The sequence below is a fragment of the Parashewanella hymeniacidonis genome (genome assembly GCF_016900895.1).
Lineage (GTDB): Bacteria > Pseudomonadota > Gammaproteobacteria > Enterobacterales > Shewanellaceae > Parashewanella > Parashewanella hymeniacidonis.
Map to the genome: position 1 here is coordinate 1 of NZ_JAFEUN010000027.1, position 42,557 is coordinate 42,557.

Below are 42,557 nucleotides of genomic sequence, written 5' to 3' on the forward strand. Positions count from 1 at the left end.
ACTTAAAGAAGGATGGATAGCTGTACATTACCCTTTAAAGAGGAGCTAAATGAACCGCCCTGTGCGGAGCCGCATGCAGGGTGGTGTGGGGGCTGAGGGTTAGAGACCCTCGGCTACCCGATTAGGTTTATGTGTAAGTTGCACTTACTACCTTATTATTTTTATCTAGCTCAATAGTACACTGATAAATATGAAAATTAAGCTTACTACTAAAAGTGATTTTTGAACCAGACTCTGTAACGCTCTGGCTATACTCAGATAAGTTTGCAGTATTTAGCTGCCGAATAACACCAGATTTTTTTTCACCAGACGAAAAATTACCACATAGGTAGTAAACCTCTTGTCTAGCGAACTCCCAAAATACGGCACTTGTTACAGCTACGATAATTACAAGCGAAGTGAAAAAGATAAGATATTTATTTTTGGTAGTCATCCTGACAAAACCTCGGTTATTGATTGCAAACCTAACGCCCGCTTAACAGGCAAATGCTGGTTGGCTAAAATCCGAAGCGCAGCGTAGGAGCCAAACAGTATTTGTCCTTGTTTAAGCGCTTGTTAGGTGTACTTTTCAACTATTTATGTATTCTGTGTTTTTTATACAAAAAATATGGAATGCTTCCCTTGGCTAGAGTTTTGCGTGCAGAGCTATACTCGCTAAATACTTCCAATCCATTTATGATGCCACGTTCTTGCCAGTAAACCTCGTATTTACCGTTAACATCTATAAAATAAAATCCATCAAATGTCTCTTTTTTCCTTCTAACACTGGGGTTGATCGGTTGTTTAACTTCCCAGTTAATATACTCTTCAGGGCTTATGCTGAAAACGTCATAAAGCTCTTCCCAACCAAATTTTTGCTGAAGTTCATAAACATTGAATTTTTCAAGTAAATCGAATTGTTCTTGTTTACTTAATTCCATCTAGTACACCTAACAGCTTATTAGAAGGAAAAAATCCTGCTTTTACACATCAGACCATTTCCTTTTCTATTTTTTAATGTAACCAAATTAACATGAATAACCTCATTATTTCAATCACTAACAGAATACCAATAAAAATACTTCGTGAGTGAAAGCGGGAATTAATCCTTTTTTCCGGTGGAAAGGAGGCATTTTTCAATTGCTGTATAAATAACCATGAGATTTTTTAGATTTTCAGTTAATTATGAAGTTCAAACTAATGATTTAAGCTGAGTGTTCTTTTCACCTAAAAAACTCAGTTGAACGCTAAATCATTTTTTAAACTTATGAAAGAAAATAAGGCTCTTCGTCGTTTAGTGTGGATTTAATGTTATTACCTCTTGGGTGAATTGCTCTACGCTCACAAGCTGGCCCAAATTGCCGTTATCTGCGTTAGAACATTTGCAAGTAGAATAACTACTTGCTGCACGCTCTCTGCCTTGCTAACGATAATTTTTTCTGCGCTTAAGAACGTACCCAACTGAGTTTTCTTGGTTAAAAGAACTATTTTGGTCGATAGGCAAACTCAATGCGATTGTCACTTGGCTCTCGAATCATCATATGAATTGTCGGGCCACCATTGTTCGGCTCAGGCGCAAATTCAATCACAACGTCTTTAGTTCGTAAAAACATTTCATGCAGTTGATGTAAATCTTCTAAAGAAGCCACCGTGAGCGCCAAATGATGTAAGCCGACATTGTGCTTGCGATCAAAGTTAACCGTTGGTTTATCAGCTTTGGTTTGCCATAAGGTTAAAAACAACTTGCCGTCAATAACGAAAGCCGATGGATAGTCAGGGTAACCACCGACGTTGTTCCAACCTAACGTATTCACAAAAAAATCTGTACTGGCATCAAGGTTCTTTACGGTTAACCCTAAGTGGTTAAGACCTTGTGTCATCACTTTAGTGGCTTTTGGTGGAAAAGCTGGGGTCATAGCATTGATGGTGTTCGAGAAAAATAAGGCTGATGTAGCCATCAAAATAGATGATGTGAGTAAGCGCATAGATTGATTTATGTGGGTGATTTTTAAAGATGACCCTACTTTTTTGAGTAATCATTCAAGCTGGTTGAGGTTTTTAAGAATAAATTAGTTTTTTTCGTACTTTGAAGCTACTTTTTGAATTGAGAGTATCAAATATTAATTGTTCAGGAGGTAACAAACATGACTTCAATGTCCCGTTTTTTATTAGCTAATTTTGTATTGCTTTTCTCATCGATAACATTGGCTGGAGAATGTCCAGAAGGTGCAGTTGGGAAACTCACCTCTCCTACGCCACCGACCAAAGGGCATTTAATTTCTACTGAAGAACTCGCAAGTTATAGTTTGAAAAATGAAGCGCCACATTTGGATGGTCGCCGTTTAAGGCTACGTAATATCATTTTCCAGCCGGGTGGCTATGTACCTTTACACGATCATAATCAACGTCCGGCAATAGCAAGAGTCACCAAAGGCCAGCTTGTTGAATATCAACTGAATTGCACCAAGCATATTGTTCATAAAACGGATGACATTCTTTTAGAAAAGAAGGGGGTCACTCATTGGGTTGTGAATCGAAGCGATAAGCCTGCGGTCTTAACGGTGTCAGATATTGTTGATGACAGGAACACGCAGGCTCGGTTTAAATAATTGGTATTGTTATCGGGTGGCGTCATCAAAAAGCTGTTGCGCCAATTCTGATAACACATCAGCTGATGACTCCATTTGTGAATAAGTTTTTAAACCATAAATACCCAGCACGATACAGCGAGCACGCTGCTCAGGTGTGCGTTCAGCGCTGATTTCACCATTTTTCAATGCTTGTTCAAATAAGTCGACAAACCCTTGTTGCCAATGTTTCATATTATTGAGCAAGGTTTCTTCAATCAAAGGGTCTTGCTCTGCAAGCCCAAGTTACTTTATCTTGAACAAACATTCAAAAAAGAGATAGCCCTATGACCACGAATTTGTTTCAACCGTTTCGTCTCAATGACAGTCTTGAATTACAAAACCGTATTTTGATGGCTCCGCTTACACGCTGCATGGCTGACGATGACTTAGTGCCGACGCAACAAATGGTTGATTACTATGCTAAGCGAGCGGAGACGGGGTTAATTATCTCGGAAGCGACGATAATTCGCCCTGATGCTCAGGGCTATCCGAATACGCCGGGTATTTTCACTCAAGCACAAATTCAAGGTTGGCGTAATGTGACGGATGCTGTGCATCAAGCAGGTGGCAAAATCTTCCTACAACTGTGGCACACAGGTCGTGTAGCACATACGTATTTTTTTGGTGGTGAGCATGTGCTCGCTCCTTCAGCGAGACAGTTAGAAGGCAATCTATCAAGAACGCGAGAGCTGACCTATCAAATGCCAAAGCCTGTCTCGAAAGATGAAATAGCACAGCTGGTGCTTGATTACACTAAAGCTGCTGAAAATGCCATTGAAGCTGGTTTTGACGGGGTAGAGCTCCACGGTGCAAATGGTTATCTCATTGATCAATTCTTACATCATGATTCAAATGTGCGTGATGACGAGTACGGTGGTAGCCCAGAAAATATGGCTCGATTCCCACTACAAGTGGTTGATGCAGTGATTGCGGCCATTGGGCAAGATAGAACTGCCCTACGTGTATCACCTGCGGCGTATTTTAATATCGCGTCAGATCCACGAGATAAAGCCGTTTTCGAATATTTATTGCCAGAATTAAACAAACGGAACTTAGCTTATCTTCATTTAGGGTTGTTCGACGATAGCATGAGTTTTGATGATTTAGGTGGCAATGCAACCGACTTTGTTCGCAAACACTACACAAAAACCTTGGTCGGTGTCGGCGGTTACAGCGCTGAAACAGGCAGTGACGCTATCACGAAAGATCGCTTTGATTTACTGGCGATAGGGCGTCCATTTATTGCTAATCCTGATTACATCTCAAAAGTTAAGCAAGGTATTGAGGTTACGCCATATTCTGAAGAAATGTTGGCAACGCTTAACTAAATTACCTTTCATCACTATTTCCCCCCCCTCTTTCGGCCATCATTTTGATGGCTTTTTTTGTTTGGATATTCAGTTTGAGTTGGGTATTGAAGTAAGGTTTCCTTGAAACTCAATTTATGGATATTCAAAACAATAAATTGTGATCTTTACTCAATGTTTAACACATTTCTTAACGCATAATTAACGGCTGCTTTTATATCCTACGGCAAAATCGCTGACATTCTCATAAGAGGAGGTGATATGTCGATAAGGGATTCAAAGCCGCAGAGCAACAGCAACGCATCGAAGCGTGGAAACAAACACAAGTGCAAGCGCAACATGTCAGCTTGTTGACCGATATTATTTCAGCACCTGAGCTTACACGCTTGATTCAAACGGGTCTTGAACACTACCCTGATGTGAAACAGGCAAAACTTGCGATGCAGATTGCACAAAAAGCGCAAACTTCAGTTAATTCCGTATCCTGGCCGCAAGCCAATGTCTCACTGCAAGGCAATAAAGCGGAGTCCAGTGACGAAAGCTATAACGCAAATCTCACCGTCAGTTGGGAAGCTGATATTTGAGGTAAACATTGGGATAGTGCTACAAAAGCGCAGCTTAATACTCAAAATCAAGTCTTTGCTGAGCAATATTCAAAAGACTTACTTGCCGCTTCAATCATGCGGAGCTGGTTACAACTGATCCAACAAAACCAGCTGATTGAAATTGAAGCGAATAACGTGAGCATACTTCAGCAAAACGAAGCGACCATTCTTGAACGCTATCGAAAAGGGTTGGGCTCATTAGAAGACTTAGACACGGCACGCAGTTCGACACAAAGTGCCCACGCAACATTGGCGCAATATAAAGAAAGTTATCAACAAGTATTACGCAGTCTGAATAGCACGTTAGGTGGAAAAACAGTAACCGCAACGCCAATGACGACTTTCCCTGAAGTGTTAACTCCTCTGGCGGCATTACCGCAACAAGATCTTGCTCGTCGCCCTGATTTGCGTTAGGCCTTCATTAATGCGCAAACGGTTGAGCTGGATGTAGACATTGCTACAAAACCTGATCCGAAATGCTTACCAACATTGTAACGAAGGGGTGATTGAAATCAGCCAATCGCAATCAAACATAACCATTCGAAATACGCTTTGTGATGATGGAGAGTCCAATGATGTGAGCTTCGGTTTAGGGCTAAAGCTGTAAAAACAAATTGTGGAGCGATTTAATTGGCGATTAAACTCTTGTCACGTCGATGGTGTGCACGAGGTCTATCTAACGCTTAATTCAAAAAATGATCTCACAAACTAGGTAACTCGTATGCATGAGTGTTGACCACTAGAGGAGTTCGCCATGTTAAAAGGAATTACTGAGCAAAGTTTGCAAGCGAGAAGGTTAGTTCCAGCGATAATCTGTACCGCCGATTGCTTTCACTACTTAGTTGGAGCGAAAGATGAATCAGGTATGTTTTACAATGTGTTTTCTGAGGATGCAAAGAGGCCATTGTTCCGCACCTCACTGGATCAAGCTAAAAAAGCACTCAGGGAGCAAGGCATGAAAAAAGTATTAGTTGAAATGCAAACACCATACGATGAAATGGTAGGGCTGCAAGAATCAAATACTGTTGTGACACTAGAGACATTGTAATTTGATTTGGATTAAGAGTATGTTTCTATACCCATGATACCTGAAGATGCTCGATTTCAGCGAGAATGCACAGCTTGTTAATCAAGGCGATAGTGTGCGGCAATAGTGAGCTATTGTTAGCACTGGCAACACAGAGTAACACGCTGTGCAACTCGCACTTCGTGGGCTTCTCAGCGCCAATTCTTCTTTGTTACATTAGCTCGAAAGAATCCCGATATTCCTTCGCTAATGCGCCTCAAAGAATTGGCGCTGAGAAAGTCCTGAAACATGCATCTTCAGGTATCATGGGTATACATACCCATACAATCTTTTAGGTGGACATCGTGGAAAATCAAATTGATGTGAAACACTGTCTCAACGTATTCAATCTAGTCCGTACTCACGGAGAAAAACACCAAAGCGTATATTCTTTTAAAGGGTTCAAAGCCTGGACAGATTTTGATGGTTATACGTGTTATCTGCAGTATGGCAATGCCACATTAACATTGCTTTTTCATGGAAAATATCACTTCGACTACTCCTCACATCATGATTTTGATTTGTTTATGAAAAAAATCAGTCAGCTTGTTAGTAACTAGTTATTAGTACAAAAGTTATTGGTATATCGGATACTCAATTTAGCAGTATGTGTTGAATGTTAATGATTTGTTGCTTAAAATGGTGTGCTGAAAATAAAACACTTGGATGTTACTGTCACTATTAAGGAAGTTATTGATGTCCTTTCTTTTTATCTTAGGAAAATACTCCTAGTTCATCCTGCCCGAATTTTAAAATAATAAAAGGGATTTTACGGAATGAATCGCTTCTTATCTTTCAAAGCTATTCTTATACTGTTGTCTTTCTTCATGTTAACGGCCTGTGGTGGTGGCGGTGGAGATAGTAAGCCTAAACCAGATCCAGCACCTATCGTTGAAACGGATACCGATGGTGATGGTATACCTGATTCCTCTGATACTGATGATGATAACGATGGTGTTGCTGACAATGATGATGCCTTTCCACTTGATGCATCAGAATCGATTGATACCGATGGTGATGGCATCGGAAACAATGCCGATGAAGATGATGACGGAGACGGCGTAGCCGATAGTGATGATGCCTTTCCACTCGACGCTGCCGAATCGGTTGATACTGACGGTGACGGTATCGGAAATAATGCCGACGACGATGACGATAATGACGGTGTCACAGACAGTGATGATGCGTTTCCACTCGATGATTCTGAATCAGTTGATACTGATGGTGATGGAATTGGTAACAATGCCGATGAGGATGACGATGGAGATGGAGTTAATGATGACGAAGATCTATTCCCGTTAGATCCGACTGAAACGGCTGATAATGATAACGATGGTGTAGGTAATAATGCAGACTTTTATCCTGAAAATGCGATTTGTTATGCGGAAACAGATGGTAATGGTCAAGATTGTTATTTTACCGTATTTAAGCAAGATGCAGCAGAGTCTCAGCTGATTCGAACGGATCAGAATGCGTTGTTAATTTTCTCTCCGTTGCAGAGAAAGCTATTGTCTTATGATGCTTCAACGGCACATTTTTCTGAAATTGTATCGACTGAAGGCGAAAACGAAATCGTTGATGCTGTTTACTCTGAATCGCAACAACGTACTTATTATGCATATAAAGATTTTAATGAAGTTCGATATGTTGATGCCCAAGGGGAAGATCATTTATTTAAAACGTTAGACTCGAATATTACACGCTTAATGATTCAGAAGAATAACCTACTGGTGCATGACAATTATCGTTTATATCGATACTCAGCATCTGGTGACGATTTAGGAATATTCTATTTTTCTGGAAGTATAGATTACTATGCTTGGGATTCTAGTGAAGATATTTTGTACATATCTTCTGAATCTTATGATCAAAGTCGCGTTTATAAGTTGAACTTTGATTTTGAGAATAATGACTTGTATGTTGATTATGGTGAGAATTCAGAAACGAGATCTTCGCCAGTCATTTTATTAGAAAATGATTTAATGTTGGCAAACGAGAGATTGAGAACTCAAGAAAGTTTAAAGCTTGTCTCAAATGGTGAAGTTGTTATTTCTAATTATATTAACTCTGAAAATAGTGAGTTAATCACCTTAAAGTATGATGCTGGAAATACTGAGTTGTCTCGTTGGAGCTCAAAGCATCAAATTATTGAAAGAAAAATGGTAGACGGTGCACCGATTGCTCTACTTAAAGCAGAAAGCCATTACATAGTAATCACCAATGCAATTAATTCATTCCAATTGACTCAATATGAACTTTTAGATGATGTTGATGGTGACGGAATAGAAAATAATACTGATAATTTCCCGAATGATGTTTCAGCATCCGTTGATTCAGATAATGATGGTTATCCAGATGCGTGGAATGACGGATATACAGAAACAGATTCAACTTCACAGTTAACACTGGATGCTTTCCCTCAAGATTACGTATGTTGGAGTGCTGAGCATGCAGCAACAGACAGCTCCTGTGATTTCACCGCTACTATGACGGATTACCTTCCAGAAATTACTTTTGCTGATAGTAATGGGGTTGTTTATTTATATTCGAACTCAAATAAAGTGGTTCACCGATGGTCTTCTGAATCTGAACAATATGTCGCTCCTGCTAAAGTCGGAATGGACTATTTCGATGCTGATATAAATCCATTTACTATAGAAGCTTCTTCAAATCATGGGCGCTTATATTTAGGTTATAGCACCGGTGAAATTAACTTCCTGCCAATTAACACCCTTTCTGGAGCCGAGCAACCTTTTATTAAGCTTTCACAGTCTATTGAAAAAATGGTCAATGCTGGAAACTTTATAGTTGTAAAAGAAGGTGAAAATTACAGCCAAAATAGGCAGATTATTGATAGAAATGGTGCAATTACATCGACAGAAACCAACTCTGATCGCTTTGAATATAGTGTCTGGGATCAATCGAGCAATCATTTGTATTACAGAGGCGGCTCAGAAAGCCCAAGGTATATTCAAATCGATCAAACTAGTGGCACTATTAGTGATCGTGGAAGCTTGGATTACGACTACAGACACGTATACAGAGGTGCTCTTCGTTTATCTGTAAATGCTCAAAAATTGCTTGTCGGAAGTGGTACGGTATATGAGCTAGATGATTACAGCGTTACTCAAGAATATGCCGATATTATTGACGGTTTCTGGCTCAGTGAGGGAGAGGTAAATTTACTTTCTCAGCAGCAAGATGCAGTAACTTTGAGACGTTTAGATGCTCTGAATAGACCCCTAGAACAAACAAGCTTTTCAGGTAGTTATATTAATTTTGTCAAAGCAGGAGAGCAGCCTGTAATTATTAGCCAAATTGATGATCAAATTGTTTTCAATAAATATGTTGTCAATAACGACAGTGATGGAGATGGTGTTGCAAATATTGAAGATGCTTTCCCAAGTGATCCAGCAGCCTCAATAGATAGTGATAACGATGGCTACCCTGATGAATGGAATGTTGGTTATACCGCAGAAAACTCGACAACCGGTTTGACGCTTGATGTATTTGTTAATGATTCTGCTTGTTGGTTGGCAAGCCACGATGACGGTAATGGCCAGTGTGACTTTGCCGCTTCGGTTCCTGAGTTTACACCGGATTTAAGTTTTGGTGATAACGCCGGTGTTGTCTATTTGCTGAGTCGAGAACATGATCGACTTTATCGATGGTCAACAGTGACTCAAAACTATATTAACCCTATCGTTTTAGGCAGAGTCTATGGCTCAGAAGATAGATCACCTGTAACGGCTTATTTTTCGAATGCACATCAGCGAGTCTATATATCTTACGAATCAGGCATACTCACCCATGTACCGTTAGGGGAGACCACGGAACACTTTTTTGCTTTGAGAAGTCAAGCAGCATCACATTTACTCGATGCTGGAGAGCTTATCGTTGTCGTTGAAGACCAAGCGTTTAAGTTGCTTAACCAACAAGGTGAGCAGCTCAGTGTTTGGAACGGTTACAATCCAAGAGAAGTTGTTTGGAATGCCGTCAATAATCGATTGTTCTATCTCCAAGATTATGATTATTCTAGATATGTTCAATACTTGGACATTGATCTTGATACTTCAACATTTACTAATTCAGGAAGCTCAAATTATATCGATGGTGATGGTGGCATCACAGGACCAATTAAAGTTGTCAATGATGGTCAAGAAGTTGTGCTTGGAACGGGTACAGTACTGGACGTTAATCGATTGCAACCATCAGGTCAGATCGAGGCGCTTACAGAAATAGCTTGGTTAGAAAACAATGAGTTGGTCCAATTTAATACGTCTGTTTCAGAAGACAGCTTTTCACTAGAGCGTCGTCGTGATGACCGTAAATTGATTGAGCAACGTCAATTCACAGGCACATTGCTTGATTTAGTTTCTACTAATGAACATCAAGTTTTGATCAGCCAAAATGATGGTCAATTATCGCTAGAAATACTGAATTTTAGTGACGACTCTGATGGAGATACGGTAAATAATGCATTAGATGCATTTCCGTTAGATAGCTCTGCTTCGATAGACACAGACAGTGACGGTTACCCTGATGCGTGGAATGTGGGTGCAGGCGAAGAAGATTCTACATCTGAGTTAGTGCTTGATGCATTTATCAATGACTCAGCCTGTTGGTTATCTGAGCACGATAATGGAAGTGGTGAATGTGATTATGCTGCAACTATGCCGGTTTTCACGCCGAGTGCTGTTGCTATTAATACCGATGACCAAGTTTACTTGTTCGATCAAGACGCTGGCAAAATATACCGTTGGTCTTCAGCGCTAGAAGCCTACTTGTCGCCTTTGAATGTCAACTTAACTAAGTGGTATGGTGATTTTCTACCTGAACATTTTACTTATTCTAAACAACAGCAACGTGTGTATCTTGGCTATGAGTCAGGAGAAATCACCTATCTTGAACAAGATACATTTGATCAAAACCATACATTCGTTGAGTTCGACTATGAAATTAGAGGGCTAGGGCAAGCAGGAAACTATTTATTTGCTTTAACAAATACTAATTACAGTAGTGAAGCAAAAGTTCTTGATAGCGAAGGGCAAGTAGTGAGTTCTGCTTACCATGGCAGTTCTTCAGATTTCTATGCGTGGGATGAGATTAATCATCGTTTGTATAACTATGATTATGATGATCGAGGTAACGTCAACTATCGTGAAATATCGCAAGATAATGGTGAAATGAGCTCCAGCTTCAACTCACCATATCAATTATCATTTGCTTTAAGCGGGGCGATTCGTATTTCAAACGATGGAAATTCAATACTGTTTGCAAGTGGCGCTATTTTAGATAAAGAAGGTTTGAACTGGCAGTCAGCAGTCGATGAGTTTAATGCAGGTGATTTCTTATCGTCAGGGGATGTTGTTGGTCTAACGGCGAATACAGGAGATTTCACTCTTCATCGATATGCAAGTCACACTGGACAAATTGTTGAGTCTGTCAATTATGCTGGAGAGCCATTAGCTTTCTTACGAGGTGAAAGTGTTAATGTCGTTGTAAATCAACAAGAGAGTGGGTTTGGTTTTGAGTTCTATGAACCAAACGATGATTTAGATAATGATGGCGTTTCAAATCTTGAAGATGCTTTCCCGACAGATCCCGCTGCCTCTGTCGATAGTGATCGTGACGGCTATCCTGATGCTTGGAATGAAGGCTATAGCGCAGATGATTCAACAACAGGGCTTGCTCTAGATGCATTTGATCAAGACGTTGGCTGTTGGTTAGCGACTCATTCAACCGAAGGTGGTTTGTGTAATTACAGTGTGACAATTCCTGCTTATATTCCAGATGCTTTTGATATTTCGGAATTCGGGATGGTTTATGCCTTGAGCTCAGATAACAACCGAATTTATCGATGGAATACTCGAGGGACATTAGGCCATTGGGACCCTATTGTTGCTCAACTAGCGACATATAATGGATTGGAATCACCCATTACGCTTTCCGTTTCAAACGAACACCGAAGACTATATCTTGGTTATGCGACAGGGGATGTTACGTATATTGATTTAAATGCATTAGGTATTTCTGGTAACCAAGAAGAAGTTCATTTTGCAAAACATCAATTTGCGGTAACGAGTTTAGTTCCAGCAGGTAATTATTTAGTCGTTCACGCAGGACTGACGGGTCATAATAATCTGGTAATTTATGGTTCTGACGCTTCAGTAAAAGACACTCGTTCAAGCTTTAATATGGCAAAAAATCCATCTTGGGATGCTTTTGGGAATCACTTGTATTATTTACGAGATAGTAATTCCCCAAGTTATATCAGGTACTTGAGTATTAATGAATCAACGGGGAATATTGACTCTAACGGTAACTCAAATTATCTAGCCGATAATTTAATAAGCCCAATTTCAGTTGCTGGAGTTGTGGGTAAAGTGATGCTTGGTTCTGGTGAAGTCTATGACATTGAGTCTAGAGAAATAACTGCAACTGCTGAGAATCAATACCAATTTTTATCGACGACGAATATTGATTTTATAAACGTTAGAGAGAATGACGGTGTTTGGCGACTGGATTTATTAAATTCAGATTCTTTTGAAGTGGATTACTCAGAAATTCTTGAAAACCCTGTTTTAGGTGTCTTAGAAAACTTGAGTGCAACAACAATCGTCCATCGCAACGGAAATGATGTAAGTTATCGAACACTCAACTTATATGACAGTGATGGCGATAGAATACCGTATTGGTGGGAGGCTAAGTATGGATTGTCAGATGAAGATGCTTCTGATGCAGGCCTCGATAATGACGGCGATCAATTGACCAACTTGGAAGAGTTCTTCGCATCAACCAACCCATTAATGGTGGATACAGATGAAGATGGACTGAATGACTATGCTGAGATCAATACTCATCAAACGAGTCCAATTGTTTCAGATACTGACAATGACGGTTTATCTGATGGTGACGAGGTTAACGTACATGGCACAGAACCTCTTCAATTAGATACAGATAGTGATGGTTTCAGTGATGGGGATGAGGTCAATAAGTACAGCACAGATCCATTAGATATTGATTCTAGACCTATTCCTCTAACAACGTTTTCGGATTCTTTTGAAGATGATACATTGTCATCATTCTGGAAGTTAAATACTGACTCTGATGCACCTTGGATGAGAACGGATACTGATGCTTCTGAAGGAAGCAATAGCATTAGATCCGGAGACATTGATGATTCACAGGTTAGTTCGTTGAAATTCGAAGGCTTGCTCGAAGCTGGTGTCTTTAGTTTTGATGCTTTAGTTTCGGCAGAAAATTGCTGTGATATGTTAGATATTTATATTAATGGTAATCGAGTGCTAACCGTGAATGATACTAATGCTGTTTGGGAGACTCATTCAGTGAATGTTGAGTTTGGAGAAAATATTATTGAATTTATATATAGGAAAGATGGCAGTGCTACTGATGGTGATGATGCCGCATTTATCGATAATATTTCTTACTCTAGTAACTAGCTTTAGATAGTCATTGAATGAAAAAGCAGTGCAACGCACTGCTTTTTTTTAATTTTTAGCACTGAATTCATTAAATCGCTGCAGCATCTCATCTACCGTAGCTGTGCTTTTAGCAAAGCAGATTCGTTGTCTACCAATTTGGCTTGAATAGTAATTATGCCCACAAGAAAGGTTAATTTTTGTTTCTTGAAACAACCTTAGATTAAATGTTTGTTCTTGTTCTAATGTCGCTAAGTTAAACCTTTTACTGAAATCAGCCCACAGAAAAATGCCTGCTTTGGCTGGGAAAAACTCGATACTCTGCTTTTGCATTTCATGGGTGATACGTTGTTGTGTTTGCAACAGACGTTTTGTATTAGTTTGAATAAATTTCTGACACCAATTTAAGTCTTTGAGTAAGTAAGCCGTACAAGTTTGGGCAATTGAGCTTACTGAGTGAAAAAAAGCAAATGCCCCCATGGCTTGATTTACAGTAGGGTTTTTTGAATGAAAACAACCGAGCTTAAACCCTGAAAGACAAAGATCTTTTGCTATGCCATAGACCATATGAATATGTTCGCGATGATCGAGGTGATCGAAGCGTTTATCAAGAAAGCTGATGTACTGACCTTCGGCGTATACCGAGTTTGCATAAACTTCATCACTGATGATCGCCAAATCATATTTTTTCGCCAGTTTAATGATTTGTGATATTTCTGATTCAGTCAGTAAATAACCCGTAGGGTTATGAGGATGATTAATCAGTAATGCTTTGAGGTTACGGCTTTGTTTGATGTCCCTTTCAAAAGTTTCCAAGTCGATGCCTTGAGCGGTCAGACAGTTACTCACGTCTAGGTTTACATCAAATGTAGGGCCGATATCTTTAAAAAAACCACTGTAAGCTGGAACCATCGTGAGCATTGAATCTTGTGGATCTAACAAAATATGGCTAAGCATATGTAGGATTGTGCCTGCACCAGTACTCAGCGTCAGTTGGTCAATGTCATCTACAATGACATTGTTAAATCTGTCTAAGTAGGTTTTGAATGCTTCACGTAATTCCTCAATACCTTGAACACTCATGTAGTGTTTGGAAATTGTATTGGCTTGTTCACTTTGGCGCCACTCAGTCAGCTTTAGCTGGATTTCTGAATCCATTAAATAGTTTTCAGCTGTTCCAAAGTTAAGATATCCATTGGGATTAGAATGTGGTTGGAATGGGTCACGCATACATTGAAAATGGTGGTCAATGACCGTTGAAGGCTGTGAAAGTAGATATCTTGCTCGGTTCGCTATCACGTTGTATTTTCCCTTTTTGATACCAGTTCTGGTGCTACACCTAACCCCATGGAAGCGTCAATGATGGCGCCATGGAGAATTTGCGATTGCTCACTTGCTAAGAATAGACACAAATTTGCAATTTCCGAGGGCTCAATGAGGCGTTTTTTAGCTAGATTTGCAATAAATTGTACTCTTTCTTCATAAGAGAGAGAGGCCAACGTTGAAGCGTTGAACATATCGGTATTGGTCGCCCCTGGACAGATTGCGAAAATATCAATCTTGGAATGAACATGCTCACTCGCTAACTGCTTGGTCATGTAAGTTACTGCGGCTTTACTCATACCATCCGCTAACCTAAAAGATGGAAAATGGGTGATACCACCACCAACCGAAGCCACATTAATAATTTTTCCACCTCGCTCAAGCATTGACGGAATGAGCGCTTGGCAAAGCCAAAGAGGCCCCAAAGCATTAACGTGCAATAAGGCTTGGTCTTGTTCAAACTGGTTTTTACTGACCTGCTCAACCGTTTTGCTGCCTAACCCTGCATTATTAATAAGGACATCAATTTTGCGACCGAGTTGACTGATAAGTTGTTGGTGTGAATGCTGATTACCTTGAAATAACTGATGAAACTCTAAACGGTGAGAACCATATTCTGCAACAAGCTTTTGGGCGATTTCTTGTTTTCGGTAGTACGTACCCACAACATAGTAGCCCTTACTTAAGAAGAGTTTTAAGATTGCGAGACCTATGCCGCGAGTGGCACCTGTAATAAGAAGTGTCTTTTCCATATAAGGAGTTATATCAGGTTCCCTTGGCACAGTAACAAATATGAAGGAGGTTTAATCTTCGGTGTAACAGTAAAAAAAAGTAGAAAGGCTTATTGCGGGCAGAATCATTGTGATTTTTATATAATCTCAGATAGTCTTGCTATGAACCAAAATTAACCCATGCTTCAAAAACAACCTGAAAAAAAAGCAATGAGTAAAAAGTTACACCCAAGAAACCGACATAATCAAGGATATGACTTTACTCAGCTGGTGGCTTGCTGCCCCAAATTACAAGCTGAGTTGATTAAAACGCCTGTTGGAACCGATTCAATTAATTTTTCTAACCCCAAGTCTGTTTTATTACTGAATGAAGCATTATTAAAGTCTGAATATGGTATTCAGTATTGGCAATTAGCGGAAAACTTCTTATGTCCACCTATCCCTGGTCGGGTTGATTATTTACATTACTTGGCAGATTTACTTGCGATCACCTATAAAACGAAAGTTAAAAAACTCAAAGAAAGAAACATTCGTGGGTTAGATATTGGTTGTGGTGCCAGTTTGATTTATCCCTTACTGGGTCATAAAGCCTATGGTTGGCAGTTTGTGGGTTGTGATATTCATTTACCTTCGGTCAAAGCGTCTCAACTTTTGGTGGAGGCAAACAGCCTGTCTTCACATATTGATGTTAGGCATCAACCTCGAACTGAGCACAGTTTTAAACACATCATTAAAGAAGGTGAGTTTTTCGACTTTACGATGTGTAATCCTCCTTTTCATAAAAGCGCCGCTGAAGCTGAAACGGGCAGTAAGCGTAAATTAGACAACTTAGCGAGTCATCAGCGCAAGAGGAGAGGAAGTCAGACTGATAATAGCCAAAAGCTTAACTTCTCTGGTCAAAGTAATGAACTTTGGTGTGATGGTGGAGAGTCAGCATTCATCAGAAATATGATTGAGGAAAGCAAAGCGTTCGCTAAACAATGCTATTGGTTTACTTCACTTGTGGCAAAAAAAGAAAACCTTCCTGCGATTAAGAAAGCATTGCAAAGGGCGAATGTAACAGAACATAAAATCATCAATATGACTCAAGGTCAGAAAGTGACGAGAGTGGTGTGCTGGACATTTCAGACAAGAGGGACTGGAGAATGTGTTAAGCATCTTTAACCAAAGAATCATTTGCGCTTAAGTATATCTGGCTATATTTTTTATAAAATTTGCTTATCGAGGGTAGTGTTGAGGTTATAATGAGCGGTCAAGTCAAGTCAATTCAACTTCTAGTTGTCCTGTTTATTATGAGAAACCTCAAGCGTCTCAAACAAGAGAGTGCACGACTTCTGAGCATAAAAGTTCGGCACTTGAAGAGGCTTTGGCTCCCTATTTATCTACAAACAAAACTGAGAACTTCGTTGCCAAAAACTGTGCCCGCTATTTATTAAACCCTCAGATTGATCTGAATGAGTCTGCTTTGACAATGGCTTATATTGTCGAAGAGTTACCCCCTTGGGTCAATGCTGAAGACGTGAAGTTTAGTATAAACTTTCAACCTGACGCATCATCTTTAGACTCTGAAAAGGGTAATGTGTTTATTACATTAGACTTAGTTAATGGCGCACATTTGGACATAAAGGGCTTCTCAGGCGTGCTCAGAGAACAAGTTGAGCGATTGTGCGATGAACTTGAGCAATGCTATATAAAAAAAATGGTGGGGCTGAATATACAAGATCACATGATAGCGGTGTATGTATACCCATGATACTTGAAGATGCATGTTTCAGGACTTTCTCAGCGCCAATTCTTTGAGGCGCATTAGCGAAGGAATCGGGATTCTTTCGAGCTAATGTAACAAAGAAGAATTGGCGCTGAGAAGTCCACGAAGTGCGAGTTGCACAGCGTGTTACTCTGTGTTGCCAGTGCTAACAATAGCTCACTATTGCCGCACACTGTCGCCTTGATTAACAAGCTGTGCATTCTCGCTGAAATCGAGCATCTTCAGGTATCATAATGGGTATATGTCTAGTTGTTCAGACTATAGCTTAAGGCACTCTACTAGGTTGCTCACAACAGAAATAGGTACCTTATCAAACTCTGTGTCTGTGGTTGATGAAAGCATCGACACGTTCAAAGAATCTCAATCAAAAAATAAAGCTTATCAATTGTGGTTAACTCAACAAAATAGAGTGGATAAAAAAGATAGAGAGTTATCCAAACAACAGGTTAACGAATTTGAATTATCTGATGATTTAGGTGCCAATCCAAAGTTTCAACAGGTAGTCCCTTCAGCTCGTTATCATAGAAATCGACTGGGTTATTTAACAACAAACGAACGCACATTCGATGATAAAGCTCGTCATAAATATTCTCATTTGTTGAACAGTCACCCTGAGCTTTGTAAGTCACACGAGATTTATTTGTCAAAAAGAGAATTGTTGAATTTACTTCACTATGATCGCCGCCAGAACCCTGAGTTTATGAGGCTGTTTGATGGAATGTGCAGTGAATCGATGGATAATGTCACTCAGTATGGTCGTCATGATGGGATTATTCAGTTAGCCACTGAATCAGGCGCTAAGTTTATGGAGGAGGTTGTTGAAGACAAACATGGCAGAGAGTACATAAAACATTCAGTTATTGTTAATCGCTTTAAATACGTTATCAATATTTTTCCTGTTTACCATAATGGGGAAGAAAAAATACTTAAACTCGATAGAGGTTTTATTGCTGAGTATGGCGATTGTTCAACAACACAAACATGTTTGCAATCTGAGCACATGTATCAGCAAATACAACAATGGAAAGAGGCTAAAGTCGGTAATGCTATTTTGAAACATAATGAGAAGCATACGATCAATCCTAATTATCGAGGTAAAATTTTTCTCAGTGAAACTTACCCGATAAAACCATGTCAGACTGTTTATCAAACTGAAGCTGGGTTGTATTTGTGTATTGAGGGGCGCCCTGTTGCGACCCCTCTGTCAGCACTTGATATGTCAGAATACCGTGATCAGTTTGTCAGCCAATTATGTCAGACGGACATGGAAGACAGTAGATGGCTGACAGACGTGAACAAGTATACTCATCCCAAAATTGCTGCGTTTAGGTTAGGAATATTAAAGAAAAGTATTTTCAAACCTGAATGTCAAGATCTGGTTGTGATCAGTGAAACGTTACCTTCCAATGACTGCTTAGCCGTTTATAAAACCAAAGGAGGTTTATATTTGGTCGTTGAAACCCCTATGGTCGTTGAAAATCCTATGATTGCTGCCAAGCCCGAAGCGGCTCAATTTGGGAGTGATCAATGGGTGACAAAAAGTATTGAAGAAATGGATTATCCGCAATTGGATTTTGACTCTTCAGAGTGGCGAAACTGGTTTTGTAAATTTAAACAAGAATTATCGTCATTTCAGGCAAGAGAATGGTTAATTGAACTCGATAAATATAAAGAAGAAAAGCACGCTAACTATCGTCTATCAATACTTACATTTAAGCTTTTTAAACAAGAGTTTCAACAGGCAGTAACAATAACGAAAGCAGCTCCAACAAATGGAGAGCATTTTCAACGAGCTTACAAAACTTCTGGCGGTTTGTACTTAGTATTTAAAACCAGAATTGATAAAGCTAGAGTTCATGACGACAATTACGCTCAATTGACAACAAGTGTTCTTTCAAAATATGAGGATACCCTTGCAAAGGCGTCAAATTAGCACTTTTATCCATAGTTAACTTTGTTTAGTGAACGTTTAAATAAATTGAGGAATGGCAATTCAAGAAAAAAACGAACTGCAAATGCAGTTCGTAAAAACAGGGACAACGATGAAACGAGTAAAAGGAAATTCGTAACTCTTTGGCAATCACGAATTGTTACTCTAAACATCAACCGAAATGGATTGCATGATGCTTATCTAAGTTGACCGTCAGTCATTCTGTTTTATTTCACCGTGTAAATACTTTTTTCCCATCGACCCAAGTTTGCAGTACTTTGGTTTGCCAAATATCGGCTTGTGGCACTTCAAAAATATCCCTATCGATAATGATTAAATCCGCTTTCATCCCCGGTGTTAACTGGCCGATCTGTGTCTCTTTATGTGAAGCAAAGGCGTTGTTAGTCGTAAAGCTGGCAAGCGCTTCTGTTCGACTCATCCTCTCTTGAGGGTACCAACCTTCCGGAGGTTGGTTTTGATGATCTTGGCGTGAGATTGAAGAAAACAGTCCAAAAAATGGATTAGCGGATTCAATAGGAAAATCAGAACCGGCAGCAATGACAGCATTTGAGTCGAGTAATTTACGCCAAGCATAAGCACCTTTAATGCGCTCAGCTCCTAAGCGGTCTTCGGCCATATTTTTATCTGATGTGGCGTGAGTTGCTTGCATAGACGCAATAACGCCAAGCTGATTAAAACGAGGTATATCGCTGAGTTGCAACACTTGGGCATGTTCAATTCGATGGCGTAGAGCTTTACTGTTGGTTTTGGAAATCAAGTTTTCATAGTGATCGAGCACTAACTGATTGGCTTTGTCGCCAATCGCATGAGTATTCACTTGGAATCCTGACGACATGGCTTGTTTTATGATTTTCTTCAATTCTGAATCACGGTAAAGCAATAAACCTTTATGACCATGCTTATCGCTGTAATCTTCGATTAATGCGGCGCCGCGACTGCCTAATGCACCATCCGATAAAATTTTAATGCTGGCAATATCGAGTTTGCCTGCCGGATGATGATAAGGGCCTTGTTGCATCAATTTATCAAACTGATTGTCCCCAGCTGCAATCATAGCGTAAATACGAATTGGTAATTCATTGTTATCAGCCAATGATTTAAAAACATCTAAAGTATCACTACTGACACCGGCATCATGCACACCCGTTAAACCGAGCTTCGCTAATGCCAGCATTGATTTTTTAAGGGTGATTTTCTTTTCTTCTGCACTTAACTCTGGAATATGTTTGGTCACTAAAGCTTGAGCATTATCAATAAAAACGCCCGTTGGCTCACCGTTTTTATCACGAAGAATTTCACCACCATCGGGTGATACGGTGTCTTTAGTAATACCCGCAATGTTTAAAGCTGTTGAATTTCCCCAAGCCGCATGTCCATCAATGCGTCGAAGCCATACTGGAGTATTCGGAAAGGCTTTATCTAAAGAGGTTTTGGTAGGAAATACTTTATTATCCCAAAGGACTTGGTTCCAACCTCGCCCTTGAATCCAAGCTAAATCAGGGTTTTCTTTGCGAAATGCCAGTGCTTTTTCAACGGCGGCTTGTTCTGACGTAATTCCACGAAGGTTAATGCGACTGAGGTTTAAACCATAACCAAGAACATGCCCATGCGCATCGATCAAGCCAGGCAAAACAGTTTTCCCCTTTCCGTCAATGACTTTGACACCTTTCGATATCGGGCATTGTTTTTGGGTACAAATCGAGTCAATTTTACCTTTGGTAAACTGAATGGCACTGAAAGTAACTAAGTTACCGTTATTGACGGTGTAGCCATTTATGTTGTTAATCAGAGAGGTTTGTGCCCAAGCAACGTTACTTAATATCGCTAAAATCAGCGTAGATGCAAAAGGAATCTTAGCTGTCTTCCTATTCATTTTTCTTATCCTTTTCAAATTCCTAGCGATAGGATGCCACAAAATGAATACAAATTAACTAGACTTATGGCAATAACATGATTCTGATAAGACATTCGTAATGGTTAGAGTGGGAAAAATAATGCAGAAATGGCTAGGACTGATTTTAGTTGTGTTTCTTTGTGCTTGCTCGAAACAAAGTGATCAAGCCCTCGGTACACTTGAGCGAGATCGCATCACTTTTTCAGCGACGGGTAATGAAATTATTCGTCAGTTGCCTTTTCATGAAGGCGCTCAAGTCAAAGTGGGTGATGTTTTAGTCAAGCTGGATACTAAGCACCAAAACGCAATTACGGCTCAAGCTCATGCAAACGTAGCCAAAGCCACTGCCGTGTTAGCAAAACTCACTAATGGTGAGCGTCCTGAAGACATTGCCGTGGCAAGTGCAAATGTACAGCAAGCGAAAGCGAAAGATATTGAGGTAGAAAAGCGTTATCGGCGAGTGCTGGACTTATTTCAAAGAAAATTAACCAGTCGTTCTGAACTTGATTCTGTAAAAGCAAACAGAGATACGGCAAGGGCTGGCTTGCGCTCAGCGCAAGAGGCATTGACAAAGCTAACTCGAGGGGCGAGGCTAGAAGATATTGAGCAAGCAAAAGCTGAACTGGATGCCGCACAAGCGCAACGGGATTTAGAAAGCCAAAGACTGGCCGATTTAACCGTCGTTGCCACACGTAATGGCGTATTGGACAGTTTACCGTATAAACGTGGCGAACGAGTGCCACTCAATGGCATTGTTGCGGTCGTGCTTGCTGATAATGCGCCTTACGCCAGAGTTTATATTCCTGCTTCTAAGCGCTTGAATTTTACTATTGGCAAACAAGTAGTGGTGAATGTTGATGGTGTAAAGCAGCCATATTTAGGCACAGTAAGAAAAGTTTCCGATGAACCAGCATTCACTCCCTACTATGCCTTAACAGAGCAGCAACGCTCACACTTGGTCTACCTTGCTGAAATCACCTTACCTGAAGCCGCCGAAAGATTACCTTCTGGGGTGCCAGTGCAAATCGATTTATCAAAAGTATCAACTCCACCACCGCCAAGAATCAAGAAAACCGTTAATGAACCCAAGCAAGTGACACGTTCAAAGGGTGTCTTATGAATGATAAACCTGCGATTGTGGCTCAAGGTGTCGTCAAAAAATTTGGTGAATTTACAGCGGTCAATGGGCTTAATTTAGTCATTCCCAAAGGGCAAATATACGGTTTTCTCGGTCCTAATGGCTGTGGAAAATCAACCAGTATTCGTTTATTAACCGGGCTGTTAGCACCCACACAAGGCCATATCGAAGTTCTGGGATTAACAATGCCAGTGCAAGCAGAAGAGCTGAAAACTAAGATCGGCTATATGACACAAAAGTTTTCGCTTTATGAAGACTTAACCGTCGGTGAGAACTTGGAGTTCATGGGGCGCATTTATGGTTTACCCGAATCTTTTTTAAAAAAGCGCTTAATTGCACAACTTGATACCTATGGTTTAAAGCGCCTTAAAGATCAACGAGTCGAAAGTATGAGTGGCGGGCAAAAGCAAAGACTGTCTTTAGCGGCAGCCACAATTCATCAGCCTGAACTTTTATTTTTAGATGAACCAACCTCTGCGGTTGATCCTGAAAACCGCCGTGAATTTTGGGAACAGTTATTTGATTTGTGCGAAGCAGGAACAACGATTTTGATTTCGACTCATTACATGGATGAAGCGGAGCGTTGTCATAACCTCGCAATCATGGAAGCCGGAATGATAAAGGCTAATGGCTTACCTGAAACCTTAATGGAAGAGCTGGGTGTCACAGTGGTTGAGGTGCTTGCGGACAATTTAAGGCAATTAAAAACCCAATTTTTACAAAGTCGTCATATCGACTCCGTTGCACAACTTGGGGTGCGTCTTCGGGTGCTGATCAGTAAGCAGGTTGAAGAACCCATTGTGTGGCTAAAAAAGCAATTCCCAGAGTTAGAACACGCCACCATAGAAATCACTCGTGCCAGCTTAGAAGATGTATTTGTCTCAGTTACCGGGGAGGGGAGGCAATGAAATCGACTCGACGCATTGGCGCCATGATATTTAAAGAGTTCAGACAACTCCTTCGAGACCGTATCACCATCACTATGGTGGTTGTCATTCCCATGTTTCAGCTTATTTTATATGGTTATGCAATAAATACCGAGGTGACCAACATTCCGGTCGGTGTGGTCGACCACAGCCAATCTGCATTTGGACGTCAATTGGTTGAGACGGTAAAAGCCACTCGGATTATCCATGTGAAGCAAATTTATGCAACGGTAAAGCAAGCACAAGAAGCCATTAAGGAAGGGCGGGTACAAGCGGTGCTGGTTTTACCTAAAGATTTAATGCAACGAGCGGCACAAGGTCGAGTGCTGGGACAATGGATAGTAGACGGTTCAGATACCATCGTCAGTGGAGCATTCAAAGCATTGCAAAATATGCCGTTGACGGATTTTGATATTCCAGTTCGTAAAGCCGCGCCTGAGAAAACGTTTGAAATTGCCATTTTTTATAATCCAAACCAGCGCAGTTCTGTCAGTATTGTTCCGGGGCTTTCTGGGATCATTCTAACAATGACCATGGTGATGTTTACCAGCTCAGCGATTGTGCGTGAAAAAGAGCGAGGAAATATTGAGTTATTGATTACAACACCTATTCAGCCCTTGGAATTAATGGTGGCGAAAATTATGCCTTATATTGTTGTGGGTTTAATCCAAGTCACCATTATTCTAGGCGCAGGGCACTTGTTATTCGGCGTGCCGATCAATGGTTCAATTTTGCAAATATTATTCGTTACACTCACCTTTATTTCAGCAAGCTTGTCGTTAGGGTTATTAATTTCGACTGTTGCTCAAACTCAAATGCAAGCGTCGCAGATGACGATTTTTATCTTGTTGCCTTCTATTCTTTTATCGGGTTTCGTGTTTTCTTATGACGCAATGCCGATCGTTGCACAATGGGTGGCTGAAGTGTTACCTGCCACCCATTTTATGCGAATGATTCGAGGTGTCGTTTTACGTGGTGCTGATATTGTTGATATGTGGCCTGATACTTTATGGATGTTAACTTTTACAGCGGTAGGGATATTCATTGCAGCGAAGCGATTCAGTAAATCATTGGATTAGAATTGTCACTGATCGTTTATAAAAAGAGGGAACTAACATTTAGTTAACTGCTCTAATGTTGCAAAACGGATGTAAAGGGAAGAATTTGTTGCAAGGATCAGGTACGCCATTTTTAAAAGGCAGAGTGTTAGCAGAAATAGAACTGAATTCTTTAGCTCTAAAAGCGGCCGACATCGACATGGTTAACTTGGATGTTAACCATGATATCAAAACACACTGTAGGCGAGAGGTAATATCCAAACAAAAAAAATATGCTCAAGATATGAGTATGATTGTCATATTGCACTTGGCGTTATTTTGGTTTTTAGCCAGTAATTGGCAAGCGCCTGATAAAATCGAGCAACTCAAAGAAATGCAACAGCAGGTATTGCCCAATCTCAAAGCTTATCTCTATATTTCAGAAAAAAACGTCGAATCGGCAGAATCTGTCGAAACCGTAATTGAAGAGCCTAATCCACAAGAAGAAACTGAACCAGAACCAGAAGTAAAGGAATATGCCCAAGAAAAAGAAACGAGTGAACCTGTAGTTCATCAACCAATATTACTAGAGACTGAAAACCAAACAGTGTCTCAAGCATTCAACATAAAAGCGGCCACTCAATCCTATTTACAACGTCAGCGACAACAGCAATTTGACGCTATTCAATCTTCAGATGCGCAATATCGTTATGGCTCCAGTAGCGAGATGACCCCGCAGATGAAGCAAGAATGGTTACCGGCTAGAGAGACGTTTGCAGATAAGAAAGTGATTGATCATCGACTCGATCCTAATCGAATCGTCAGAGTGGGTAATGAGTGTCGACGAGTAGTGAAAATTATTGACCCAATTTCAGGTGATTCAGAATCGTTAGGATACCCATTCAAGTGCGGAAAAAGCGATCAAGAAAAAGCGTTAGCTGCAAGTTTGGAAAAGTATTCGAAAAAGAAAAGGTAGCATTTTAGCTACCTTTTACAATCCATCACTTTGTCTAAATATGATTTAACCGCGATAATAGCGTTGTGTCACAAATGGCATTTTCGCTACTTGCATTGGTAATTTCTTTCCACGCACTTCAGCAAAAATTTCAGTATCTAGTGCGGCATACTCAGGTTTGACGTAGCCCATAGCAATAGGGTGCCCCACGCTAGGCCCTGCAGTACCGCTAGTAACCACGCCAATTTTCTCTCCATCAGCATTGTATAACTCTGCTCCTTCACGTACGGGTGCTTTGGCTAATCCTTTCATGCCAACACGCTTGCGAGAAACGTCTTTTGTGGCAATTTCAGTTAAGATCTTATCGGCACCAGGGAAACCACCTGCACGTTCACCATCAGTGCGACGCACTTTGCTGATAGCCCATAATAGGCTTGCTTCAACAGGGGTTGTCGTCGTATCAATGTCATGTCCGTACAAGCACAAACCAGACTCTAGACGTAATGAATCACGAGCACCCAAGCCAATCCATTCAACGTCATCTTCAGCTAATAGCTTACGAGTGATGCTTTCAGCCTGGTCCGCTGGAATTGAAATTTCAAAACCGTCTTCTCCGGTATAGCCTGCACGGCCAATAATGCACTCAGCGCCACCAATCGTGACACGGCGGCTGTCCATAAATACCATGGTCGATACTTCAGGTAATAAGCGAGCCATTACCTCAGCGGCTTTAGGGCCTTGAAGTGCAAGCAATGCACGATCAGACATTTCAGTAAGTTCAACACCATCAACAAGGTTAGCTTGCATATGAGCAATGTCTTGCTCTTTACAAGCGGCGTTAACAACAACAAATAAGCCATCACCTAAGTTACTGACCATCAGATCATCCATCAGGCCGCCTTGTTCATTGGTGAACAACGCATACTTTTGCTTGCCTTCTGGTAAATCACTGATATCAACAGGCGTTAAGTTTTCAAGCATTTGAGCGGCGTTTGCACCTTTCAGGAACACTTGTCCCATATGCGAAACATCAAATAAGCCTGCAGCATCACGAGTATGCAAATGCTCTTTTTTTACCCCTAATGGATATTGAACTGGCATTTCATAGCCAGCAAACGGCACCATTTTAGCTTCTGCTTCTAGGTGTAAATTGTATAAAGGAGTGCGAAGTAAGTCCTGTGACATAACAATACCACTTATAAGTTAAGTCTAAGCCGTCAAATCGACGGCTTAAGTGATGATGAAAAAGAGAGTTAGTCGTCTACGTTAACGTTTTTACCAGCGAAGTAATCACGAGTCAGTTTGAAGACGATAGGGCTAAGCAGTACCAAAGCAATCAAGTTAGGAATTGCCATCATTGCATTCATGGTATCAGCCAGTAACCAGATGAACTCTAATGAACCTGCAGCACCGATTGGAACAACAAGAATCCAAAGAATGCGGAAAGGTTTAACCCCTTTTACGCCGAAGAAGTATTGAACACATTTTTCACCGTAAACACTCCAACCTAAAATGGTTGTGAATGCGAATACGGTTAATGCAATCGCAACTAAGTCGTCACCAAACGGAATTGCTGAGCTGAATGCTTTTGCGGTTAGCGCGGCACCCGTTTCACCCGATGTCCACTCACCTGATACAACAATCGCCAGACCAGTAATCGTACATACTACTAACGTATCGATAAAGGTACCTAGCATTGCCACTAAACCTTGAGCAACAGGGTTATGAGTTTGCGCTGCTGCGTGAGCAATTGGCGCACTACCAAGACCCGCTTCGTTTGAGAATACACCACGTGCCACACCAAAGCGGATAGCGGCCCAAACTGCTGCACCTGCGAAACCACCTTGTGCTGCTGTACCTGTGAATGCAGATTCAATGATTAATGAGAAGGCCGCTGGGATATCAGCAATGTGATAACCAAGAACGACAACACCAGCGGTGATGTAGAAAACCGCCATCATTGGAACCAGTTTACCGGCAACATCACCGATACGCTTAATACCACCCATAAGGACGGCACCAACCAATATCATTAACACGATGCCAGTAACAATTGGTGAGATACCAAATGTTGATTCAAGTGCGTTAGCGACTGAGTTTGCTTGTACTGTGTTACCAATACCGAAACCAGCAATAGAGCCGAATAATGCGAATGCACCACCTAACCATGACCACTTACTTTTAAGGCCATTTTTGATGTAGTACATTGGACCACCAATGTGCTCACCATTGGCATCCGTTTCACGATATTTAACCGCAAGCACAGCTTCAGCATACTTGGTTGCCATACCCACTAATGCAGTTACCCACATCCAGAATAGTGCACCAGGGCCACCTAAGAAAATCGCAGTAGCAACACCGGCGATGTTACCCGTACCAATGGTCGCAGAAAGCGATGTCATTAGAGCGTTGAATGGGCTGATTTCACCTTTAACGTCTTTGTCTTTTTCAGGCACTCGACCTTGCCACATCAGTTTGAAACCAGCGCCAAGTTTTAACACTGGCATCAACTTTAAACCAAACGTTAAAAATAACCCGACCCCGAGAATAAGAACCAGCATGGGTACACCCCATACGATCCCATTAATGTAGGATAGAAAATTACTTACCAAATCCATAGTAACCTCATTTGTTGTTATTATCTTCGCAACTTTAATGTTGCGTTATTGTGCATTTTCTTTTGGCTTTTGATTCTAAGCTTCATTGTTATTGAAACGGCAAGTCACAAAAGCTAAAAGTTAAGACCGCCTATTTTCATTTTTATTTCCCTGAGCACGATCTTAAGTAACACCCAAACTGACACTTAACCAACATCGTATTCAAGGTAGAAAACTGGTTCCAACTCTGGTTTGCGATAAGCAGAAACACTTCAGTCAATCCGCTCTCACACTGGTCAACTGTGACGGCTTAACGCTTACGTCAAAGCTGGAGTCCAAGTTTCCTATTGGAAACAAAGTAGACTTTTAAAATATAAAATCAACCTTTTTTTAACAAAAAAGTGCGACAAATAATCATAATTGATACAAGTTAATTTATCTATGTTAATGATTTTTATTGATTATGTGTGGAAGTTGGTGGTGTGCATATTAAATGGCTAAAGTTGACGCTTTGGTAAACTTAAGTTGCCCTCGTTAAGAGGACAGACCAGAAGAACGCCAGTGATATGAGAGTAGGTGCGGATTATGAAGTCGTGATCCAAAGTATGAGCGCATCTTCCTTGCTGCTTGATACCACAAGATGTCCCATGCTGGCATCGTAATAGGCACTGTCTCCAGTCTTAAGTGTACGAGGTTGGTAAAACTCAGTCAGTAATTGCACTTCACCTTCTAATACTAAGAGAAACTCCTCACCGTCATGGCGAACCCAATCTCCAAAGTCCTCAAAACTACGAGCATGAACACGACTTTTATACGGCAGCATCTTTTTACTGCTGAGCTGAGTGGCTAAGAGTTCATGCTCATAAGTCGTAGTGAGATGCTGCTGACCTTTTCCTTGTTCAGTGATATCTCGGCGACCTGTAGCTTGTTGTTGCTTAGGCTCTACAAACAGTTGTGGGATCTCAATATCTAGACCTTTTGCCAATTTTTGTAGGATTGCAAAGGTCGGAGAAATCTGCTCATTTTCAATTTTTGAAAGCGTAGATTTGGCTACACCAGTGCGTTTGCTGGCATCTTCAAGTGTCAATTGATACTGAGTACGAATTTTTTTGAGAATTTTTCCTATGTTTACCGGGTCTTCTGCTGTGAAGCTGTCTTCTTGTTGAGCAACAGCTTCTGACGGATAGACATCAATATTTCCATTGTCTTTCATATCTGATCTGGCGTTGGTATTGAACATTCTGTTCACATTGTTACATATTTTCCCATTCAGCTATATAGGTACCGAATTAGAATTATTACTCAATTGTTAGAAATAAATTCGTGTATATGAGAAAAAGTTTCCAATACGAAAAATAATTGTTGATTGCTCATTTTTTCCCTGTTATGTTTTAAAAATGTAAAGTTGACGTAAACAGTCATGAGGCTCTCATCACTGGATAAGTAAAGGGATTAACCCTACTTACATTTTTCGTCAAAAAGACCCAGCAAATAACGATAATTACAATTGGGCTCCTTTCCCCCGCATTTGTGGATTCTCGTTTTTAAGCGCTGGTGTATGGATTAAGCCAAACGGAGCCAACTTGTCAATCAAGCTCTGTTGAAATGAGGATATATCATGGAAAAGGTAGCAGCAGTAACATACAGTGACCGTGAACTAGAAAGTTTCTTCTCTTCCGACTTAGCTTCAGTAGATGGCGCAGTAATGCAGACCATCAGTCAAGAAAGCACTCGTCAACAAAATCAAATTGAGCTTATTGCTTCAGAAAATATTGTTTCTAAAGCGGTAATGGAAGCTCAAGGTTCACTGCTTACCAATAAATACGCAGAAGGTTATCCTGGACGCCGTTACTATGGTGGTTGTGAGCATGTTGATGTCGTAGAAAAATTGGCTCAAGACCGTGCAAAGCAATTATTTTCTGCTGAATACGTCAACGTACAACCACATTCAGGTGCGCAAGCTAATGGTGCTGTTAAGTTAGCGCTTCTGCAACCAGGTGACACGATTTTAGGGATGTCATTGGATGCGGGTGGTCACTTAACTCATGGTGCGCGTCCTGCTCAATCAGGTAAATGGTTTAAAGCCGTTCAATATGGTGTGCGTCAAGACTCGCTTCATATTGATTATGACCAAGTTGAAGCACTTGCTAAAGAACATAAGCCAAAATTGATCATCGCAGGTGGCTCGGCCATTCCTCGTCAGATTGATTTTGCGCGTTTTCGTGCCATCGCCGATGAAGTCGGTGCTTATTTGATGGTAGATATGGCTCATATCGCAGGTTTAATTGCGACGGGTCATCATGCCAATCCACTTCCACATGCGCATGTTGTCACTACCACTACTCATAAAACACTTCGCGGTCCGCGCGGTGGCATGATTTTAACCAACCACGAAGACATTGCTAAGAAGATTAATTCTGCGGTATTCCCAGGTCTTCAAGGTGGCCCATTAATGCACGTTATTGCAGGTAAAGCGGTTGCGTTTGGTGAAGCGCTAGAACCAGGCTTTGAAAGCTACATTTCACGTGTACTACAAAATGCAAAAGTGCTGGCCGAAACGTTACAAGGTCGTGGTTGTGACATCGTTACCGGTGGTACAGATACTCACTTGATGCTGGTTGATCTTCGTCCTAAAGGACTGAAAGGGAATGCTGCTGAAGAAAGTTTAGAGCGTGCAGGTATCACTTGTAATAAAAACGGCATTCCATTCGATACTGAAAAACCAATGGTGACTTCGGGTGTTCGTCTCGGTACACCAGCGGGCACAACGCGTGGTTTTGGTGTTGAAGAATTTACCTTAATCGGTAACTGGATTGGTGACGTTCTAGATGGTCTTGCCACTAACCCAGAAGACAATTCTAAGGTTGAACAAGAAGTGCTTGAAAAAGTAGAAGCCCTTTGTGAACAGTTCCCTTTATACAACTAAGTCGTATTTTTCACATCCGCAGCAGCGGGTGTGATTGCAAAAAATAAAAAACAAGAATTCAAAGCAGGAAAAGATTATGAGTGTTGCAGCAAATTACAAATTCGCAAAAAGCCATGAGTGGGTCAAAGACAATGGTGATGGCACCGTAACAGTAGGTGTTTCTGAGCACGCTCAAGGTCTATTGGGTGATGTGGTATTCGTTGAATTGCCAGAAGTAGGCGAAGACACGACAGCAACGGAAGGTTTCTCTTTAGTTGAGTCAGTAAAAGCAGCATCAGACGTTTACGCTCCGGTATCAGGTGAAATCCTTGAAGTGAATGAAGAGCTTGAAGACAGCCCTGAATTAGTTAACGAGTCACCGTTTGAAAGCGGCTGGATTGCAAAAATTAAGTTAAGTGACGCATCAGAGTTAGCAAACTTAATGGATGAAGCCACTTACTTAGCAGGCTTAGATAGCGAGTAACCTGAGTTCAGGTTGATTTAAAAATTGGATTGATATCATCAGGTGATCTTCAAGACTTATGACGAAACTTATGAGTCTTAGTTAACGTAATAACAGTAAGTCATCTGATTTATGTAAAGGCAAGAATTATGAGCAGTATGGATTTATTAACGAGCTTGTCGACCTCAGATGAATTTATTGGTCGTCATATTGGCCCAAATGCCAATGATGTAAACGTAATGCTAAGCCACTTAAAACTGAGCAGTGTTGCAGAGTTAATTTCACAAACCGTCCCTGATGATATTCGTCTTCCGCAAGCTATGGATTTACCTGATGCGAAAAGTGAGCAACAAATGCTGACTGAGCTTAAGGCCATTGCTTCGCAAAATAAAGTGTACAAAAGCTTTATTGGTCAAGGGTATTACAATACTTTTGTACCAAACGTAATTTTACGAAATGTATTAGAAAATCCAGGTTGGTACACGGCGTATACGCCTTATCAGCCTGAAATTGCTCAAGGTCGACTTGAAGCCTTGCTGAACTATCAGCAAATGATCATCGATTTAACCGGTCTTGAATTGGCCAATGCTTCATTACTTGATGAAGCGACCGCAAGCGCAGAAGCCATGAGCTTTTGTCGCCGTGCAAGCAAAAACAAATCAAACGTCTTTTTTGTGGCTGACGATGTGCACCCACAAACTCTGAATGTCATTGAAACTCGTGCTCGTTACTTCCACTTTGAGCTCGTCGTGGCGCCGGCATCAGAGTTGAATGAACACGACTTCTTTGGCTGCCTATTACAGTACCCAGGTACTCAAGGCGGCGTCGTTGAATTATCTGATTTGATTGCTTCTGCCAAAGCAAAAAAAGCAGCAGTCGTTGTTGCATCAGATTTACTCGCATTAACCCTGCTTAAAACGCCGGGTGAAATGGGCGCCGATATGGTTGTCGGTAGTGCTCAACGTTTTGGTGTGCCGATGGGCTATGGTGGTCCACATGCCGCATTTATGGCAACCAGCAATAAACATAAGCGTAATATCCCTGGCCGAGTAATTGGTGTGTCAAAAGACAGCCGCGACAACATGGCACTGCGTATGGCAATGCAGACTCGTGAGCAACATATTCGCCGTGAGAAAGCCAACTCAAATATTTGTACTGCACAAGCATTGCTTGCCAATATGGCATCGTTTTATGCTGTGTATCATGGCCCAGATGGCCTGAAGAAAATTGCACGCCGTGTGCATCATTTAGCCAGTGTTTTTGCATTAGGTCTTAAGCAGTCTGGTTTTGAATTAGCACATGATCATTTCTTTGATACGGTCACGGTTAACACTAACGGTAAAACTGAAAACTTTTATCAAGCGGGTTTTGTGAGCGAATTAAACTTACGCCGCTTTGAAAATCAATTAGGTGTGAGTTTTGATGAAACTCATACTGCGCAAGATGTTGAAAGCCTATGGAAACTGTTTGGTCTGCAACTTCAGTTTGGTGATGTGGCTCAAGCGTTAAGCGAAGAGTTTGCGGCAATTCCGCAGGCGTGTCGTCGTGAATCTACATTCTTAACGCATCCAGTATTTAATTCGCACCATAGCGAAACGCAAATGCTACGTTACTTGAAGTCGCTAGAGAACAAAGACTTCTCATTGACGCATGGCATGATCCCACTGGGTTCGTGCACCATGAAGCTGAATGCAACTGCACAAATGATCCCAGTGTCATGGCCTGAATTTGGCACCATTCACCCATTTGCACCGAAAGATCAGTGCCAAGGTTATCAGGAATTGTCTGACACCTTGAAACAGATGCTGATCAAAGTGACGGGTTATGATGACTTTTCATTGCAACCAAACTCAGGTGCTCAAGGTGAGTATGCGGGGCTGATTGCGATTCAGCGTTATCACGAAAGTCGTGGTGAAGGGCATCGTAATATTTGTCTTATTCCGACATCCGCTCACGGAACTAATCCAGCCAGTGCGGCCATGGTTTCGATGAAAGTGGTCTTAGTGGAATGTGATGCCGAAGGTAACGTTGATTTGGCTGATTTAGATGCCAAAGTTGAAGCTAATGCTGACAATCTATCGTGCATCATGATCACATACCCTTCGACGCATGGTGTGTACGAAGCAGGTATTCGTCATATTTGTGACAAAGTGCATTCAGCTGGTGGACAAGTTTATCTTGATGGTGCAAACATGAACGCACAGGTAGGCATTACCTCTCCGGGCTTCATCGGCTCTGATGTATCACACCTTAATTTACACAAAACCTTCTGCATACCTCATGGTGGTGGTGGTCCGGGTATGGGGCCGATTGGTGTCAAGTCTCACTTAGCACCATTCTTACCTGGAAGCTGCGAAAACAATTCGAGGGGCGCAGTTTCAGCTACAGCCATGGGGTCTGCTTCTATTTTACCTATCTCTTGGGCATACATTGCCTTAATGGGTGGCAAAGGGTTAACAGAAGCAACTGAAGTTGCCATCTTAAGTGCGAACTACGTGATGGAGCGTTTAAGTGGACATTATCCAGTATTGTTCCGCGGTAACGCCGGCCGTGTTGCTCATGAGTGCATCATCGACTTACGTCCACTTAAGGAAGCAACCGGGATCAGCGAAGAAGACATCGCTAAGCGCCTAATGGATTACGGTTTCCATGCTCCAACCATGTCATTCCCAGTGGCAGGTACCTTGATGATTGAGCCGACAGAAAGTGAATCACTAGAAGAGCTGAATCGTTTTGTGGACGCCATGATTGCGATTCGTGAAGAAGTTGAGCATGTCGCAGCAGGTACTTGGCCGCTTGAAAATAATCCACTGGTTAATGCACCACATACTATGGCGGATCTAAGTGACGAGCAATGGGAACGTCCATATTCACGTGAAGTCGCTTGTTTCCCAAGCCAACATGCGAAAACTAATAAATTCTGGCCAGCAGTGAATCGTGTCGACAACGTATTTGGCGACCGCAACTTAATCTGCTCTTGTCCAAGTATTGAAAGCTACCGCTAATGCGTTAGCTCTCAACTCCATGCGCCTCAGTTCTTGGTAACAAGAAAAGTGGTCTGAGGCACATATCACTCATTCTGACAAAACGTGAATGGGTCGTTGAAATATCCTACTCAGTCTGTTGTTCACTTCTTCTATTTATACGGGTCGGGAGTGTGGCTGAAAACTGGACATAAAAGAGGTGTCAAACAATGGCACTCAATAAAAATAAAAAGGAAAAATCCATGTTTAAACGTACAATCAAACTCGCTCTACTCCCTCTTGCTATTAGCGCATCATTTGCCCAAGCTGCCGATGTGTCTAAAGAAGAACTGAAACAACAACTTGATCAAATTCAACAACGTCTTGCTGAGCTTGAAAAAGAACCTAAAACAGCAATGGCGCCAAAAGCGAAAGAAGAAACTCGCCATTCATTAAACTTTTACGGTACATTGCGCCCAACCTTCGGTGTGACCAGCACTGATGATGGTTCAAACTGGGATGTGGGTGATGCACTGTCTCGCATTGGTATTGCTACTGAGCACAAACTGAATAACGGCCTAACAGCGTTTGCAAAGGGTGAATTCAAAGTTAATATTCAAGCCAATGGTGACTTTGGTGAAGCACGTAAAGCTTACGTGGGTGTGAAAGGCGACTTCGGCCGTGTTGCTATCGGTAAGCAAGCGTCAACCCAATACAATATGATTGCGGATCCAGTTGACATCTTTAACCGTGCTTCAACGCCATTAGCTTACGATCATGCTAGCCCTTTCCGTGTAAATAACTTAGTCACCTATCGCAAGTCATTCGGTGACTTTAACTTCTCTGTTGATGGTCAATTTGACGGAAGTGATGGTGATTCAGGCGCTGATCTGTTTAACACAGGTCTTGAGTATAATGGCGATGGGCTAAGAGCTGCTGTTGCTTATTACTCTCGTGATGTTGCCTTAGGCGCAGAAGACAGTGCTATTGGTTTCTCGGTATCGAAAAGCTTTGGTGATCTTTACCTAGCGGCATCGTACCAAGACCGTGAAATCACAGATTTTGTAGAAGTGAGTGCAGCAGGTGCATCTATTTATGATGCCAGCGGTAGCACGTTAGATGTTGTTGCAGCCTATAAATTTAACAGCACTTACAAAGCAAAGTTTGGTGTGTCGGTATTTGAAGACGGTAAATCAGGTTTTGTAAGCAATGACTTTAACGCTTACAACGCAACATTGGAATATCACACTAGCCCAGATTTCTATATGTTTGCCGAAGTTCAACAGAATGACTTTGAGTGGGAACACAACCTTGACTCAACGCAATTCAATGTGGGCTTCCGTTATAACTTTGATGTTGGTTTTGATTTTTAATCATTAGCCAATGAAAGTATCACTGTGCCTGCATCAGCAGGCACTCATCTCCCTATTTTAAGTAAACAAACTTTGTTTACTTCTGCGTTTCGAAGTGAGTATGTTGCACTCATCTTTGGGTGAGCCCCCTGTTTCCGATGGCAGTGGGGCTCTTTTTTATGAATAAATGATAATTATCTGTAAACATTCCAGTTATCTATAGTGAGTTAGCATGTAATAAATTATCGCTCTGAGATAAATCATTATGGCTGTATCTGGGACAAGTTCTACATTTCAGGCAATATATCAAGGCACACAAGAATGTGACGATGGCGATATTTCAGATACGGATGATCACTCTTGTGAAGCCTTCAAAGCAACAGTGACCACTTATCTTGAAAAAGCAAAATTACTTACCCTCACAAAGCGACAACAAACCAAAGAAAAGATTGGTTTAGCTAATAAAGTTTGGGACACAATCGGAGCTTTTCATGATGGCGTGGTTGACACTTTAGTAAGTATCGGTGTTTTACCTGAAACGGCTCATGGAGAATTAGGAGATACAGCACTCTGCAACATGGCAAACATCGAAGATTGTATGGAAAGACTAAAATTGTTGAAGCCACAATTAGTATCTCTTATGCAAATATACACCTCTAAAAGTGATCAGAATGATTGTGAACTATTTTTGAAGCAAATTGAGGAAACGATCTCAAAGCTCAGTGATAAACAAGAAGATTTACAGCAAAAACGACCTCTCGAAGATGAAGTCGTGATAGACAGAAATTGTTTTACATGCATTAAATTACTGGAGGAGAGACTAAAAGAAATTGAGTCAATACTCCCTCCAGAGGAAGGCTTACAGCAGCTCCTAAATTTAAAAAATTATCCTTTAAAAGATATTGAAGCTAGAGAGGCAGTGGCATTGTGCTATTGGAATCTGGCAACCTCTTTTTCTGATGAAGTAGATGACTTGTTGGGTGAGCAATGGAAATCTCGACCATGTCGATCGTTCAAACAGAGCGATAGAATGCATCAAGCTGAGTCGAAATTGATTGGCGCAACACTTTGCCTGGAGCATGCTAAGGGTCACTATAGCTCTGATGAGTACAAAGAGGGCTGCGCTGAACAATTGAAGCTATTTAATTCAGAGCTGGTTTTGTTAAGAAACAAACAAAGTTCTTTTCATGCAAAGCAGCTTAAGCTCCAAGGTAAAACCAAGCCATTAGCACAGGTAAAAAAGGAACCTAAACCGATACTGATAGTTAGCGTTCACGAAGAAAAGCCCAAAGTGAGTACCGTTGTCTACCCCGTCAAAAAAGGTGTCAAGCGAGAGTATCAAGATGGATACACTCAAAAAGCCTACAAAAAAAGTAAATCATTATCACCTATAGTAGCAAAATCAGAAGTGGATGGTGGCAAATCATTATCTCCTGTAGCGGTAAAACCAGAAGTGGATGGTGAACTCAAAGCTAAATACCCAGGTATGAGCGAGGAGCTAAATTTACACGAGCTTAAAGATCAACGACTGGTATTTAGAGAGTTAGAACGACAAAACTCTACGAGTAGAAGTGTAGTTGAAAGCTTAACTGGAGGAGCAATGAGTGAAGAAGTGTTTAAAGGTAAGCTTCAGAAAATGAGGAAACAAACAGATGATAGATCAACGAGAGTATTAAAAACATTGGAGCGAAAACTTGAGCCGCTCGACGTGTACCATTCAGAAGAGGTATTGGAGATAGCTTGCCAATTAGTTGATGACATTGCCGGAGATGCACAGAATTTTTATCATAAAAGTTCTATTCTGCTTCACGAAAATGCTGAGATGAAAGAGCAAATTGAAGCATTAAAAAATTCGCCAGAATCAACCTCTGGGGATACAGTAAAACAAATACTGAAATTAGAAAAAAAATGTATCACCAACGAAGGAATTATGAAGCGGTATAAAGAAGAAGCTGGGAGGCGGCTGGATATTGCACTGATTTGCATACGTCATTGCGACGATGCTGAACAAGAAACACAAGACTCTGTTGTTCATAGAAAACATCAACAAATCGCAAATATCAGAAAAAACTTTGCTTTTGCGATGGCAAATGATGTCATTGAATTATCAGATTATGACTTTTTTGAACCTCTTGATTTAGCGGAGTGTTACGCTAATTTTGAAAAAGCACAACCTCGCAAGATCCCTTATAGAATTAGAAGAGTTGATGCTAAAGAACATAAAACAGAAAAAGAAAGGAAACTTGTTCTTGATTACATCAATAAAGCAACACTAAACGACTTTAATGAACACTTAAAAGTAGAGAGAGAAAAGAGAACAGTAAATCGAGGCAAGGTTAGGTCGTTATGGGCTGATTCAAAATCAGAGAAGATTATTCCGGAACTTCTGTCAGATAAACCGGGAGGTAAAACTGATGATCTATCAGATCCATTAGAAGAAGTCTTTCAACCGATCCCTTTCGATGCGACCGACTTTTCTCCTAAAGCCAATCGCAAGACCCCACCTGAGACGATCAAGAGACATATACAACTCAGAGAGAGCTACCAGCAAAAGGTGGACGCTGAAGTAATTAAAGAAAAAAGTGAAAGTTAGAAATCTAAAAGGATTGAAACTCTTCAAGATCAGGGGTGGTTCTTAATCTGTGCCACCAGTCGTCTGAAGCGACAATTTGTCCGTCTTGTCCAATGGCTGGATATTCAATGCCTTTCTTACGACAGGCTTTAGTATATTGTGGATGACCTTGTTCAAACAATAGTTTCTGACAGTATTCATCGGGCAGTTTACATTCGCCATACATTCCCGCCTCTTGGCGTTGACGTTGAGCTTCAAACAATACCAAAGCGGTGGCAACTGAAACATTCAATGACTGAACCATACCTACCATCGGAATGATAACTTCTTGATCCGCAGCATCAATCATGGCTTGACTGACTCCGGTTCTTTCATTGCCCATTACTAGTGCTGTGGGCTTAGTGTAATCAATCTCACGGAAGTCTTTAGCATTCGGACTGAAGTTGGTCACCAAAATTTGCATCCCCTCTGCTTTAAGTGCGGTGATGGCTTCATCTGAGGTGTAATGCTTCTTAACTTGAACCCATTGCTGACTTCCAGATGCAGTATTGCCAGAAACACGCATATCGGCATCAGGCCAAATGGCATGAATTTGGTTAATTCCTACTGCATCAGCAGTGCGAACGACCGCTGAAATATTATTTGGCTTATGAACTGTATCCAGGCACACCGTTAAGTCCGGTTGGCGATTATTGAGCAGTTCAGTGATGCGAGCAAAGCGTTCTGGAGTCATGGTGATTAACAGTAATTGTGTGACAATAAAAAAGGCGCATAATGCGCCTTTGTTCAATGGCGCTAATTATAGCGCCATAATGGCATCCATTTCTACATGAGAGCCTTTTGGTAGCTCTTTTACACCAATGGCTGCACGTGCAGGGTATGGTTGCGTAAAGTAGCGGCTCATGATCTCGTTTACTGTAGCAAAATGAGATAAGTCAATTAAGAAGATATTGAGTTTAGCGATATCTGCCAGACTTCCGCCAGCGGCCTCACAAACGGCTTTCATGTTTTCGAATACTTGAACCGTTTGCTCCGCAAAGTTATCACTCACCATTTCCATGGTTTCAGGCACTAGTGGGATTTGGCCTGATAGATATACCGTATCACCAACTTTTACAGCTTGAGAATAGGTACCAATCGCTGCTGGTGCTTTTTCAGTCGCAATAATGTGTTTTTCTGCCATGATGTCGTCTCGTCTTGTTATTGTTTGCCTGATTCGGCTATTTATTTCTAGAGGTACGCAGTACTTCCGGCAAAACCCTAATTCGGCGCATCACATTCGCAAGGTGAATACGATCGGTTACCGAAATTCTAAGGTTGATCAAATAGACTCTGCCGTCACGTTCCTCAGTACTTAGATTATGAATATTCGATTTTTCTACAGATACAATGTTAGTGATCTTCGCCAATGCACCTTGATGGTTCACAATTTCAATTCGTAGATTTGCTTGGAATTCTGCACCTTCGGCGTTATCCCATTGCACAGGAATATATTTATCTGGCTCTGAATCGTAACCACGAATATTTTTGCAGTTTTCCATGTGCACAACTAAGCCTTTACCTGGGCTGACATGCGCGATCACGATATCACCAGGGATCGGACGGCAGCAGTTAGCAAAAGTAACCAACATACCCTCTGCACCACGAATCGGCATTAAGTGTGAATCGTGGTTATCATCGGTTTCAGCTGGGGCCTGATCGCCCAGTAATCGCTGTGCAATCACAATGCTCATGGCATTGCCTAAACCAATATCAGCTAACAACGAATCCAATGAATCATGTTTAGTGTCCTCTAGTACTTTATCAATTTGTGCTTGTGCAATGCTCTCTAAATGGTGCGTTTCACCGAGCGCATGATTGAGTAAGCGTCTGCCAAGTGCTATTGCATCGCGGCCTTTAACAGTCTTGAGTACTTGACGAATTTTAGAACGGGCTTTGCCTGTCACTACAAAATTAAGCCAAGCAGCATTTGGTCGCGCACCATTAGCAGTAATGATCTCCACCGTCTGCCCCGACTCAAGCGGTAAACTGAGTGGATAAGCTTGTCGGTTTACTTTGGCACCAACACAGGTATTACCAATATCGGTGTGCACTTCATAAGCAAAGTCAACCGCTGTTGCACCAACGGGAAGTTCTAGGATGCGGCCATCTGGCGTGAATACGTAAATTTCGTCAGGGAACAGATCGGTTTTCACGTTTTCAACAAATTCAAATGAGGAGCTGGCACTCTGTTGCAACTCTAATAAGCTTTGCATCCACTTACGGGCACGTACTTGGCTGGTTGTGCCTGTCGTCGCACCTTTTTCATCGGCTTTATACGCCCAGTGCGCTGCAACTCCTTTGTCTGCCATTTGATCCATATCTTCGGTACGGATTTGAATTTCAACGGGCACACCGTGAGGCCCGAGCAATGAGGTATGCAAAGATTGATAACCATTGGCTTTTGGCATTGCAATATAATCTTTGAAACGACCAGGGCGTGGTTTGTAAAGCCCATGCATTGCACCTAATACACGGTAACAACAATCGATAGTTTTTACGGTAATGCGGAAGGCATAGATGTCCATGACTTCTTGAAACTGCAGTTCTTTGTTTACCATCTTGTTGTAGATGGAAAATAAATTCTTTTCACGGCCTTTTACACCGCCTGGTAGCTGCGTATCTTCGAGTCGAGTATTAATCGCAGCTTCAATGCTTTGAATGATCTCTTTACGGTTGCCTCGTGCAGATTTTACTACCATTTTTAGTACGCGATAGCGCATTGGGTAGTAGGCTTGGAACCCCAAATCTTCTAATTCAGTTTTTATGTTATGAATACCCAAACGGTTGGCTATTGGGGCATAAATATCAAGGGTTTCACGAGCAATTCGGCGACGTTTATCAGGTCTTAATGAACCTAAAGTACGCATGTTGTGAGTGCGGTCAGCCAGTTTAATCAGAATGACTCGAATGTCTTGAGTCATGGCCAGCATCATTTTACGGAAGTTTTCAGCTTGTGCTTCTTTCTTGTCTCTGAATTTCAGTTTGTCGAGTTTAGAAACGCCTTCGACTAATTCTGCGACATCATTACCGAATAACTCACTGAGTTCTTCTTTGGTTATTGGAGTATCTTCAATGGTGTCGTGGAGGAGGGCAGCCATGAGCGATTCATGGTCAAGGCGCATTTCGGCAAGGATGGTGGCAACAGCAACAGGGTGAGTAATATAGGGTTCGCCGCTGGATCGCATTTGGCCTTCATGGGCGTCTTTGGCGACGACAAAAGCCTGTTTGAGTAGGGCGACCTGCTCCTCGGTAAGATAACTGGAAGCGACTTCTTTTAGACCTTCAAACAGATACAAGTATCAGTACTCCTATAAACTTTCCCTATACCGATTATTATTAGAATGTGAACAATTCAGAGCTGTGCAAGCGGTTCAAGAACAACCGAAATTGATGAAGATATAGTGGTTCTACATCAAGACAATTTTGGGCAGTTATTGAGCTACTTGCAAGCTCCCAAAGGGCGAGGCTAAAAGCCATCATAGCTGTATCATGCACTCTTGAATTATGCCCGATAGTACTGTGAGCTCATTCCGTGCTCTAAAGGCTTTTATCTCTTGAATGGTCACTATCTAATAATTGGTATTAAACTAGAGACCAGCCTAGGCCCGTCTCTATACATTATATCTGCATCAAAAGCAGTGATTAAAGTGCTGTACGTCCTTCAGCGATAGCAGCAACTGCAGCAATTTCAGCTGCTTCACGCTCACGTACTGATTGACGCTCTGCAGCATCAAGGGTACCAGAGTTAACTAAACCAAGTTCGATTTCGCGAAGTGCGATAACCGTTGGCTTATCGTTTTCTTCTTCGACCATTGGGTCTTTGCCCTGTACTGCAATTTGGCGAGCACGACGGGCCGCAACCAAGATCATGTCAAAACGGTTGCCGATTTGTTCAACGGCATCTTCTACAGTTACACGAGCCATGTAATAGAACTCCAATTATCGATTTAAATAGTTAAAAATGACGCAAAATTGTACACGAAGACAATTATTCTGCCAAGAGACTCTTTAGCATATCATTATGTGTATGGGTCTGACTAGTTTGAGTCAACCGCTGTGAGCGAATGATCGCAGTCAAGTCACCCAGCGCTGTGGCAAAATTGTCATTCACAATGATGTACTCATACTCATTGTAGTGTGACATCTCAGAAACCGCTTGCGCCATACGCCCTGCAATCACTTCTTTATTGTCTTGGCCACGACCGTTTAAGCGGCGTTCGAGCTCGGTCTTGGATGGTGGTAAAATAAAGACACCAACGGCTTGTGGCATTAAGTTTTTAACTTGTTGTGCCCCTTGCCAGTCAATATCAAGAAAAACGTCGATGCCTTGAGCAAGCGTTTCTTCAATCACCACTTTTGACGTGCCATAGAAGTTACCAAAGACTTCGGCCCATTCGACAAAGTTATCTTGCTCAATTAGCCCTTTGAACTCATCTTGACTGACAAAGTGGTAATGTTTACCGTTTGTTTCACCGGGACGTGGGGCGCGAGTAGTGTGAGAAACTGAAAGTTGCATATCACTTGGCTGGTCTTTTAATAACGCTGAGATCAGTGATGATTTTCCTGCTCCACTGGGAGCAGAAATAATATAAAGAGTTCCTTGGGCGCTCATAGGATCGTTATCCGGTGTCAATTGAAAGGGAGAATCGTATTTGTAACAAAATTGACAATACGATTTCTAAATTATAACGGGTATTATACTCTGTATAAGAGCGAGTGAGAACGGGTATAGGATTTAATAAGTGCTACTACATTCACTGATTTGTTTAAAAGGACGAGATACTGGTTTGGGAACCCATCAAACATGGGTAACAAATTAAGAAGAAAAATCTGAGGAGAAAAGCTTTATTTTTGAGATAATAAGTCAACCACGACAACTATCAAAATAAAATGGCGATTCTGAACAAAACA

At 41.3% G+C, this 42,557-nt stretch carries 35 protein-coding genes; 20 read left to right on the forward strand and 15 right to left on the reverse strand.

The window, feature by feature from the left end; genetic code table 11:
- Nucleotides 1-127: 127 nt before the first annotated feature.
- From JQC92_RS07390 to JQC92_RS07400, 3 genes are all read right to left on the reverse strand, one after another.
- The gene (locus JQC92_RS07390; protein WP_204999051.1) at nucleotides 128-433 is read right to left on the reverse strand and encodes a hypothetical protein; all 306 of its coding nucleotides are present in this window, start codon (nucleotides 431-433) and stop codon (nucleotides 128-130) included.
- 139 nt (nucleotides 434-572) lie between these two features.
- On the reverse strand, nucleotides 573-920 hold the full coding sequence (locus tag JQC92_RS07395) for a hypothetical protein (RefSeq protein WP_204999052.1): 348 nt from the start codon (nucleotides 918-920) through the stop codon (nucleotides 573-575).
- Between the two features lie 543 nt (nucleotides 921-1,463).
- Nucleotides 1,464-1,964 carry a VOC family protein gene (locus JQC92_RS07400; protein WP_239480454.1) on the reverse strand — a complete coding sequence of 167 codons (501 nt, stop codon included), beginning with the start codon at nucleotides 1,962-1,964 and terminating at the stop codon, nucleotides 1,464-1,466.
- Nucleotides 1,965-2,123: 159 nt separating this feature from the next.
- Between JQC92_RS07400 and JQC92_RS07405 the strand changes: the two genes are divergently transcribed.
- Nucleotides 2,124-2,588 carry a cupin domain-containing protein gene (locus JQC92_RS07405; protein WP_204999053.1) on the forward strand — a complete coding sequence of 155 codons (465 nt, stop codon included), beginning with the start codon at nucleotides 2,124-2,126 and terminating at the stop codon, nucleotides 2,586-2,588.
- Nucleotides 2,589-2,597: 9 nt separating this feature from the next.
- On the opposite strand, the gene JQC92_RS07410 is transcribed toward JQC92_RS07405, so the two are convergent.
- Entirely contained in the window at nucleotides 2,598-2,828 is a 231-nt protein-coding gene (locus tag JQC92_RS07410; protein ID WP_204999054.1) for a hypothetical protein, read from the reverse strand.
- Between the two features lie 65 nt (nucleotides 2,829-2,893).
- Between JQC92_RS07410 and JQC92_RS07415 the strand changes: the two genes are divergently transcribed.
- The 7 genes from JQC92_RS07415 (at nucleotide 2,894) to JQC92_RS07445 (ending at nucleotide 13,050) form a co-directional block, all read left to right on the forward strand.
- Nucleotides 2,894-3,937, forward strand: a complete 1,044-nt coding sequence (locus tag JQC92_RS07415) for an alkene reductase (protein WP_204999055.1) — start codon at nucleotides 2,894-2,896, stop codon at nucleotides 3,935-3,937.
- Nucleotides 3,938-4,242: 305 nt separating this feature from the next.
- Nucleotides 4,243-4,500, forward strand: a complete 258-nt coding sequence (locus tag JQC92_RS23395) for a TolC family protein (RefSeq protein ID WP_204999056.1) — start codon at nucleotides 4,243-4,245, stop codon at nucleotides 4,498-4,500.
- Nucleotides 4,501-4,596: 96 nt separating this feature from the next.
- Complete coding sequence (locus JQC92_RS23400) at nucleotides 4,597-4,935, forward strand: hypothetical protein (RefSeq protein WP_476739465.1); 339 nt, start codon at nucleotides 4,597-4,599, stop codon at nucleotides 4,933-4,935.
- 40 nt (nucleotides 4,936-4,975) lie between these two features.
- Nucleotides 4,976-5,128, forward strand: coding sequence for a HAMP domain-containing histidine kinase (locus JQC92_RS07430; RefSeq protein ID WP_204999057.1), 153 nt, complete (start codon nucleotides 4,976-4,978; stop codon nucleotides 5,126-5,128).
- A gap of 147 nt (nucleotides 5,129-5,275) precedes the next feature.
- Entirely contained in the window at nucleotides 5,276-5,569 is a 294-nt protein-coding gene (locus JQC92_RS07435; RefSeq protein WP_204999058.1) for a DUF6482 family protein, read from the forward strand.
- A gap of 341 nt (nucleotides 5,570-5,910) precedes the next feature.
- Nucleotides 5,911-6,147: a DUF3081 family protein gene (locus tag JQC92_RS23145; protein ID WP_420851304.1), complete on the forward strand. Its 237-nt coding sequence runs from the start codon at nucleotides 5,911-5,913 to the stop codon at nucleotides 6,145-6,147.
- Nucleotides 6,148-6,363: 216 nt separating this feature from the next.
- Complete coding sequence (locus JQC92_RS07445; protein WP_204999060.1) at nucleotides 6,364-13,050, forward strand: hypothetical protein; 6,687 nt, start codon at nucleotides 6,364-6,366, stop codon at nucleotides 13,048-13,050.
- A gap of 48 nt (nucleotides 13,051-13,098) precedes the next feature.
- Here the strand turns inward: JQC92_RS07445 and JQC92_RS07450 are convergent, their stop codons facing one another.
- Together JQC92_RS07450 and JQC92_RS07455 are read right to left on the reverse strand one after the other, a co-directional pair.
- Complete coding sequence (locus JQC92_RS07450; RefSeq protein WP_204999061.1) at nucleotides 13,099-14,328, reverse strand: aminotransferase class I/II-fold pyridoxal phosphate-dependent enzyme; 1,230 nt, start codon at nucleotides 14,326-14,328, stop codon at nucleotides 13,099-13,101.
- Entirely contained in the window at nucleotides 14,325-15,104 is a 780-nt protein-coding gene (locus JQC92_RS07455) for an SDR family NAD(P)-dependent oxidoreductase (protein WP_204999062.1), read from the reverse strand. The genes JQC92_RS07450 and JQC92_RS07455 overlap by 4 nt, the downstream gene beginning before the upstream one ends.
- 189 nt (nucleotides 15,105-15,293) lie before the next feature.
- On the opposite strand from JQC92_RS07455, the gene rlmF reads away from it, so the two are divergent.
- The 3 genes from rlmF (at nucleotide 15,294) to JQC92_RS07470 (ending at nucleotide 18,784) form a co-directional block, all read left to right on the forward strand.
- Entirely contained in the window at nucleotides 15,294-16,247 is a 954-nt protein-coding gene (rlmF, locus tag JQC92_RS07460) for a 23S rRNA (adenine(1618)-N(6))-methyltransferase RlmF (RefSeq protein WP_204999063.1), read from the forward strand.
- Between the two features lie 301 nt (nucleotides 16,248-16,548).
- The gene (locus JQC92_RS07465) at nucleotides 16,549-16,836 is read left to right on the forward strand and encodes a hypothetical protein (RefSeq protein ID WP_204999064.1); all 288 of its coding nucleotides are present in this window, start codon (nucleotides 16,549-16,551) and stop codon (nucleotides 16,834-16,836) included.
- A 256-nt stretch (nucleotides 16,837-17,092) separates the two neighbouring features.
- Nucleotides 17,093-18,784 (forward strand): hypothetical protein, encoded by a 1,692-nt coding sequence (locus tag JQC92_RS07470; protein ID WP_204999065.1) that lies wholly within the window; start codon nucleotides 17,093-17,095, stop codon nucleotides 18,782-18,784.
- Between the two features lie 229 nt (nucleotides 18,785-19,013).
- Here the strand turns inward: JQC92_RS07470 and JQC92_RS07475 are convergent, their stop codons facing one another.
- The gene (locus JQC92_RS07475; protein ID WP_204999066.1) at nucleotides 19,014-20,675 is read right to left on the reverse strand and encodes an amidohydrolase; all 1,662 of its coding nucleotides are present in this window, start codon (nucleotides 20,673-20,675) and stop codon (nucleotides 19,014-19,016) included.
- Between the two features lie 121 nt (nucleotides 20,676-20,796).
- Here JQC92_RS07475 and JQC92_RS07480 point away from each other — a divergent pair, with 121 nt between their 5' ends.
- From JQC92_RS07480 to JQC92_RS07495, 4 genes are all read left to right on the forward strand, one after another.
- Nucleotides 20,797-21,816, forward strand: a complete 1,020-nt coding sequence (locus tag JQC92_RS07480; RefSeq protein WP_204999067.1) for an HlyD family secretion protein — start codon at nucleotides 20,797-20,799, stop codon at nucleotides 21,814-21,816.
- Nucleotides 21,813-22,742: an ABC transporter ATP-binding protein gene (locus tag JQC92_RS07485; protein ID WP_204999068.1), complete on the forward strand. Its 930-nt coding sequence runs from the start codon at nucleotides 21,813-21,815 to the stop codon at nucleotides 22,740-22,742. Before JQC92_RS07480 ends, JQC92_RS07485 begins: the two co-directional genes overlap by 4 nt.
- Nucleotides 22,739-23,839 (forward strand): ABC transporter permease, encoded by a 1,101-nt coding sequence (locus tag JQC92_RS07490; protein ID WP_204999069.1) that lies wholly within the window; start codon nucleotides 22,739-22,741, stop codon nucleotides 23,837-23,839. Before JQC92_RS07485 ends, JQC92_RS07490 begins: the two co-directional genes overlap by 4 nt.
- 85 nt (nucleotides 23,840-23,924) lie before the next feature.
- The gene (locus tag JQC92_RS07495; RefSeq protein WP_204999070.1) at nucleotides 23,925-24,773 is read left to right on the forward strand and encodes a hypothetical protein; all 849 of its coding nucleotides are present in this window, start codon (nucleotides 23,925-23,927) and stop codon (nucleotides 24,771-24,773) included.
- 45 nt (nucleotides 24,774-24,818) lie between these two features.
- On the opposite strand, the gene gcvT is transcribed toward JQC92_RS07495, so the two are convergent.
- From gcvT to JQC92_RS07510, 3 genes are all read right to left on the reverse strand, one after another.
- A complete protein-coding gene (gene gcvT / locus JQC92_RS07500) occupies nucleotides 24,819-25,937 on the reverse strand; it encodes a glycine cleavage system aminomethyltransferase GcvT (protein WP_204999071.1) in 1,119 nt (372 codons plus the stop codon).
- A 68-nt stretch (nucleotides 25,938-26,005) separates the two neighbouring features.
- Complete coding sequence (locus tag JQC92_RS07505; RefSeq protein WP_204999072.1) at nucleotides 26,006-27,370, reverse strand: alanine/glycine:cation symporter family protein; 1,365 nt, start codon at nucleotides 27,368-27,370, stop codon at nucleotides 26,006-26,008.
- A gap of 562 nt (nucleotides 27,371-27,932) precedes the next feature.
- The gene (locus JQC92_RS07510; RefSeq protein ID WP_239480455.1) at nucleotides 27,933-28,589 is read right to left on the reverse strand and encodes a helix-turn-helix domain-containing protein; all 657 of its coding nucleotides are present in this window, start codon (nucleotides 28,587-28,589) and stop codon (nucleotides 27,933-27,935) included.
- A 378-nt stretch (nucleotides 28,590-28,967) separates the two neighbouring features.
- Here JQC92_RS07510 and JQC92_RS07515 point away from each other — a divergent pair, with 378 nt between their 5' ends.
- From JQC92_RS07515 to JQC92_RS07535, 5 genes are all read left to right on the forward strand, one after another.
- The gene (locus JQC92_RS07515) at nucleotides 28,968-30,275 is read left to right on the forward strand and encodes a serine hydroxymethyltransferase (protein WP_204999073.1); all 1,308 of its coding nucleotides are present in this window, start codon (nucleotides 28,968-28,970) and stop codon (nucleotides 30,273-30,275) included.
- Between the two features lie 73 nt (nucleotides 30,276-30,348).
- Entirely contained in the window at nucleotides 30,349-30,738 is a 390-nt protein-coding gene (gcvH, locus tag JQC92_RS07520) for a glycine cleavage system protein GcvH (RefSeq protein WP_204999084.1), read from the forward strand.
- Between the two features lie 128 nt (nucleotides 30,739-30,866).
- On the forward strand, nucleotides 30,867-33,722 hold the full coding sequence (gene gcvP / locus JQC92_RS07525; RefSeq protein ID WP_204999074.1) for an aminomethyl-transferring glycine dehydrogenase: 2,856 nt from the start codon (nucleotides 30,867-30,869) through the stop codon (nucleotides 33,720-33,722).
- A gap of 221 nt (nucleotides 33,723-33,943) precedes the next feature.
- Nucleotides 33,944-35,053: a porin gene (locus JQC92_RS07530; protein WP_204999075.1), complete on the forward strand. Its 1,110-nt coding sequence runs from the start codon at nucleotides 33,944-33,946 to the stop codon at nucleotides 35,051-35,053.
- A gap of 244 nt (nucleotides 35,054-35,297) precedes the next feature.
- Nucleotides 35,298-37,625: a hypothetical protein gene (locus tag JQC92_RS07535; RefSeq protein ID WP_204999076.1), complete on the forward strand. Its 2,328-nt coding sequence runs from the start codon at nucleotides 35,298-35,300 to the stop codon at nucleotides 37,623-37,625.
- 4 nt (nucleotides 37,626-37,629) lie between these two features.
- On the opposite strand, the gene trmH is transcribed toward JQC92_RS07535, so the two are convergent.
- The 5 genes from trmH to gmk all read right to left on the reverse strand — a co-directional run bounded on the left by trmH (nucleotide 37,630) and on the right by gmk (nucleotide 42,258).
- Nucleotides 37,630-38,337, reverse strand: a complete 708-nt coding sequence (gene trmH, locus JQC92_RS07540) for a tRNA (guanosine(18)-2'-O)-methyltransferase TrmH (RefSeq protein WP_204999077.1) — start codon at nucleotides 38,335-38,337, stop codon at nucleotides 37,630-37,632.
- A gap of 66 nt (nucleotides 38,338-38,403) precedes the next feature.
- Nucleotides 38,404-38,787, reverse strand: coding sequence for a RidA family protein (locus JQC92_RS07545; RefSeq protein ID WP_204999078.1), 384 nt, complete (start codon nucleotides 38,785-38,787; stop codon nucleotides 38,404-38,406).
- Nucleotides 38,788-38,824: 37 nt separating this feature from the next.
- Complete coding sequence (spoT, locus tag JQC92_RS07550) at nucleotides 38,825-40,942, reverse strand: bifunctional GTP diphosphokinase/guanosine-3',5'-bis pyrophosphate 3'-pyrophosphohydrolase (protein WP_204999079.1); 2,118 nt, start codon at nucleotides 40,940-40,942, stop codon at nucleotides 38,825-38,827.
- Nucleotides 40,943-41,288: 346 nt separating this feature from the next.
- Nucleotides 41,289-41,570, reverse strand: coding sequence for a DNA-directed RNA polymerase subunit omega (rpoZ, locus tag JQC92_RS07555; protein ID WP_204999080.1), 282 nt, complete (start codon nucleotides 41,568-41,570; stop codon nucleotides 41,289-41,291).
- 64 nt (nucleotides 41,571-41,634) lie between these two features.
- Entirely contained in the window at nucleotides 41,635-42,258 is a 624-nt protein-coding gene (gmk, locus tag JQC92_RS07560) for a guanylate kinase (protein WP_204999081.1), read from the reverse strand.
- Between the last annotated feature and the right edge of the window lie 299 nt (nucleotides 42,259-42,557).

Excerpts from the sequence above, each read along its gene's own strand:
- JQC92_RS07390 (WP_204999051.1), bottom strand. The coding sequence starts at position 433 with ATGACTACCAAAAATAAATATCTTATCTTTTTCACTTCGCTTGTAATT.
- JQC92_RS07395 (WP_204999052.1), bottom strand. The coding sequence starts at position 920 with ATGGAATTAAGTAAACAAGAACAATTCGATTTACTTGAAAAATTCAAT.
- JQC92_RS07400 (WP_239480454.1), bottom strand. The coding sequence starts at position 1,964 with ATGCGCTTACTCACATCATCTATTTTGATGGCTACATCAGCCTTATTT.
- JQC92_RS07405 (WP_204999053.1), top strand. The coding sequence starts at position 2,124 with ATGACTTCAATGTCCCGTTTTTTATTAGCTAATTTTGTATTGCTTTTC.
- JQC92_RS07415 (WP_204999055.1), top strand. The coding sequence starts at position 2,894 with ATGACCACGAATTTGTTTCAACCGTTTCGTCTCAATGACAGTCTTGAA.
- JQC92_RS23400 (WP_476739465.1), top strand. The coding sequence starts at position 4,597 with ATGCGGAGCTGGTTACAACTGATCCAACAAAACCAGCTGATTGAAATT.
- JQC92_RS07435 (WP_204999058.1), top strand. The coding sequence starts at position 5,276 with ATGTTAAAAGGAATTACTGAGCAAAGTTTGCAAGCGAGAAGGTTAGTT.
- JQC92_RS07445 (WP_204999060.1), top strand. The coding sequence starts at position 6,364 with ATGAATCGCTTCTTATCTTTCAAAGCTATTCTTATACTGTTGTCTTTC.
- JQC92_RS07455 (WP_204999062.1), bottom strand. The coding sequence starts at position 15,104 with ATGGAAAAGACACTTCTTATTACAGGTGCCACTCGCGGCATAGGTCTC.
- rlmF (WP_204999063.1), top strand. The coding sequence starts at position 15,294 with ATGAGTAAAAAGTTACACCCAAGAAACCGACATAATCAAGGATATGAC.
- JQC92_RS07470 (WP_204999065.1), top strand. The coding sequence starts at position 17,093 with ATGTCTAGTTGTTCAGACTATAGCTTAAGGCACTCTACTAGGTTGCTC.
- JQC92_RS07475 (WP_204999066.1), bottom strand. The coding sequence starts at position 20,675 with ATGAATAGGAAGACAGCTAAGATTCCTTTTGCATCTACGCTGATTTTA.
- JQC92_RS07480 (WP_204999067.1), top strand. The coding sequence starts at position 20,797 with ATGCAGAAATGGCTAGGACTGATTTTAGTTGTGTTTCTTTGTGCTTGC.
- JQC92_RS07485 (WP_204999068.1), top strand. The coding sequence starts at position 21,813 with ATGAATGATAAACCTGCGATTGTGGCTCAAGGTGTCGTCAAAAAATTT.
- JQC92_RS07490 (WP_204999069.1), top strand. The coding sequence starts at position 22,739 with ATGAAATCGACTCGACGCATTGGCGCCATGATATTTAAAGAGTTCAGA.
- gcvT (WP_204999071.1), bottom strand. The coding sequence starts at position 25,937 with ATGTCACAGGACTTACTTCGCACTCCTTTATACAATTTACACCTAGAA.
- JQC92_RS07505 (WP_204999072.1), bottom strand. The coding sequence starts at position 27,370 with ATGGATTTGGTAAGTAATTTTCTATCCTACATTAATGGGATCGTATGG.
- JQC92_RS07510 (WP_239480455.1), bottom strand. The coding sequence starts at position 28,589 with ATGTTCAATACCAACGCCAGATCAGATATGAAAGACAATGGAAATATT.
- JQC92_RS07515 (WP_204999073.1), top strand. The coding sequence starts at position 28,968 with ATGGAAAAGGTAGCAGCAGTAACATACAGTGACCGTGAACTAGAAAGT.
- gcvP (WP_204999074.1), top strand. The coding sequence starts at position 30,867 with ATGAGCAGTATGGATTTATTAACGAGCTTGTCGACCTCAGATGAATTT.
- JQC92_RS07530 (WP_204999075.1), top strand. The coding sequence starts at position 33,944 with ATGTTTAAACGTACAATCAAACTCGCTCTACTCCCTCTTGCTATTAGC.
- JQC92_RS07535 (WP_204999076.1), top strand. The coding sequence starts at position 35,298 with ATGGCTGTATCTGGGACAAGTTCTACATTTCAGGCAATATATCAAGGC.
- trmH (WP_204999077.1), bottom strand. The coding sequence starts at position 38,337 with ATGACTCCAGAACGCTTTGCTCGCATCACTGAACTGCTCAATAATCGC.
- JQC92_RS07545 (WP_204999078.1), bottom strand. The coding sequence starts at position 38,787 with ATGGCAGAAAAACACATTATTGCGACTGAAAAAGCACCAGCAGCGATT.
- rpoZ (WP_204999080.1), bottom strand. The coding sequence starts at position 41,570 with ATGGCTCGTGTAACTGTAGAAGATGCCGTTGAACAAATCGGCAACCGT.
- gmk (WP_204999081.1), bottom strand. The coding sequence starts at position 42,258 with ATGAGCGCCCAAGGAACTCTTTATATTATTTCTGCTCCCAGTGGAGCA.